The organism is Psychrobacter sp. UBA3962, assembly GCF_002385225.1.
Lineage (GTDB): Bacteria > Pseudomonadota > Gammaproteobacteria > Pseudomonadales > Moraxellaceae > Psychrobacter.
Genome location: NZ_DGDC01000038.1, coordinates 1 through 57,671 on the forward strand (window position 1 = coordinate 1; position 57,671 = coordinate 57,671).

At 43.2% G+C, this 57,671-nt stretch carries 44 protein-coding genes (1 of these 44 running past the window's edge); 20 read left to right on the forward strand and 24 right to left on the reverse strand.

From position 1 onward, the window contains the following. Positions 1 to 106 precede the first annotated feature (106 nt). The 13 genes from mmsB to rdgB all read right to left on the reverse strand — a co-directional run bounded on the left by mmsB (position 107) and on the right by rdgB (position 17,061). Positions 107 to 1,072: a 3-hydroxyisobutyrate dehydrogenase gene (mmsB, locus tag B3S92_RS08995; protein ID WP_296205312.1), complete on the reverse strand. Its 966-nt coding sequence runs from the start codon at positions 1,070 to 1,072 to the stop codon at positions 107 to 109. A 43-nt stretch (positions 1,073 to 1,115) separates the two neighbouring features. Next, entirely contained in the window at positions 1,116 to 2,360 is a 1,245-nt protein-coding gene (locus tag B3S92_RS09000) for an enoyl-CoA hydratase/isomerase family protein (protein ID WP_296205129.1), read from the reverse strand. Between the two features lie 11 nt (positions 2,361 to 2,371). After that, the gene (locus B3S92_RS09005) at positions 2,372 to 3,154 is read right to left on the reverse strand and encodes an enoyl-CoA hydratase (RefSeq protein ID WP_296205130.1); all 783 of its coding nucleotides are present in this window, start codon (positions 3,152 to 3,154) and stop codon (positions 2,372 to 2,374) included. Between the two features lie 120 nt (positions 3,155 to 3,274). Further along, positions 3,275 to 4,441 (reverse strand): acyl-CoA dehydrogenase family protein, encoded by a 1,167-nt coding sequence (locus B3S92_RS09010; RefSeq protein ID WP_296205133.1) that lies wholly within the window; start codon positions 4,439 to 4,441, stop codon positions 3,275 to 3,277. 101 nt (positions 4,442 to 4,542) lie between these two features. Beyond that, entirely contained in the window at positions 4,543 to 5,430 is an 888-nt protein-coding gene (locus tag B3S92_RS09015) for a DMT family transporter (RefSeq protein ID WP_296205136.1), read from the reverse strand. Between the two features lie 117 nt (positions 5,431 to 5,547). Then, entirely contained in the window at positions 5,548 to 7,035 is a 1,488-nt protein-coding gene (locus B3S92_RS09020; protein WP_296205140.1) for a CoA-acylating methylmalonate-semialdehyde dehydrogenase, read from the reverse strand. A 225-nt stretch (positions 7,036 to 7,260) separates the two neighbouring features. Beyond that, the gene (locus B3S92_RS09025; protein ID WP_296205144.1) at positions 7,261 to 9,273 is read right to left on the reverse strand and encodes a propionate--CoA ligase; all 2,013 of its coding nucleotides are present in this window, start codon (positions 9,271 to 9,273) and stop codon (positions 7,261 to 7,263) included. Positions 9,274 to 9,535: 262 nt separating this feature from the next. Next, on the reverse strand, positions 9,536 to 10,660 hold the full coding sequence (locus B3S92_RS09030; protein ID WP_414707021.1) for an MFS transporter: 1,125 nt from the start codon (positions 10,658 to 10,660) through the stop codon (positions 9,536 to 9,538). Between the two features lie 277 nt (positions 10,661 to 10,937). Next, positions 10,938 to 11,864, reverse strand: a complete 927-nt coding sequence (locus B3S92_RS09035; RefSeq protein ID WP_296205317.1) for an SDR family NAD(P)-dependent oxidoreductase — start codon at positions 11,862 to 11,864, stop codon at positions 10,938 to 10,940. Positions 11,865 to 12,090: 226 nt separating this feature from the next. Then, positions 12,091 to 13,368 carry an ATP-dependent protease ATP-binding subunit ClpX gene (gene clpX, locus B3S92_RS09040; RefSeq protein ID WP_296205148.1) on the reverse strand — a complete coding sequence of 426 codons (1,278 nt, stop codon included), beginning with the start codon at positions 13,366 to 13,368 and terminating at the stop codon, positions 12,091 to 12,093. 145 nt (positions 13,369 to 13,513) lie between these two features. Then, the gene (gene clpP / locus B3S92_RS09045; RefSeq protein WP_208608011.1) at positions 13,514 to 14,140 is read right to left on the reverse strand and encodes an ATP-dependent Clp endopeptidase proteolytic subunit ClpP; all 627 of its coding nucleotides are present in this window, start codon (positions 14,138 to 14,140) and stop codon (positions 13,514 to 13,516) included. A 464-nt stretch (positions 14,141 to 14,604) separates the two neighbouring features. Beyond that, positions 14,605 to 15,942 carry a trigger factor gene (tig, locus tag B3S92_RS09050; RefSeq protein ID WP_296205151.1) on the reverse strand — a complete coding sequence of 446 codons (1,338 nt, stop codon included), beginning with the start codon at positions 15,940 to 15,942 and terminating at the stop codon, positions 14,605 to 14,607. Positions 15,943 to 16,425: 483 nt separating this feature from the next. Beyond that, positions 16,426 to 17,061, reverse strand: coding sequence for an RdgB/HAM1 family non-canonical purine NTP pyrophosphatase (gene rdgB, locus B3S92_RS09055; RefSeq protein ID WP_296205154.1), 636 nt, complete (start codon positions 17,059 to 17,061; stop codon positions 16,426 to 16,428). A 583-nt stretch (positions 17,062 to 17,644) separates the two neighbouring features. Between rdgB and B3S92_RS09060 the strand changes: the two genes are divergently transcribed. Further along, on the forward strand, positions 17,645 to 18,274 hold the full coding sequence (locus B3S92_RS09060) for a superoxide dismutase (protein ID WP_028859158.1): 630 nt from the start codon (positions 17,645 to 17,647) through the stop codon (positions 18,272 to 18,274). Between the two features lie 99 nt (positions 18,275 to 18,373). On the opposite strand, the gene B3S92_RS09065 is transcribed toward B3S92_RS09060, so the two are convergent. Then, the gene (locus tag B3S92_RS09065) at positions 18,374 to 19,261 is read right to left on the reverse strand and encodes a DUF72 domain-containing protein (protein ID WP_349678956.1); all 888 of its coding nucleotides are present in this window, start codon (positions 19,259 to 19,261) and stop codon (positions 18,374 to 18,376) included. 396 nt (positions 19,262 to 19,657) lie between these two features. On the opposite strand from B3S92_RS09065, the gene hemA reads away from it, so the two are divergent. Continuing rightward, positions 19,658 to 21,019: a glutamyl-tRNA reductase gene (hemA, locus tag B3S92_RS09070; RefSeq protein ID WP_296205162.1), complete on the forward strand. Its 1,362-nt coding sequence runs from the start codon at positions 19,658 to 19,660 to the stop codon at positions 21,017 to 21,019. Between the two features lie 108 nt (positions 21,020 to 21,127). Here hemA and B3S92_RS09075 read toward each other — a convergent pair whose 3' ends face one another. Continuing rightward, the gene (locus B3S92_RS09075) at positions 21,128 to 21,748 is read right to left on the reverse strand and encodes a rhomboid family intramembrane serine protease (RefSeq protein ID WP_077450206.1); all 621 of its coding nucleotides are present in this window, start codon (positions 21,746 to 21,748) and stop codon (positions 21,128 to 21,130) included. Between the two features lie 474 nt (positions 21,749 to 22,222). Here B3S92_RS09075 and B3S92_RS09080 point away from each other — a divergent pair, with 474 nt between their 5' ends. Beyond that, positions 22,223 to 23,827, forward strand: a complete 1,605-nt coding sequence (locus tag B3S92_RS09080) for an OmpA family protein (protein ID WP_296205166.1) — start codon at positions 22,223 to 22,225, stop codon at positions 23,825 to 23,827. A 152-nt stretch (positions 23,828 to 23,979) separates the two neighbouring features. On the opposite strand, the gene nagZ is transcribed toward B3S92_RS09080, so the two are convergent. After that, positions 23,980 to 25,047 (reverse strand): beta-N-acetylhexosaminidase, encoded by a 1,068-nt coding sequence (nagZ, locus tag B3S92_RS09085; protein ID WP_296205168.1) that lies wholly within the window; start codon positions 25,045 to 25,047, stop codon positions 23,980 to 23,982. Positions 25,048 to 25,301: 254 nt separating this feature from the next. Between nagZ and B3S92_RS09090 the strand changes: the two genes are divergently transcribed. Then, positions 25,302 to 27,509 carry a carboxy terminal-processing peptidase gene (locus B3S92_RS09090; protein WP_296205169.1) on the forward strand — a complete coding sequence of 736 codons (2,208 nt, stop codon included), beginning with the start codon at positions 25,302 to 25,304 and terminating at the stop codon, positions 27,507 to 27,509. A gap of 703 nt (positions 27,510 to 28,212) precedes the next feature. Here B3S92_RS09090 and B3S92_RS09095 read toward each other — a convergent pair. From B3S92_RS09095 to B3S92_RS09105, 3 genes are all read right to left on the reverse strand, one after another. Beyond that, a complete protein-coding gene (locus B3S92_RS09095; protein WP_296205172.1) occupies positions 28,213 to 28,416 on the reverse strand; it encodes a CsbD family protein in 204 nt (67 codons plus the stop codon). A 1,226-nt stretch (positions 28,417 to 29,642) separates the two neighbouring features. Beyond that, entirely contained in the window at positions 29,643 to 31,268 is a 1,626-nt protein-coding gene (locus tag B3S92_RS09100; RefSeq protein ID WP_296205174.1) for a sensor histidine kinase, read from the reverse strand. A gap of 30 nt (positions 31,269 to 31,298) precedes the next feature. Continuing rightward, positions 31,299 to 31,970 (reverse strand): response regulator transcription factor, encoded by a 672-nt coding sequence (locus B3S92_RS09105; protein WP_296205176.1) that lies wholly within the window; start codon positions 31,968 to 31,970, stop codon positions 31,299 to 31,301. A 350-nt stretch (positions 31,971 to 32,320) separates the two neighbouring features. On the opposite strand from B3S92_RS09105, the gene B3S92_RS09110 reads away from it, so the two are divergent. Then, positions 32,321 to 32,863, forward strand: coding sequence for a Spy/CpxP family protein refolding chaperone (locus B3S92_RS09110; protein WP_296205179.1), 543 nt, complete (start codon positions 32,321 to 32,323; stop codon positions 32,861 to 32,863). 123 nt (positions 32,864 to 32,986) lie between these two features. Here B3S92_RS09110 and B3S92_RS09115 read toward each other — a convergent pair whose 3' ends face one another. Then, positions 32,987 to 33,730, reverse strand: coding sequence for a YgfZ/GcvT domain-containing protein (locus B3S92_RS09115; RefSeq protein ID WP_296205183.1), 744 nt, complete (start codon positions 33,728 to 33,730; stop codon positions 32,987 to 32,989). Between the two features lie 257 nt (positions 33,731 to 33,987). Between B3S92_RS09115 and B3S92_RS09120 the strand changes: the two genes are divergently transcribed. Together B3S92_RS09120 and ppk2 are read left to right on the forward strand one after the other, a co-directional pair. Continuing rightward, positions 33,988 to 34,344 carry a zinc ribbon domain-containing protein YjdM gene (locus tag B3S92_RS09120; protein ID WP_296205186.1) on the forward strand — a complete coding sequence of 119 codons (357 nt, stop codon included), beginning with the start codon at positions 33,988 to 33,990 and terminating at the stop codon, positions 34,342 to 34,344. A 392-nt stretch (positions 34,345 to 34,736) separates the two neighbouring features. Continuing rightward, on the forward strand, positions 34,737 to 35,846 hold the full coding sequence (ppk2, locus tag B3S92_RS09125; RefSeq protein WP_296205187.1) for a polyphosphate kinase 2: 1,110 nt from the start codon (positions 34,737 to 34,739) through the stop codon (positions 35,844 to 35,846). A gap of 127 nt (positions 35,847 to 35,973) precedes the next feature. On the opposite strand, the gene B3S92_RS09130 is transcribed toward ppk2, so the two are convergent. The 3 genes from B3S92_RS09130 to cydD all read right to left on the reverse strand — a co-directional run bounded on the left by B3S92_RS09130 (position 35,974) and on the right by cydD (position 40,047). Continuing rightward, the gene (locus B3S92_RS09130; protein ID WP_296205189.1) at positions 35,974 to 36,372 is read right to left on the reverse strand and encodes a hypothetical protein; all 399 of its coding nucleotides are present in this window, start codon (positions 36,370 to 36,372) and stop codon (positions 35,974 to 35,976) included. Between the two features lie 92 nt (positions 36,373 to 36,464). Then, entirely contained in the window at positions 36,465 to 38,231 is a 1,767-nt protein-coding gene (locus B3S92_RS09135; protein ID WP_296205191.1) for an amino acid ABC transporter ATP-binding/permease protein, read from the reverse strand. Beyond that, a complete protein-coding gene (gene cydD / locus B3S92_RS09140) occupies positions 38,224 to 40,047 on the reverse strand; it encodes a thiol reductant ABC exporter subunit CydD (protein ID WP_296205194.1) in 1,824 nt (607 codons plus the stop codon). The genes B3S92_RS09135 and cydD overlap by 8 nt, the downstream gene beginning before the upstream one ends. Before the next feature lie 661 nt (positions 40,048 to 40,708). On the opposite strand from cydD, the gene B3S92_RS09145 reads away from it, so the two are divergent. The 5 genes from B3S92_RS09145 to B3S92_RS09165 all read left to right on the forward strand — a co-directional run bounded on the left by B3S92_RS09145 (position 40,709) and on the right by B3S92_RS09165 (position 47,160). Beyond that, the gene (locus tag B3S92_RS09145) at positions 40,709 to 42,307 is read left to right on the forward strand and encodes a cytochrome ubiquinol oxidase subunit I (protein ID WP_296205197.1); all 1,599 of its coding nucleotides are present in this window, start codon (positions 40,709 to 40,711) and stop codon (positions 42,305 to 42,307) included. Continuing rightward, positions 42,297 to 43,436 carry a cytochrome d ubiquinol oxidase subunit II gene (gene cydB / locus B3S92_RS09150; RefSeq protein WP_077450390.1) on the forward strand — a complete coding sequence of 380 codons (1,140 nt, stop codon included), beginning with the start codon at positions 42,297 to 42,299 and terminating at the stop codon, positions 43,434 to 43,436. Before B3S92_RS09145 ends, cydB begins: the two co-directional genes overlap by 11 nt. A 26-nt stretch (positions 43,437 to 43,462) precedes the next feature. Beyond that, positions 43,463 to 43,615: a cytochrome bd-I oxidase subunit CydX gene (cydX, locus tag B3S92_RS09155; protein ID WP_028859135.1), complete on the forward strand. Its 153-nt coding sequence runs from the start codon at positions 43,463 to 43,465 to the stop codon at positions 43,613 to 43,615. A gap of 342 nt (positions 43,616 to 43,957) precedes the next feature. Next, positions 43,958 to 45,259, forward strand: coding sequence for a glutamate-1-semialdehyde 2,1-aminomutase (hemL, locus tag B3S92_RS09160; protein ID WP_296205202.1), 1,302 nt, complete (start codon positions 43,958 to 43,960; stop codon positions 45,257 to 45,259). 188 nt (positions 45,260 to 45,447) lie between these two features. Beyond that, positions 45,448 to 47,160, forward strand: a complete 1,713-nt coding sequence (locus B3S92_RS09165; protein WP_296205204.1) for an AMP-binding protein — start codon at positions 45,448 to 45,450, stop codon at positions 47,158 to 47,160. Between the two features lie 61 nt (positions 47,161 to 47,221). On the opposite strand, the gene B3S92_RS09170 is transcribed toward B3S92_RS09165, so the two are convergent. Next, positions 47,222 to 48,196: a c-type cytochrome gene (locus B3S92_RS09170; RefSeq protein WP_077450698.1), complete on the reverse strand. Its 975-nt coding sequence runs from the start codon at positions 48,194 to 48,196 to the stop codon at positions 47,222 to 47,224. A gap of 492 nt (positions 48,197 to 48,688) precedes the next feature. Here B3S92_RS09170 and ppx point away from each other — a divergent pair, with 492 nt between their 5' ends. The 8 genes from ppx to B3S92_RS09210 all read left to right on the forward strand — a co-directional run. Then, a complete protein-coding gene (gene ppx / locus B3S92_RS09175) occupies positions 48,689 to 50,212 on the forward strand; it encodes an exopolyphosphatase (protein WP_296205208.1) in 1,524 nt (507 codons plus the stop codon). 63 nt (positions 50,213 to 50,275) lie between these two features. Beyond that, positions 50,276 to 51,079, forward strand: a complete 804-nt coding sequence (locus B3S92_RS09180) for an acetyl-CoA carboxylase carboxyltransferase subunit alpha (protein ID WP_296205210.1) — start codon at positions 50,276 to 50,278, stop codon at positions 51,077 to 51,079. Between the two features lie 385 nt (positions 51,080 to 51,464). Beyond that, the gene (locus B3S92_RS09185; protein ID WP_011959622.1) at positions 51,465 to 51,674 is read left to right on the forward strand and encodes a cold-shock protein; all 210 of its coding nucleotides are present in this window, start codon (positions 51,465 to 51,467) and stop codon (positions 51,672 to 51,674) included. Between the two features lie 266 nt (positions 51,675 to 51,940). Further along, positions 51,941 to 52,126, forward strand: coding sequence for a YgaP family membrane protein (locus tag B3S92_RS09190; RefSeq protein ID WP_296205212.1), 186 nt, complete (start codon positions 51,941 to 51,943; stop codon positions 52,124 to 52,126). Between the two features lie 46 nt (positions 52,127 to 52,172). Then, positions 52,173 to 52,514 carry a carboxymuconolactone decarboxylase family protein gene (locus B3S92_RS09195; protein ID WP_296205215.1) on the forward strand — a complete coding sequence of 114 codons (342 nt, stop codon included), beginning with the start codon at positions 52,173 to 52,175 and terminating at the stop codon, positions 52,512 to 52,514. 443 nt (positions 52,515 to 52,957) lie between these two features. Then, a complete protein-coding gene (locus tag B3S92_RS09200; protein WP_296205216.1) occupies positions 52,958 to 54,358 on the forward strand; it encodes a cytochrome c in 1,401 nt (466 codons plus the stop codon). Further along, positions 54,351 to 55,286: a c-type cytochrome gene (locus tag B3S92_RS09205; protein ID WP_296205219.1), complete on the forward strand. Its 936-nt coding sequence runs from the start codon at positions 54,351 to 54,353 to the stop codon at positions 55,284 to 55,286. The genes B3S92_RS09200 and B3S92_RS09205 overlap by 8 nt, the downstream gene beginning before the upstream one ends. Before the next feature lie 301 nt (positions 55,287 to 55,587). Then, positions 55,588 to 57,671 carry the 5' portion of an FdhF/YdeP family oxidoreductase gene (locus B3S92_RS09210; RefSeq protein WP_296205221.1) on the forward strand. 232 nt of this gene lie beyond the right edge of the window, so 2,084 of the gene's 2,316 nt are visible here — the first part of the coding sequence; its start codon is at positions 55,588 to 55,590; its stop codon lies off the right edge, out of view.

A 57,671-nucleotide genomic window follows, 5' to 3' on the forward strand; every position in this document is an offset into this window, starting at 1 on the left:
TTTTTTAGAATTGGTATAAGATATAAAGAATAACAATAAGCCCAAGTCAATTGACTTGGGCTTATTGTTTATAGGAGCTGTTATTACCTAAATGTATTTTAGCTGACTAGGATTGATTAAGCACGCTGTTATCGAAATGAGCCATGATGCTCGAGAAGTCTTTTTCGTTGTGCTGTTTGACATGCTCGTCATACAAAGCTGTGGCTTGAGCGCCCATAGGCACTTCAACGCCGATATCCTCAGCAGCTTGCAAAGCTAAATGCAAGTCTTTGTGCATGTGTTGGCTCATAAAGCCACCGGTGTAGCCACGGCTTGAAGGCACTTGCTCTAAAATACCAGGGTAGGGGTTGTAAACCTCTAACGTCCAGTTACGTCCTGAGCTTTGTAGCATAATCTCTGATAAAACCCCTGCATCTAAGCCATTTTTAACCCCAAGGTTAATGGCTTCAGCGGTGCCACTCATTAAGATACCCAACAGCATATTGTTGCAGATCTTAGCGACCTGTCCGGCGCCACTGCTGCCGGCATGAAATATGTTTTTGCCCATGGCCTTTAAAATAGGTTCAGCTCGATTAAAAGCACTGTCTTCACCGCCTACGATAAAGGTCAGGGTACCCGCTTCTGCACCCGCTGTACCACCAGAAACTGGGGCATCAACGATATCAATACCCTTAGCGGTGGCTATTTTAGCCACTTTTCTAGCTTCTGCTGCATCAATGGTGGAGCTGTCAATGACAAGAGTACCACTTGGTAAGTCTGATAATAGTCCTTGTGGCGTCAACTCATTGGCTTCAGCGTCTCCCAAATAAACCGTTTTGACATGTTTACTGGCAGGAAGCATGGTAATGACTACTTGAGCCCCTTTTACCGCTTCTTGTGGAGAGCTAGAGGTGTTTGCACCGGCATCAGCCAGTTGCTGTTGTGCTTGCTCTGACAGGTCAAAGACAGTGACGTTGTAACCGTGTTTTAGTAAGTTTTTGGCCATAGGGCCGCCCATATTACCAAGACCAATAAAAGCTATACGGGTATTATTAGTTTTCTCTGTCATATCATCACTCCTTGATGAGTATATAGGGATAAGTGGCTTTGTATTTTTAATATAAGCTAACTGATAGTTAGCGGGTTAGGGATTGAGCAGCAAATGAGTCTAACCCCAACCAGTCTTCAAAGATGTGTTCACCAGCAGGGTAAGGATTATCAAAATGACTGGCTATATAACGACTGCCCTCGTCATCCAAACACGCCTCTAATGTACGGGACCAGTTCGGATTTTTATCTTTATCAATCAGTAGCGCCCGAACCCCTTCTTTAAAGTCTGGGTTATTGGCACAATGCACGGCCACATTGGCTTCTAGATACAGAATCTGCTCAAGCGAGTAGTCTTTAACTCGGTGATACAGCTCATAAGTCAGAGCAGCGGTTACTGGACAACCAGCGCGATAGGTGGCCAAGGCACGCTGTGCCCATTTGTCTGCAGCAAACTCTGGATCAAGTGTGGCTATTGCTTCATCATCTTGTATTAGGGCATCAATCTCTTTTAGACCACCGCTGACCATCAGCTCTTTGATGGTTTGCCAATATTGAGCCAGTTTACTGGGGGCTAGGTTGACCGACGTGTTTTGTGACAGTGAGGCTAGGCAATAGCTGGTTAGATGACTGGCATTGGTGGTTAAGCCATGAGTGTTTGAGCCTGTCGCCCAGTCCACTTGGCTCAAAGCTTCTATGACTTGAGGATAGCTGTCACTGGGTAGAGCGTACTCGGCAAGACTGGCAAACTGAGCATCGTCGCCATTACACAAAGCGCCGGTTAATCCCAAGAACAAGCCAGTTTTCGCTGGCATACGCTGTAAGAACCAACTGCCAGAAGCGTCTGGGAATAAACCAATGCTAATCTCAGGCATAGCAAACTTAGTGGTCTCGGTCACGATACGGTGACTACAAGCGGCCATCAATCCCATGCCACCACCCATGATGATGCCATTGCCCCATAAAATAAGTGGCTTATTATAAAAATGCATTTGGCGATACAAAGCGTATTCACTACCAAAGAAGTCTGTGGCGTAAGGATTGGGCAGTGGTGGGTTATCAAGCATACTGTCATACAGCTTACGGATGTCACCCCCGGCACAAAACGCTTTGTCGCCCGAGCCGCGTAGTAAAACCGCCACGACTTTGTCATCATTTTGCCACTGCGTAAGCTGCTCGCTCATCAGCTGGCACATATCAACGCTCAAAGCGTTGAGCGACTTTGGAGAGTTAAGGGTCATCTCACCAATCACATGTCCTGAGTCGGTAGTATGAGTGGCAAACAGTACAGAGGCTTCGGTGGAAGCCGTATTTGGTGTGGTGCTATTGGTCATATCGGTCGCCTCTATTTATTCTGCCAAGTAGGTTTACGCTTCTCTAAGAACGCATTGACCCCTTCAGTTTGATCAGCAGTATCAAACAGTTTGACAAAAGCTTCACGCTCATTAATCAGATTATAAGCAGGGGGGGTGTATCGAGCCGATTGCACCAGCTGTTTCGATAAGGTTACGGCAACAGGCGACTGCTTGGCTACCTTTTGTGCCAATTCGGTAGCGACCGCTAAGCCTTTACCTTTTTCAACCACTTCTTCTACCAGTCCAATACGCAGTGCAGTGTCGGCATCGACACGCTCACCACATAAAATCATGCGTTTTGCCCAGCCTTCACCGACCAACCACGGTAGATTTTGGGTACCCCCAGCGCAAGGCAGTAAGCCAACACCGGCTTCAGGCAGTGCCATTACCGCATGTGACTCAGCAATACGAATGTCACAAGCCAAAGCACACTCTAATCCACCGCCCATGGCGTAACCATTGATAGCAGCAATGCTGACGCCGCGGTAATTGGATAGTGCTTCAAAAGCTTCACCGAAGGCAATCGCCATTGAAATAGCATTGCCTTTATCACCATCGGCAAAAGTGTTTAAATCCGCACCGGCTGAGAAAAACTTCTCGCCATCACCATGGATAACAAGCGCATAGACCGAGTCGTTGTCATTTAAGTCTGTCACGAGCTGTTTTAAAGCAGCCAGACTGTCAGCGGTCCAAGTATGGGCCGGTGGGTTATTAAGCGTTAGAGTTGCGACGTGACCCTCAATATTAAGGTCTAAGTTGGTATAGTTTTTCATAGGTTTGCCTTCTATCATTCCGTGTTCTGAGCCATCCGTATTTTTAGCAGTGTTAGGTAAGTTGCTTTATATAAACTACTTTACATAAGCCGCTAGTGGCTCTAAAGGTTTTTGCTAAGTTTAACGTAAACTGTCTAATGCACCGTCACGCATCATGCTACGTGACACAATCACACGCATAATCTCGTTAGTGCCTTCTAAAATTTGATGCACACGCAAATCTCGCACATGACGCTCAAGTGGATACTCATTGAGATACCCATAGCCGCCATGCAGTTGTAGCGCTTCGTTAGCAACCGTGAAGCTCAAATCAGTGGCTAGACGCTTGGCCATAGCGCAGTAAGTGGTAGCGTCACTGTGTTTTTTATCCACTTTATTAGCGGCCAGATACAGCATCTGACGGGCGGCAATGGTTTGAGTCAGCATATCGGCCAGCTTAAATTGCACCGATTGTAGTTCAGCGATGGCACTACCAAACTGCTTGCGCTCTTGCACATAGTTGAGAGCTGTTTCCAATGCAGCTTGAGCGGTCCCTACCGCGCAAATACCGATATTGATACGGCCGCCATCAAGGCCTTTCATGGCAAATTTAAAACCTTCACCTTCACTGCCCAGTAGATTTCTGGCAGGCACTTTGACGTCTTTGAAATGGATGGTGCGGGTAGGCTGAGCTTTCCAGCCCATTTTGTGCTCATTTTTACCGTAGCTGATGCCTTCACTATGGGCATCGACCACAAAGGCAGACACGCCTTTAGGACCGGCATTACCGGTGCGGGCCATAACCACTAAGATATCGGTGGAACCAGCCCCTGAAATAAAGGTTTTTTCACCACTGAGTAGATAGTAGTCTTCGCCATCTTTTTTGATCGCTTTGGTACTCAACGAGCCTGCGTCAGAGCCAGCATTGGGCTCGGTAAGACAGTAACTTGCAAGCAATTCACCACTGACCAATTTGGGTACTATCTCAGCTCGGACGTCGTCTTTGGCATATTCGCCAATCATCCAAGTGACCATGTTATGAATACTGATATAGGCTGCAACCGCGGTGTCGCCCCAAGCCAACTCTTCAAAAACAATAGCAGAATCTAAACGAGGTAAGCCTAGGCCATCATAATCGGGGTTGGTATATAGGCCTAAAAAACCCAGCTCGCCTGTTTTTTTAATCACATCGACGGGGAAGTGACTGTCTCTATCCCACTGAGCGGCATTAGATTTCAATTCCTTTTGGGCGAATTGACGCGCGGTTTGCTGATACGCCAATTGATCATCAGTTAATGTAAAGTCCATATTTTGTTATTCCTATATAAATCGACAGTCGTCTAAGTTTTAAAAGCTTTTCTTGTTTTTTGTTGTTCATTCAAGCAGTTGTTTATATAAGCGCTTTGGGATTATTTAACCCTTTTAGCAGAGGCGATAACCGTGCGCTGATCAAAATGTGCCACTAAAAATATAGAGACCGATACGAGCACGATACCTACTGCCTGAACCTTATAAATATGACCTTCCAAAAATATCAGAGACAGTACCAGGGCTGCAATCGGAATTAAATAAAACAACGTAGACACTTTACTAATGGAGAGCTGACGTATCAACACATAAAGTAGCGTAACGCCCCCGATAGATACCCCAATCGCCATCCACAGCAGAGAGAATATAAACTCTGGTGTCCACATCACAAAATGTTCGCTATAAAACGGCCAGACCAACACACACAGTAAGCAGGCTGCACAAGATTGTAAAAAACCGCCAAATACCAAGTGCATGTCAGCGCAATAATGCTTTTGGTAAACACTACCACAGGCCATTCCTAAAAGCCCCAAGCCTGCCATTAAAAGTCCAATAACATTGGGTGTTTTTAGTCCCCAAAATACGATTAACAGGACTCCGAGTAACCCAATAATTAAGCCAACCCACTGCGCTACCGATACTTTGGCCTTAAAAAATATCTGAGCAAGCACACTGGCCAGTAGCGGCTGAAACGAGATAATGAGTGCGGTTGTCGAAGCAGATAATCCATAATCTATCGCTAAGAACACACCCAGTGAAAACAGTCCCAGAATCAGCATGCCAGCAATAAAGGTATGGATCAGGTCACTGCGAGTGACAGTGAGTTTGGGCTTAACCATTAAATAGACGATACCCAATATACTGGCCGTTATGGCAAATCGCAGCACCAAAAATGAAACCGGGTCTACGAAGGGGAGGCCATATTGAGTCGCAACAAAGCCCGACCCATACAAAAAAACGAATAAAAAGGAGGCAATCAGTGATTTCATTGTGTATAGCCTCCCTTGTGTAGCATTTGTTCTTATAAGCCCTTAAGTCTTAATCGCCTAAGGGCTCTAACACCTTCAATTAGGTAGGCTATACACAGTAGCTTATGGTATTAATGACTACATTGAAATCGTGGTATTAACCTTGCCTTTACTGGCTTCATCATCAAACCAGCGTGCAGTCACAGTCTTGGTCTGGGTATAGAATTGTACTGCCTGCTTGCCGTAAGGACCTAGGTCACCCAACTTACTGGCACGTGAGCCTGAGAAGGAGAACATAGGTAGAGGCACAGGAATTGGTAAGTTAATACCGACTTGACCCACATCAATATCTTGTTGGAATTTATGAGCCGCAGCACCTGACTGAGTAAAGATAGCCGTACCATTCCCGTTCGGGTTGGCGTTGATGATCTCAATGGCTTTATCAAGTGAGTCTGCACGCATGATGCACAGCACAGGGCCAAAGATTTCTTGGCTGTAAATCTGCATATCAGTAGTTACGTTATCAAAAATCGTTGGACCCACGAAGTTACCGTCTTCATAACCTTCAACCGTGATGCCGCGACCATCTAACAGTAATGTGGCCCCTTCATCGACGCCAGATTGAATCAGACGCTCAACACGCTCTTTGGCTTGCGGACTGATTAGAGGACCTAAATCTTTATCATCTTTACCTGCCGCGACCACTAGGCCTTCTGCTTTGGCTTTAATGTCCTCAACCCAAGCGCCTGCTTCGCCAACCAGTACCACTACCGATAAGGCCATACAGCGCTGACCAGCTGCGCCAAATGCAGCACCAGCCAATTGGTTTAAAGTTTGTTCTTTATTGGCATCGGGTAGGATTACCGCATGGTTCTTCGCGCCCATCATACACTGTACACGTTTGCCCGCTTTGCTTGCACGGTCATAAACGTGATGGCCAACATTAGTTGAGCCCACAAACGAAACCGCTTTAATATCGGGATGATCACAGATGGCATCTACTGTAGGTTTGCCACCATGGACCACGTTTAATACACCCTTAGGCACACCCGCTTCTAAGGCCAACTCTACCAAACGTAGGGTAACCATTGGGTCTTGCTCTGAAGGTTTTAAGATAAAGGTGTTGCCAGTGGCAATCGCCATGGGGAACATCCACAAAGGAATCATGGCAGGGAAGTTAAACGGAGTGATACCGGCACAAACCCCCAATGGCTGCCAGATGCTATAAGTATCAACGCCATTAGCGACGTTTTCAACGAAATCACCCATTTGTAGGTTGGCAATACCAGCAGCATGCTCTACCACTTCTAGGCCGCGGAATACATCACCACGAGCATCGGCAATGGTTTTGCCTTGTTCAGAGGTTAATAGCTCAGCCAGCTCATCCATGTGCTCACGGATAAGGGCTTGATAGGTTAAAAAGATACGGGCGCGGGTGTTGATAGGAGTTTTGCGCCAAGTCTTAAAGGCTTCTTTGGCGGCGGCTACAGCTTCGTTGATTTCATCGTCGGTGGTTTGTGGCACTTTGGCGATAACTTGTTGGGTAGCGGGATCGGTTAAATCAATCCATTGTTCGGTTTTTGAGTCAACAAATTCGCCATTGATGAGCTGTTTTACGTGATGCATGAGATATCCTTATCTTCTTAATCTAATGAGGCATAAAAACGAGTCTTTATTCTGCCTATCGGTAAAAATCCTTTAATAATGATAAATAACGTATCATTATAACTTTTGATTACTATAGCAATGCAATTGGTAATCGGTCAAGAAAAAGTTGTTAAATATTGCGTATTTACCAAGAGCATTGCTTTTCTGTTTTTTTATTTTCATAGGGGTACTACGTCTATCCCCTTAATAGCTGTCTAAGGCTGCCTTAACCGCATCGATAGCAGTAGGATCTTCAAGTGTCGACATATCGCCGGTGTCCTTGCCCTCTGCTAAGGCGCGAATGGCACGACGCAGGATTTTGCCCGAACGGGTTTTGGGCAGTGCTTTAGGGAAGTAAATGGCAGCCGGTCTGGCCAGTGCCCCCAGAGACTTGGCAACCACGCCCATGATTTGCTGCTCGACACGGAAACGGCCTTCGGTATCTTCAATAATAGAGGGGTCACGCAGGATACAAAACGCAATGGGTAGCTCGCCTTTAAGCTCATCCTTGATACCCACTACGCCGACTTCAGCCACTTCTGGGTGTTCACTAATGGCAGCCTCAATTTCTTGGGTGCCCAAACGATGGCCGGCCACATTAATGACATCGTCGGTACGACCTAAGATATGATAGTAGCCGTCTTCATCGATCATTGCATAGTCAGAGCTTGAATATTGCTTGCCATCAAATAGGTTGTAATAACTCTTGATAAATCGCTCATCATTGCGCCATACCGTGGTTAAACAGCCAGGGGGTAGGGGGGCTGCAATGGCAAGCAGTCCTTTCTCGCCAGGTTGGCAGGGCTCCCCGGTTTCTTCATGTAATACTTTGGCATCATAGCCGTACATCGGATAGCCTGGAGTGCCGGCTCTATGCGGCTTATGATTAAACTTAGGCACATGGCTTAAGATGGGCCAGCCTGTCTCAGTCTGCCAGTAATGGTCGATAATCGGCACTCCTAAATGTCCTGATAACCATTCACCTGTGGGCTCATCAAGAGGCTCACCGGCTAAGAAGAAGGATTTAACGCTGCTGGTGTCATAACGGGTTAGCCAGGTTTCATCTTGCTTCTTAAGCATACGCACGCCCGTTGGCGCGGTGAACAAAATATTGACCTTGTTGGCCTCCACAATACGCCACCAAATACCTGGGTTTGGATTGTGCGGCAGGCCTTCGTACATAATACTGGTTAGCCCAGTGAGTAGGGGAGCATAGATAGTGTAAGAGTGGCCAACTGCCCAGCCAATATCGGAGATGGCCCAAAAAGTCTCTCCCGGATTGCCGTCATAGATATAGTCCATGGTGGTGGCCAACGCCACAGCATAACCGCCTGTATCACGTTGTACCCCTTTTGGTGTGCCGGTTGTGCCTGAGGTATACAGTAAATATGACGGCTCATTGGATTCTAGCCAAACCGGCTCAACCACGGCGCGATTGTCACAACTGATACGTCGCTCGGTGGCGAAATCGATATCAATGGGCTGAGGCTCAAAAGGTAAAATACCACGGTCAACGACCAATACCTTTTCAGGTTTATGATTGGCTTGCTCAACCCCTTGATTCACTAGATTTTTATAGTTAATAATTTTGCCGCCTCGTAAGCCGGCATCAACAGTGATCACCATTTTGGCTTCAGAGTCATCAATGCGCACTGCCAAGTTGTGGGCTGCAAAGCCGCCAAATACCACAGAGTGAATCGCCCCAATGCGAGCACAGGCTAGCATGGCGTAGGCGGCTTCCAAAATCATCGGCATATAGATAACAACGCGATCCCCTTTGCCAACGCCTAAGCGCTGAAGGACATCAGCGAAATAGTTCACTTCTTTATATAGGCGGTTGTAAGTTAAACGGCGCTTGGCATAATCGGTATAAAATTCAACATGATTGTCGAGAGCTTTAAAGGCTTCTGCCACACCGGGATGGTTGTCTAAAAGCTCTTGGTTAATCTCGGAAGACACCCAGACGAAGGCATCTTGTTCTGCCCGTGTCTCTAAATGGCGATCGACACAGTTATAACATAGGTTGGTTTCACCGCCGACAAACCATTTGGCAAAAGGCAGTTTGCTGTCATCTAATATTTGCTCGGGCTGTTTGTGCCAATAGATACGCTCGGCTTGTTTTGCCCAAAAATCGTTTGGGCTTTTAATAGAGCTGTTGTGAAGGTCTGAAAATGACTCGGTTGAGGTAGCGGTATAAGTGCTATTGGATTGATTCATGAGGCTGTCCTTAGCTATAAAAAGGGAGAATTGGGCCAAAAGTTAGCCCAATTGCTTATTAAACTAGCAGTCCTTGCTAGGGTGATATAAAAGGAATAATAAAAAAACCTGATTATAAACTTAGTACAATCGTTGATTTTTATTAACGATACAAAACATATCGTTTTATTAGTGTTTTAATCTAACAAAGTTGGTCACTATTGGTCAACCTAATTATTAATCTCTGTGAGGAAATAATTAAGGCCACCTTGTATAAAGTGCTTTAAGCTCTTTGCATCGGTGTTTTTATCATACCAAAAGCGGCAATAAATAAGGCCAATATTTGGACCGCTATTAACAGCATAACGGTGGTTGACCACTCGCCATAGGCGTAAGCCAGTCCACAAGCCCAAGCTCCGGCAGTACCCCCCGCATAATACCCCATATAATATAGTCCTGATGCCAGCGAGCGGCCTTCACTGACATTGGTAGCAATATAACCTATGGTTGCCGACTGGGTAATAAATACGCCAGAGGACATGATGGATAAGCCGACAATGATTAACCATAGCGGCGAGGTTAAAGTGATTAACACCCCCAACATAGAGAGTAATACCGCAACAATAATGGTGCGCGCCGAGCCAAAGCGTTGTATCAGCTTGGTGGCTAGGGGGGTGATCACTACTCCGATAAGATAAACCGCAAAGATATTGGCCAATTGACCGGTAGTTAATTGATAAGGGGCTTGCGCCAGGTGTAGGTTGATAAAGGTAAAGCAGCCCACCAATGAGAACAACACACAAAACCCAAGTAGAGTGGCAGAGACCACGTAACGATTGGTTAGATGACGCGATAGGGTGCCCAAGGCGGTTCGAAATTTGGGACTGGGGACGAAGTTTTTTGAGGTGGGCAAGGTCTTGGCCACCCATAAAGCCCCTGCTAAAGTAACCGCAGCCATCACGTAATATCCAGAGCGCCAGCCTATCCATTCGTGCAGATGCCCTAAGATAAAGCGGCCTAGAAATCCCCCAAGTACTGAGCCTGATACATAGTAGGCCATTAATTCTGCTATGGCACTGCCTTTAAACTCCTCTCCCAAATACGCGATGGTCACCACAGTAATGCCGGGTACCGATAGGCCTTGTAAGAAGCGCCAAACCGTCAGGGTATGTATGTCATCACTGCCCGCTATTAACGCCGTTGGTACTGCCAAAAATAGTAAGGCACCCACAATAAGCGATTTTCGACCAATGGCATCCGATAGCATGCCCAAAAAAGGCGACATTAAAGCAACCGCCATCACAGTCGCCCCAACCGCCATCCCCACTTGTACTTCACTGGCATTAAAATCTTGCATCAATACCGGCAAGATGGACTGAATAGAATAGACCTGTAAGAAAGCAAACATGCCAATCAGCATGGCTGTAGCCTTAAGCACAAAGCTGGGCACAGTACTTGCGGTGTTGGTCACAGAGGAAGGTGGGGACTGGGGAGAGGGCGAGCTGTTTTGCATAAAATGACCAGTTTATATTGCAGTAGGACACCTCGAGCTATCGAAATGTCCTCGCTTAGGATAGAAGAGCTTAAATTTTTGGTTAATTGTATAACTCTCTAATAAAGCAAACTATTGTTTTTGCGTATTTTTTGCATTACTTGCATTAATAGGGAGTTATTTAAATAGGAAACTATTTAGTCGACGTCTTTTTGGCGGCGGCTTTTTTCTTCGACTTGGCCAGCCATCGTGTGGTTTTGTGCATCACTGGGCCATAGTTAGAGGGAAAGACGCGTTGTATCAAATCAATTATTTTAGCATCATCGCCGATCAAGCAACGGGCTTGATTGTTGGCTGCAGCCATCAAGATAATTTTCGCTGCCATATCGGGATCAAATTTAAGCAGTTTGTTAAAGTTTTTTAGGCCTTTAGCGCCGGTTGCCATGCCTAAAGTACCAATACTCTCATTACCGCGGGCATTGTTGGCAATATTGGTTTTAATGCCCCCAGGATGCACTGAAGTAATGGATATGCCACTACGTTCTATATCCAATTCTTGGCGCAGGCTTTCGTTAAAGCCGCGAATGGCAAATTTACTGGCGTTATAGGCCGATTGTGCGGGCCGAGCAATCAGTCCAAAAAGACTGGAGATGTTGATAATATGACCATTTTGAGTTTTGTTGCTTTGCTGCACACTTTGCTTAATAAGGGGCAAAAAGGCCTTGGTGCCATACACCATGCCCCAGAAGTTAATGCCCATGACCCATTCAATCTCTTCAATACTTTCGCCTTCAACGGTCGAAGATAATGCCACGCCGGCATTATTGAAAATAAAGTTCACTTGGTTATGCTGCTGCATAACCTCATCGGCCCATTTAAAAACGGCCTGTTTGTCAGACACATCCAGCACTTCAGTAGTGACGTTGACACTATACTGTTTTAATAGTTGTTCGGTCTCTGCTAGATTTTCGGCATTGATGTCAGACAAGGCAAGGTGACAGCCAGCTTGGGCTAAGTTTAGCGCTAACGCGCGGCCTATGCCTGAGCCGGCACCGGTAATGGCGGCAACATGTCCAGCATAGAATTTAGTGAGTAGGGACTCATCGATATGGGGTGCCATAAGCGGAGTGATGGGCGATAAGCGCTGTATTAGCGGCTGGGTAAGCTGATTTAACATAGGGTGTTGGGGGAGGGTTAGGCGAATTGACATACTACTGATCATCCATGAATTAAAGAAAAAGAAGGAACTAAATTTGTCTTTCATCATAAGCCAGTTGCTGCGCAGTGACAATAAAAAAACGCTTACCGGTAGGGTAAGCGTTTTGTTTCAAATATAATAGCTAAGCTTAAGCAATCTTAGGAGCCGCGCCTTCATTAATGACGCTTTCATCTACCACTACCGTTTTGGCATCGCTCATAGAAGGCAGCTCATACATGGTATCAAGCAGCGCATTCTCTACAATTGAGCGCAGACCACGAGCACCAGTTTTACGCTCCATGGCTTTGTGCGCAATGGCCTTCAGGCCTTCCTCAGTAAAGGTTAGCTCTGCATTTTCCATTTCAAATAGATACTGATACTGCTTCACAATGGCATTTTTCGGCTCGGTTAGAATCTGCATCAAGGCATCTTCATCCAGCTCCTCTAAAGTTGCAATCACAGGCAGACGGCCGATTAACTCTGGGATTAAACCGAATTTAATCAAATCTTCTGGCTCAACTTGCTTAAACAGCTCAGACAACTGCTTGCCATCTTCTTTTGATTTCACTTCAGCATTAAAACCAATGCCTGTTTTCTCAGTGCGCTGCTGAATGACTTTATCCAGGCCTGAGAAAGCACCACCGACAATAATCAAGATATTGCTGGTGTCTACTTGAATAAGCTCTTGGTTCGGATGTTTACGGCCACCATGGGGTGGAATGGCAGCAACGGTACCCTCAATCAGTTTAAGCAGCGCTTGTTGTACGCCTTCGCCCGATACATCACGGGTGATAGACATGTTCTCGCCTTTTTTACTGATTTTATCAATTTCGTCAACGTAGATAATGCCTTGTTCGGCCTTTTCTACATCATAATCGGCGGCTTGTAATAGCTTTTGTACGATGTTTTCTACGTCTTCACCCACATAGCCGGCTTCAGTTAGGGTGGTAGCATCCGCCATTGCAAAAGGCACGTCTAGCATACGGGCTAAGGTTTGTGCCAGTAAAGTCTTACCTGAACCGGTAGGACCGATTAATAAAATATTACTTTTCGACAGTTCAACCATGGCATCGTCAGCACCAATTTTGGCCTGTTTTCTGTCTTCGGCCAGTTTGGCGGCTACTTTTAGACGTTTGTAATGGTTATATACTGCAACCGATAAGGCTTTTTTTGCGGTCTCTTGACCGATAACATAGCTGTCTAAATGTTCGCGAATCTCTTTAGGAGTGGGTAGCTTTTTGGTTAACCAAGTATTTACCTCGCCCTCTTCTGAGTCGACAGCGTCCAGGTCACCTTCTTCAATTAAGTCTGTGCATAGCGCCACACATTCATTACAGATATTGGCGTCATCAGCTGCTATGAGCTTTGCCACTTCGTCTTTCTTTTTACCACAAAATGAACACTGTGGTGTTTTGTCCTTTGCCATGCTTGGCGCTCCTTAATAATTGCATACTCTGCTATAGGTACAGGCTATCTTAGCTATTTAGGTTTACCCAGTAAGTGACCCCATAGCAGAGCCATAAATTTGTGAATCGATAACGTAAAGCTTTACTGCCTGAAGAGTAGGGTTGTTATTTTTCTTCTTCAGGACGACGCTCTAATACTTCATCGACTAAGCCGTATTCTTTGGCTTCTTGGGCGTCTAACCAGTAGTCACGCTCAACGTCTCTTTCGATTTTCTCTAATGGCTGACCTGTACGCTCAGCTAAAATACGGTTTAGACGGTCACGGATTTTTAAGATTTCGCGAGCATTAATTTCGATATCAGTAGCCTGACCTTGCGCACCGCCTGAAGGCTGGTGAATCATCACTCGTGAGTTAGCAAGCGCATAACGTTTGCCTTTTTGACCGGCTGCCAATAAGAATGAGCCCATGCTGTACGCGCCGCCCATACAAATAGTTGACACGTCTGGTTTGATAAAGTTCATCGTATCAAACATGGCCAGGCCAGCACTTACTGAACCACCAGGAGAGTTGATGTATAAATGGATGTCTTTATCAGGGTTTTCTGCCTCTAGGAACAGCATCTGAGCCACGATAAGGTTAGCCATGTTGTCTTCTACTTGACCGGTTAAAAAGATAACACGTTCACGCAGTAGACGTGAATAGATGTCAAATGAACGTTCACCACGCGCTGACTGTTCAACGACCATGGGGACCAATGCCGCTTGAGGTACGCTTACTGTTGCGTCGCGCATGTCTCTTAATACCGCATCATGAGCCGCCACAAGCTGCTCAAAATGAGGGTTGTTTATGATACGTTCGATATCTTGTTGGGTGTTTGGGTGGTTCATAAATAATCCCTGTCTATTGGTCAATTTTACAATTTATAGTTAATAGTTTTAAGTTAGTGAAATAGGGGTGCAGATTAATGTCATTATCATATGCTGACGGCACAGGCCTATGTTGTCTCTTTATATTTTGGGGTGCTAAGCAATAAATCAAGCATTAACCACACATTATCCTTGCTATCTTACTTTATGACAGATGATTAATACACCATTTTAAAGGCAATAAAGTGCAGATTGCTTTTAATAGAAAACTTTAAACGATCTGTTTAGACAAAAATGCCCTAACAATATTGTCAGGGCATTTTTTAATTAATAACCTACTAAATCAAATCAACAGATTTAATTTAACAAGTTTTAGGGCAAGCAATGAATTACATCATGCCTTGTTGCTGAGAAGCTAGAAGCTCTTGGTAACCTACTTCTTTGTCAGTTACTTTGCCTTGCTCAAGCAAGAAGTCAACCACTTGGTCTTCTAGAACTACTGACTCGATGTTAGCGCGCTGCTGAGCATCGTTGGTGTAGTATTCGATAACTTCAGCTGGGTCTTCGTAGTTTTCAGCCGTTTCTTTGATGAAAGCTTCAACACGATCTTGGTCAACTTTAAGCTCGTTCTCTTCGATAACGCGTGACACTAGAACGCCAAGACGGGCAGCACGGATTGCTTGCTCTTCAAATAGTTCACGTGGCAACATATCTTTGTCGATGCTGTTTGCGTTACCGCCAAACTGCTGAGCAAAGCGCTGCATCATTAGGTTACGCTGACGATCTACTTCTTGATCAACCATGGCGCTTGGTACGTCAAATTCGTTTTTCTCAAGTAAAGCGTCAAAAGTTGCTTGCTTAACTTGGTTGCGAGCTGCGTTCTTAACTTCACGAGTCATGTTCTTACGAACGTCTTCTTTAAGCTGCTCTACGCCGCCTTCTTTAACGCCGAATAATTCTAAGAACTCTTCGTCGATTTCAGGAAGCTTGGCTTCTTCAACAGTTTTAACGTTGATTTTGAACTGAGCTTCTTTACCTGCTAAGTTTTCAGCTTGATACTCTTCTGGGAAAGTTACGTCGATGGTTTTTTCATCACCGGCTTTCATGCCAACGATACCATCTTCAAAACCTGGGATCATTTGACCGCTACCTAGCACAAGTTTGAAGTCTTCGGCTGCGCCGCCTTCAAATTTTTCACCGTCGATAGAGCCTTCAAAATCGAAAGTTACTTGGTCGCCTTCAGCAGCTTCGCCTTCTTTTTCAGCAAATTCTTGGCGCTGTTTACGAAGGTTTTCAATCATAGTATCAACGTCTTCATCATTGATAGTTGCAGTGTGACGTTCTACTTCAATATCGCTGATGCCTTCAACTTTGATCTCTGGGAACACTTCAACAGTGGCTTGATAAACTAAGAACTCGTCTTCAAGTTTTACGTCATCAATGTTTGGCATACCAACTGCACGTACGTCTTCAGCTTTGATAGCTTCAAATACTGTGTCACGAATTACGTCGTTGATAACTTCTTGTTGAATACCAGCACCATACTGAGCACGGATGTGTGAAACAGGCACTTTACCTTTACGGAAACCATCAATTTTGGCAGTTTTTGCCACATTGCGGATACGGCCTTCCACTTTGTCTTGAATTTGTTCAACAGGTACTTTAACTGTCAATTGTGTTTGGTTGTCATTTACCTTGTTGGTGGTAATCTGTAAATCTTTTGCCATGGTTATTAACCCTGTATGTTAATCGTTTGATTTTAATGATAAGCAATACTCAAGTGATATCAGATAAATAAACTTGATATATCATCAATGAGAATTGCCAAGAATATAACGCTAAAACTGGTTTTTTGGTTGTAAAAACACAACCTTAAAGCCTATAAGCTAGATAGGATGGCTAACCCACAACCCAAACTATCATCCACAATATATATGAGATGACTTTATATATCAGCGGAGCGACAATTAGGTATAAAAGAGCACCTCATTTAGCTTTTATTAGGTCTTTATAAAGGCAGTCATTGCATCGGGCAGTTGCTAAGTTAGCAAAACTGCATTAATGCAAAGTTTACTGCTATAAAATAATAAAAGTAGAACAGTATAGTCTATCAGCCAATTAAAGTAAAAATAAAGTAAAAATTACTCAATATAACGCTTTAGTTCGCGCTGCAAATCGCTTCAAAGGCAGAGAGTTATAGCGCAACGGCTTCATTGGTTGGCCAGTTGTTGTAACAAGCTATTGATAGCTAGGCCACGGTGACTGATTTTGTTTTTTTGTTCAGCAGTCATGGCTGCAGCTGTGAGTTGTAAATCAGGCACCCAAAATAGGGGGTCATAGCCAAAGCCATTTTCACCTTGAGGCGCCTCTAAAATCTCACCTTGCCATAATCCTTGAGCGATAATAGGTAACGGGTCATCAGCATGACGTACTAAAGCCAGTACACAGACGAAATAGCCAGTAATAGGGGTATTTTCTTGACGCAGGGGCTTTAGATCCGCAATGAGTTTGGCGTTATTATTGGCATCGTTGCCATGCTCACCCGCGTAACGCGCTGAATAAATACCAGGCGCATTGCCTAAAGCAGGGACACAAAGGCCTGAGTCATCGGCAATGGCGGGTAGGCCACTGATACGATTGGCATGACGCGCTTTGATAATGGCATTCTCAATGAAGCTAAGCCCATCTTCCACTGCATCGTCAATATTGAGCTCACCTTGCGGTACGATATCGATATTTAGATTGGCGGCGGTAAATAAACGTTTGAACTCATTTAATTTACCTTTGTTATTGCTGGCTAAGACCCACTGTGGGTTTGCAGTGTCTGAGTTGGGAGTAGCAGTCATATTAATGGTCCTTTAATTAGAAAACTGGCAATAATGAGAATAGCGATTAATATTATTAATCATAGTAATTAAAAAATTAACTACGTGGCATAACATTCGGTAACTGAGTTAGTCCCCTGTCTTTGCTATACTGTATGACAAGATTTAGCAATTATAGTCTTTATTCGACAATTTCATACTGGCTTAACAAAGGTAGTATTAACTGTGGTTAGCAGCTTTCCCAATCAACTCGGGACGGCAGCTGAGCAACTGCCAAGTTGTTTCGTAGTAAGTTGTCTCGTAAAACGGTAAAGAGTATGATTGTAACTATGCAAGAGCAAGGTTGGCTCTCTAGAGGAATAGAGAACAATGAGCTTGCATAGGTAATGGTATTTATATCAGATTTGCCTATATGGATTTGCTTGTTGTGAGCAAATAGTTATAAGCAAATATGAGCTAAAGCCATACCAATCAAGGATTTTTAATAACAATAAGCCACTTAGCCCGATGTTATATGCGCTTTAGCAGCAACATCCTAGCTCTTTAAATTCTAAATAAAAAAGTAGCTTAGAGCCGGGCTAACACAGCCAAAGGATAAAATAATATGTCAAACATTACTCTACCAGATCTTCCTTATGCAAAAGACGCACTTGAGCCACATATCAGTGCTGAAACTCTAGAATTCCACCATGACAAGCACCATGCAGCTTATGTAAACAAGCTAAATGAATTGCTACCAGGTTCTGGTCTAGAAGGTAAAAAATTAGACGAGATCATCACAGCAACTGCTAAAGATGACAGCAAACAAGGTATGTTCAACCAAGCTGCTCAAGTTTGGAACCACACATTCTACTGGAACTGCATGACTCCAGACAATGGTGGCGGCGAACCTACTGGTGATCTTAAAGCGAAAATCGAAGAAGATTTCGGTTCATACGACAAGTTCCGTGAAGAGTTCAAAAATGCTGCAACTTCACAGTTCGGTTCAGGTTGGGCTTGGTTAGTAGCTGATTCTGTAGGCGGTAAACTGTCTATTATGAAAACTGCAAACGCTGATACACCACTAGCACACGGTAAAGTAGCGGTTCTAACTTGTGACGTTTGGGAACACGCTTACTACATCGATTACCGTAACCGTCGTCCTGACTATGTAGATACTTTCCTAGACAAGTTAGTAAACTGGGACTACGCAAACGCTAAGTACAAAGGCCAAGACGCTGGTGTTGAAGAGTAATTAACTCAACGCTAATGCCAATGCGCTAAAGTCTTTGACTTAATGCAAAAAAAGGATGCCCTCGGGTATCCTTTTTTAATTTTGATTATTTATAAAGTTTTATAAAACTCTGAACTGTAAGTGCTCTAAAGCAGAGCGTAACATCTGGATATTGTAATAGGCATGAGCCTTAGTTGAGTTTTGAAAAAAAACATAAAGCTCATCGAAGTGTTGGCGCTGATTTGCAATGGCCTGAGCCCAGCCTTGCATCTCTTGTGGGGTATAGCGATAGTCATGACGTTCGCTCGCGGATAGAGCATTCCACCAGTTTAGGTTGTTACCATGCATTCGTAGATAGCCGGTACGCGTTTGCAGCTTTTGACCTTGGGTAGGAACCTGATTCTGACTGGTGTTTTGGCCCGTGCCTTGAGTAAATAACAATCGCGAATTAGGTAGACCATTGACTTGTGGGTAGTCGACACTGCACCATATAAGCCCAAACTGTTGAAAGCTGTGTTCTACTTGAGGGATGTGCCAGCTGGCATGTCTAAATTCAATAGCCAGAGGATAGTCACTGAACCAGTCAGCAAGTTTAGCCAGATACAGGCGATGGGATTGAGTTCTATCAAAGCCGTGCGGGAACTGGATTAGCAAAGGTGCTAGGCAGTCTGCCTCAATCAAAGGTTGTAGAGCCTCTATAAAGGCGGAGGCATGCTCGGCTGTGGCCTTTAAAGTATGGCTAAAATCTTGGTGCAGCTTAATGGCAAACTTAACCTTACCCTCAGACTTTCTGAGCATACCCTCATAAGCCTTACGGCCCAGGGGGGCATAAAAGCTGCTATTAATCTCAACAGCGCCATAGTGCTTGGCGTACTCGGCCAAAAAGTCTGTTTTCTTAGTGCCAATTGGGTACAGCGTGCCAATCATGTCGGTATCACTATAGCCTCCCGTACCAAGATAAACAGTTGGGGTGAGTGCATTGGAAGCGTTTGGGGTAGGGGTGATCATAAGCGATAAGCTAAGCCAATTTTTATCGGCTGTCAAATACCAACCCTTATTAGTCTATTTGTCGCCGCGTCAGTAACTTTAGTGTTTAAAGCTACCTTAGACTCTAAAGTTATTTTAGACTTGAAGGCTATATCATATAGCATTCGTGAATGTATTGGCATTCAATGCTATAATTCTTTGTTTATGTCTTCAGTGATGCTTTCTTATATTACAAACCTCCCTGTAAGCCCAGTCGTTTACAGGCTCAGTTAGGTTTACTATTGATATAGGCCATTAAGCCCCTATCTATAAGCAGTAGCGAGTTATTGCTATAGCTGTGCTATTTATAAGTACTTAATATCAGTCATAAGTACTTAATATGAGCGGTTTAACTTCAAATTAGTTGGTAGATTTTACATGAATCTCGTAGTCATCGGTGTGAACCATAAAACTGCCCCCGTCGCGCTGCGTGAACGGTTAGCATTTGTGGGCGGCGACATACAGGTGGCGCAAGCACAACTGCAATCTTTGACCGCAGGCAGCCTTATTATATCGACTTGTAATCGCACTGAAATTTATGCTTTAGCGCCCAATACACAAGCATTAGTAGATCAAGTTCCCAGCGCAGACTCATCGGCTCCCCATTCACAAACAAGCCCTATCGAGCCTGTTACCACCGCCGAGCTGACAGAACAGCTGATTCACTGGTTGGCTGGCTTTAAGAGCTTACCCATTGAGCAGGTGCGTCCTTATTTATATGAGTATATTGATGGCCAAGCATTGACCCATTTGCTAAGGGTAGCCGCTGGGCTTGATTCTATGATATTGGGTGAGCCGCAGATTTTTGGTCAAATCAAACGCTCAGTGGCAGAAGCCAAAGAATATGGTTATCTGACCAATCAACTAAACTGGGTTATCGAGCAAATATATGCTGGGGCAAAAAGAGTGCGTAATGAGACGGGCGTCGGCACCCAAGCCATCTCATTAGGCTATGCGGCCTCAAAGCTTGTGACCCAAATCTTCGATAAACCGCAAGAAGCTACTTTTTTATTGGTAGCAGCCGGTGAAATGAACCGTTTAGTGGCTCAACACATCGCCGCGCTTGGTGTAAAAAGAATTCTAATCTGTAACCGTACTCCGCAACGAGCTCAAGCCTTGGCACAAGAGCTGCAACGTCCCGGGTTACAGATTGAAGTGCACGCCTTAAGTGAGCTGGATAATTTATTGTATCAAGCCGATATAGTCAGTAGCTGTAGCGGTAGTATGGATATGCTTATCGATAAGACTATGACCCAGCGAGCCCTGAAAAAACGTCGTTATAAGCCTATGCTAATGGTGGATCTGGCCGTGCCGAGAGACATTGATTCTAATGTGGGCAAGCTGGATGATGTGTACTTGTATTCCGTTGATGATCTGCAACATGTTATCGCTGGTAACCTAGAAAAGCGTCGTCAAGCTGCAGTTGAAGCCGAGCTTTTGGTCAGTCATTTGGTGGTTGAAATCGAGCGCCGTTTCCAAGTGCGCAAAGTGGGACAAGATATCTATGAGTATCGCAATACCAGCCAACAAAAAGCCAATATAGTCTTGCAAGACATGCTGCATCAATTAAGGACTACAGACAGTAGCCCCGAGGAAATGATGATAGAGCTGACACGCCGCTTGACGCAAACCCTCTCTCATGCCCCTTCTTCTTTAATGCGGCGTGTGGCTCATGATGGAAATTCTGAGATGCTAGATGTGATCATAGATGGACTCAAAGAAGCCTATCGCAAAAAATAGCGGCCCCATATGATAGGGCATAGCTGAGGCAAGAAATAAAAAAGGAGTGCTTAAGCACTCCTTTTTTATTAAAAATTATTTATTGAAAGCTGTTATTAAAAACTGTTATTAAAATGAGGGATGCATTAAGGCCGATAAAAAGTGGGGTAATACATTTGGAGATAATAGAATAGTTGCTAATACTCCGAAGCCGCCTCCCCATAAGTGAGCCAAATGATTTATATTCGAGTTGCCTTTTTTATTGGCATGAATGCTATAAGCCACATAAGCGATAGCAAAGACGATGGCTGGGATAGGCACAACCCCAAACAGATATAACATATTCCAAGGAGCCATTAAAATAAATGAGAACAAGATGGCTGATACGCCGCCAGATGCTCCTAGGCTACGATAACGCGGGTCATTCTTATGTTGTAAATAACTGGGAATCATGGCCACGATAATGGCAGCTAAGTACACAGCCAAAAAGCCAAAGCCACCTAAGAACTGATTGAAAAACCCTTCTACTACTCGGCCAAAGAAATACAAAGTAAACATGTTGAATAACAGGTGAGTGCTGTCAGCATGGATGAAGCCGTGGGTAATAAAACGATACCATTCCCCTTTATTAACCGCAGGGGGATAAAAGATAAGCTTGTCCATAAGCCCGTCTTTTTGCCAGGCCAATAGACTGATGATAACGGTGATAATAATAATTAAAGTAGTGTGACTGCTTAATAAACTGTTCAAGGTGAATCCTTACTGGAGAAAATGGGGTATTAAAAAATAGCTTGATAACTGGGTGTATAACTTGGTTAATGATTGGGCTGATGTTTGGATTAACAGGGAGGTTAATATGATTGATTCAATCTTAGCTGAGCGCTGGAAACTAGGTTGCTAGCTATCCTATTAAATAATTACCTCATTAATATGACTAAATTATAGAGAAAAACTTTATCAGTTTGTGACCAAATGATGACTCTGTAACAAGCCTTAACTGAGAATTTACCTGAATATAACGTACAAATCTTAGAGATAATGTATTGTAGTACACAAGTTTGATAAATAAAAAAGCTTAACTTAATTAACTTGTATCAAACCTCTACGACTTAATCGTATTCACTAGTCAAAAAATTAATTTAAAAAAATTAAAACTTAGTGAGAAAAGAGGGATGATTTATTTACATTTACTAAGCATTTTTTCACTATTTAGGAGAGTATTCAATGGATATCATTGGTCATTTAGCCCGTACCGTTACCCCTGCTGTTTTAGGGGACAATCATAACCCTCAAAACGAAAGCTTATTAAAACAGTTTTATGCTTTATTTGCCGCGAAACTTGCGGACAACGATAGTTATAATCGTCTTGGTACTCAAGAGATTAATCGTGAAGATTTAGGTCTATTTGATCGTTTATGGACCGATGAAGGCCAAAAAACAGAGATTGCCAATGAGTTAGCGGCTCATAATAATGTTGATGTTATTTCTGTAAAAGGCCTATTGGCTTCTGCAGCTCCTTTGGCTTTTAATGAAATTAAAAGTTTAGCGGGCAGTACTCCAATTCCTCAGTTCCTACGTGACAACTTAAGCTCATTCCGTGACCATATTCCAGCTTGGGCTACTGCTGTATTGCCAGCAGGTTTATTAGGCGCAGGGGTTGCCGGTGCAGCTAATGCGGCACATACTCACACCACTACTAATGCAGCTCATGCCAATACGGCTGGTCATCGTATTTCAGATACCACCAGTACTGCTCCTTTACAGCGTGAAGAAAAAGAAAGTGGCGGATTCTTAAAGGCACTACTACCTATTATTGGTTTAATTATTTTAGCGGCTCTAGCGTGGGCACTACTAAAAGGTTGCCAAAAAGATCCAGCTCCAGTAGCCACTCCAGAGCAAACTATGCAGCAGCCTGCTGAAACTGCGGTAACAGGCAATACAGAGCTTGACCCTGCAGTATTAACGCTAGCAACAGGCTCAGGTAATGAGTTATTTGCTTGTCGTATCACTGCCGGTAATGATGACTTAGGTAATACAGTTACTAATGCAGTGAAAGATGTGTTCGGTGCTGGTGCTGATGACTGTCGTGCTGAAGTTTATAGCAACGTTGCTACCGATATGCCTGCAGCAGCTCATTTAGGTGCCATTTTACCACTGGTTAAAAACACACCTAATGCTAACGTAATCATTGAAGGTAATGACGTACGTATTGATGCGCCAGATCAAGCTCAGCTTGATAAGCTAGTAGCAGACATTAAAGCAGCTGCTCCTGATCTTAACGTTATTGCAGCAGGTCCTCTAGATTTAGATGCCGAAATTGAGCAAAGTATTGCTGACTCAACAGCAGCAATGGATAACTTAGGTGACAACCCAAATCCTAAAGATGTGGCGCGTGCTTTAAGCCTACAAGTTATCAACTTCGCAGTAGATAAAGCGGATATCCCAGAAGCTAACAAAGCTGTGCTAGACCGTGCAGTAGAAGTTATGAAAAACGTTCCAGAAATGGAATTAATGATCCTAGGTCATACTGATAGTGACGGTGACGACGCTTATAACAAAGAGTTATCACAACGCCGTGCAGAAGCAGTAAAAGCTTATTTAGTATCTAAAGGTGCTGATGCTTCTAAACTTATGACTAAAGGTATGGGTGAAACAGATCCTATCGCTACTAACGAAACTGACAATGGTAAGTTCCGTAACCGTCGTATTGAGTTTACAGTATATGACGAAACTGCAATGGGTACCCAAGAAATTGAAGTAACTCAAGATGCAGCGAAAGTAGCAGAAACCACTGATGTAGAAGTGGCTACAGAAGCTGAAGCTCAGTAATTAGCCCTTAGCTTATAGAGTTATTGATGATCTCTATTAGCTAAAATTAGATCAAGTTAATTACCTAGTTAAACTAAGTACTTCATAAAAAAAAGACCGTCCTCAAAGGGCGGTCTTTTTTGGTTTTATGGATTTAAATATTAGACGTTTTATTAACAATAATTAGTAGGGTCTTTTTCTTGATTAACGCTCTGCTGCTCAGCAAAAAAGGCGTCAACAATGTTTTGCTTGGCAGTTGCCCAATAGTCAAACTGAGCACAAGTAGCCTCTAAACTACCTTGCCACTGCGGTATCTCGCTGCGCATGGCTTGCAGACGTTGCTGGTTAGGAGTAGGCAGCTGAGCCGCGGTTTCAATCGCCTGTAGGGCAGCTTCTCGATCGTTACATACCAACGCCATATCACAGCCGGCAGTTATCGCAGCCGTCACTCGAGCACCGATATCACCAGCGGTATGAGCCGCTTTCATCGACAAATCATCAGAGAACAACACACCTTGGAAGCCTAACTGTTGACGGGCAATGTCTTGGAGCCAAATTTTAGAGAAGCCTGCAGGCTTATTGTCCACCTGACTGAAAATCACATGGGCGGGCATAACCGCATCTAGCCAAGGCTGACACTGAATGAAGGGCTGTAAATCGGTCTGCTTAATTTGTTCAAAACTACGCTCATCGATGGCATCGGCCACATGCGAATCTGGAGCGATAGAGCCATGACCTGGGAAGTGCTTGCCTGTGGTGGCCATGCCTGCTGCTTTCATACCGCGCATAAACTGCGTAGAGAGCGCCACAATGGCTTGGGTATTGGCATGAAAGCTTCTATCTCCAATAACTTGGCTGACCCCATTGATATCGAGTACAGGGGCGAAGCTAACATCGATACCGACAGCCATTACCTCAGTGGCCATTAAGTAGCCACAATCATAGGCTAGCGATAAAGCGCGGCAAGGATCGGTATCAAACAAATCACCCAGTTTTCCCATCGCCGGTAGGGGCGTAAATCCTTTACGCAGTCTGGCCACGCGGCCGCCTTCTTGGTCAACCCCAATAAGAATCTGTGGTTTTAGTTGGTGAATCTCATCACAAAGTTGGCGTACTTGCTCGGGGGTATCAACGTTACGGGCAAATAAAATGATGCCACCAACCTCTGCACGACTTAATACCAAGCGATCCTCTTCAGTAAGCTCAGTACCGGCTACATCAATCATTAAAGGTCCGTACATAAAGGTTCCCCTTGAAATTTATTACACTAAAAATGAATGAGGTATTATTACAGTAAATGTTAGGAATACCAATACCTAAGCTCTCTGTGCTTTTCTTTATTATTGGTAATTCACGGCCAAGCCATTAAAATAATTTTCGTCTGAATGTAAAATTAGGTAAGAATGCTTATACAGTTTTAGACAGTCAAGGACTGATTGTTGTGCTAATATCAGGTCATTATGTCCATATCAAAAATAATGAGCGAGAATAGTTTATGAGATTTCAACCAACACAGCTGGTGTTAAGTGCCGCCGCTATTGGGGTAGCCGGAATAGTTTTTTCGCAAAGCTATACCACGGCAATGGCATCGGACAAGGCTGCTTTTGTTGCCACTCCAGAACAAAAATTGACGACAAGACAAGTGGCGGCTTTATTAGATAGAGCTCACTACTCTAATAAACGTTTTGATTCAGAAATGGGTATGCAAGTAGTAGAGATGTACTTTGATCGCTTAGACCCAAATCATACTTTATTTTTACAGTCTGATATTGATGAATTGACTAAAAAATATGGCGCTTCTTTTGCGGATAGACTAAAGCAAGGGGATTTAACCGCCACCCAAAATATCTTCAATCGTTATATTCAGCGTTCAAATGAATACTATAATTTTGCAGATAAGTTTTTAAGTAAAGAGATTGATCTCAACCGTAATGACTCAGTGATATTAGATAGAGAGAAAGAGCCTAGATTTACTACGGCTAGCGAACAGCAAAAATACTGGGAGCGTCAACTTACGCTACAAATTATTAACTTAACATTAGGGCAGGAAGAAGATAAAGCCCGTGATGAGTTATATACCAAACATCCAGAATTGACCAAAGGTAATGACCTAATCTTAGGCGAAGATAGAAACCCTAGAGAAGTGTTATTAAACCGCTTACATCGTCAGCAAGAGCAGTTAGATCGGATTAAAAGTGATGAGATTATGGAGTCAGTGTTAAATACTGCCATGCTCACCTACGATCCTCACAGTAACTACTATGCTCCTGTGCAATCCGTAGAGATGCAAGTACAGTCTAACCTGCAATTAGAAGGTATCGGCGTAACCATTCGCCCTTACCGTAAAAACCCTGATTATACCCAAATAGTGACTCTAGTAGAAGGGGGCCCAGCGGCTAAATCTGGTCAAGTACAGCCCAATGACTTAATCATGGCTGTGGCCAAAGATGGAGAAAATCTTCAAGATGTGGTGGGCTGGTCTACTCGTGAAGTAGTAGCGTTAATCCGAGGCAAGCGTGGTACTGATGTCACTGTAAAAGTGAAGCAGCCCAATAGTCCAGATGCTGCTGCTCGTACCATTGTATTGACTCGTGATGTTATCGAGCAAGAAGATGCCGGGGTTACCCACCGCATTGTGACTGTTAAGCCTGAAGGCAGCAATCAAGAGAAGCGCATTGGGGTGTTAGAGATTCCAAGCTTCTACTTAAACTATCAAGCCCGCCGCAGTGGCCAAGACTATCGAAGCGTTAGCATCGATACTCAAAATGAGCTGAAGAAGCTTAATGAGAAAAATATTGATGGCTTAGTGGTTGACCTACGTAATAACCCAGGTGGCTCACTGGATGAAGTTGCCAAAATGCTGGGGCTGTTTATTAAAGAAGGGCCTTTGGTTCAAATCCGAGATAACCGCGGTAATGTCCAGGTTTATCAAGATGAGGATGGCGGTAAGCAGCTGTATTCTGGAGACATGGTAGTGATTACCAATATGGCTTCAGCCTCTGCCTCTGAGATTTTTGCCGCCGCTATTCAAGACTATGGCCGCGGTTTGGTAGTGGGTAGTACCACTACTGGTAAAGGCTCGGCACAGATTCAATTAGACAGCTTAGCACTGGGCTCTGCCACTTTAACTCAGCGTAAGTTCTACCGCGTTACAGGGGGCAGTACCCAAAATAAAGGCGTCGTTCCTGATATTCCTTTAATTAACATCTATGAAGGCGCAGAGTTTAGTGAGCGCGATCAGAAAAACGCCATGGCTTGGGATACCATTAAGACTTCTCCTTATAAGCCAGAAGGTAAGTTTACCAGTAATACCTTAGCCACCCTTAATCAGCAATCTAAGATTCGTCAAACCACCAACCCGCAATTTGTGTATTTAGACACCTTAAATAAAGTGCGTAATATGGAGGACGATAAAAAAGCGGTGAAACTTAATATTAATGAGCGCCGTGCTCGTCAAAAACAAATTGAGCAAAAAACTCTAGATGCTGAGAATGCACGCCGTAAAGCTACAGGTCTCAAGCCTTATGAGAGTTGGACACAGTATCAGGCTGCTGTTGAGTCAATGTTTGAAGAGCGCAGTCGTCTGAAGAATGATGAGCGTCCTAAATTGCCAGAGGATGAAATTTATGTCATTGAAGCGGCGAAGATTATGTTAGAGGCCAATAAACTACAAAGATTTCAGCAGTTAGAAGATTCTAAGTAGCTTTAGCGGAGCTTTTAAAAACGGAACTTTTAAAGCTTCAAGCAAGTTAGCTATTTAATTATATGTTTTTGAAAACCTTTATACCTCAAGGGGTGTAAAGGTTTTTTTGAACCATTTTTTGGAGCAAGAGTAGGGAGGTGGATTAATAATATGGCTGTGTAAGCATATGCTTACAACACATAACGCTTTGGCGACTTACATGAGAACTCTCAATTTGAGATTATAGCTTCACGGCATCAAGGACGATGACTCAAAGGATTGAGTGCTTTATTTGATTGGTCTAAGGTTATAACCTAGGTTGTAAGCCCCAAAACGACAAATAAAGATACCGGGTTAAGGAAGATAGGCTGTTACAAGAATTTAAAAGTTTTAAATTCGATAATAGCCACCTATGAACTTTTTAGCGAGTACTTTGATTAATAGTTATTATAGTTAAAGTACTTTAGTTAAACAGTATCTAGGCTGATACGGAGTCATAGGGTTAGTAAGGAGACACACCCTTTTATTTTAGTATGACAGGATGTGATACTTAAGATCAAAGGGAAAGGTAAGTTAGAGCAGGATGCTCGCTATAGTTGACTATTCTAGGATGGGGTAGAAGACGATAAGGTGTCAGGATGACTACAGTAAAAGCCGCATAACGTGAGTTATGCGGCTTTATTGTTTTTCTTTTACTAGATAAACAAGGTGCTAAATGACTGGACTAAACGTCATGCTTAGTTCGCCACTCGCGCACTTGTTGTTCCACTTTCTCTTTGGTATGTCCGTAGCGTTCCTGGATTTTGCCTACCAACCTATCAAAGCTGCCTTCCGCATGCGTTAAATCATCATCAGTAAGATCAGCCCATTCTTGTTTTATTTTGCCTTTTAGCTGGTTCCACTCACCTTTAAAAGTATCCTTATTCATGCCTCTATTCCTTTTTTATATTTTAAAAAATTATTGATTTTTATTTCACGATATGTACTTAGTTGGTTATCAACCAGGTTTTCAGCGAATTAAGTTTTAACTGTTTTAGTTAAATAGCTATTTCTAATAACTATATATTCCAATAAACATATATTTTCAATAGCTGTTAATTAATGCTAAAGACCTATAACCAATAACTAGTATGCCCTTTATCTGAGTAAGCTGTGTATCAACTCTTAGAGGATATCAGGGTGTTTGTGTTGTCATTGTTATTGAAATCTAACCACATTAACTGTCTAATAAACACAGTGATTATCTAACCACAATGATTATAAGGTCTTAGCAGGGGTCTTAATGAGTTCGCTGGCTCTGTAACGTTTAAATTCTAGCCCTTGTTGAACGCTTGAAGGCTCATGAATAATATTTGTAAGCATATGCTTACACGCACTGACGCCTATTACGTCTTACATTGGTTTCGTTAATTTGAGAACATAGCTTTACTGAATCAAGGATGATGAATCAGGATAAAGAGGTTAACTCTTTTATCAGGATCTATAGTAAGGACACACACTTTGGCTAAGCATTCATAGGATGTGAAGTTTGGTTTAGAGTGATAAGTACACCAAGAGCAGGAAGCTCATGTTATTATCTATTCTAGGATGGGGTAGAAAATAATAGACTGTCAGGATGACAATAACAAAGCCGCATAATAAACGTTATGCGGCTTTGTTGTCTCTGGCTGTTAAGCAATAAATAGCTTTGTAAGCATATGCTTACAGCCACAGACGCTATTACCACTTACATTGGGTGAGGTAATTTGAGATTATAGCTGTACGGCATTAAGGATGATGACTCAAAGGATTGAGTGGTTTAATTGGTTACAATGATGACTTCCGTTGTAAGGATAAGCTGCTATTAGATTAGCAAGTATGAGCAATATATCTAGGATGATATGGAGCCATATTGAAGTAGGGATGCACGACTGGGCTGTAAGAATTACAGTTACAGGGGTTAAAAGAAAGAGCAGGATGCTCGCTAGTATTAACTATTCAGGGATGGGGTGGTTAATATTATAGTCAGGATGACACAAAGCGAAAGCCGCATAACGTAAGTTATGCGGCTTTGTTCTTTTAGCAAACATTGAAGTTAATAAATATTGAAGTTAGCAAGCCTTTATTCTTTTTGAAACTTTAATACTTTTAAGACTGGCTAAGCGGCTAAGTCGTCTATTTATAATGAGTCGGCAAAGTCGCTTCAAGAATCAATCCTGAGATACCATCTTGACGGTTGTAAGCCACAAGCTCCCCTTGATGCACCAGGATAATGGCATGAGCAATGGCCAATCCTAAGCCATAACCATTATATTTCTTTTGAGGGGCCTGAGGTGGGTTTAAGCGCTCTCTAGAGGTGCTTAATCTGACAAAGGGTTGAAAAATACGCTCGAAATCCGCTTCCGCCACCCCAGTGCCTTCGTCAATAACTTGTATCCTTAGATAAGGCGTCTGATGCTCTGGATGAATAAAAGTGTCTAGGCTAACCTTGACACTTGATCCCGCTGCGGTGTGGGTAAAGGCATTACGAATAATGTTTTCAAAAGCACTGTGTAACTGCTGCGGGTCTCCCCTTAGCTTGTAGCTATCTTCAGCTGCAGAGTTTTGCGATTTTACGGGCTTTCCTTTATTCAGAAACAGCCACTGCCAATCAACTGCCTTATCTTGAAACTCAAAGCAAACATCTTGCTTAATTTCATCAATAAGTTCATATAAATCAATTTCTTGATAAGCCTCTATATCCAAAGTATTTTGGCGCATTTGCAGGGATTGAATTTGTATGATGTGCTCAATAAGCTCGTTCATACGTAGCGATTCTTTTTCAATCCGATCTAGATAATGCCCGGCTTCAGGGGCGAAGTCACGGGTAAGCTCTGTAGCCACATCTAGTCTGGCCAGGGGAGAGCGCAGCTCATGAGAGATATCACTAAGCATTTGTTTACGAGCCAGCTCACTATTGGCCAAGCGGGTAGACAGCTTGGAGACGTCCTTTGCTAATAGACCCAGCTCGTCATTGCCTAGATTTTTTAGCTCCTCTCCTGCGGTAAATCGGCCTTCACTCATTAGATGCACCGCTTTTTGTACCCGCTGGATACGGCCCGTTAAAGCTCGGCTTAACCAATAACAGACTAAGATACTAAACAGTAAAATCAGCGATACTCTTATTAAAGTATGATCTTTACGTAGGGACATCAGGTCGCGTAACAACAGTCTAGGTTGTAACTGTACGATATAAGTTTTTCCACTGCTAGAGATTACGGTGGTATCTTCTAATTCTGGATAGTTGGCAATGTCAGCATTGACTTGTTGCCAAGGTTGTTCACTGAAAGTTGAAAAGAAGCGCGAATATTGCTGTTCTGAATAGGGGTACTGCTGGGATTCGGTCTCATTTATGCGCGGTGCGGCATGCTGAAACTCAGAGCGGGTGGCGGGTCTATAGGGACCTCCACGGTTGGATTCAGAGCGAGAACGCCCAAACTTAGGGAGGACTTGCTCACCTTTGTCATCCACAATACGCATTTGTGATAATAACCATCGATTTTCACGATATAACTGCTTAACTGTCTGCAAATCATCATTGGTTAAGGCGGCGACAGTCTCTTGGCGGGCGATGAGTAAGCGCGCCACTTGCATCTGCATTCTATTATTGAGCTCTTTTGCATTGATCCAGCGCTCTATACCCACTGATAAGGCAGAGGTCAGCAGTAAAATAGCCAACATGCTAAGAAATAGCCGCCAGAATAAGTTAAGGGGCTGATAAAATCGATGTCGACGCGCTTTTTTTGCCGCAGTTTTATTCATAAAAGTAATACTCTATAACATCAGCTGGCACTATAAGACCAGCTGATAGCCTTTGCCGCGAACGGCCTTGATGGGGTCTTCATGGAAAGGCTGTAATTTTTTTCGTAGCCGAGAGACATGAACATCTAAGCTGCGATCAAGAGGTTGTAGTTCGCGTTGCAACACAGTTTGTGAGAGCCACTCTTTGCTCGCCACGTTGCCTTGCTGCTGTAGTAAGGCGACCAGCAAATCAAATTCGGTACCAGTAACTTGCAGATTTTCACCATCTACCTTACAAATTCGGTGTACTTGATCGAGCTCTAACCGCTCATGTGTTAGCGGAGCAAAATCGGAGCTTTGAGCCGTAGTGCGTTTAATAACGGCATTAATACGGGCCAATAGCTCACGGGGGTTGCAAGGTTTGGCGATATAATCATCTGCCCCCAGCTCTAAACCAATAATGCGATCAATCTCATCGCCTTTTGCAGTCAGCATGATGACAGGCGTTTGGGTTAAGGTGGGCAGTTGGCGTAGCACACTTAGCCCATCAATTTTGGGCATCATAATATCGAGCACAATTAAGTCATAAGTATGCATTCTAACTTTTTCCAAGACCTGCTCTCCATCATAGACACAGTCACACTTAATCCCATGGTTGGTTAAATATTCAGACAGTAAGTCTGAGAGTTCGGTGTCGTCATCGCCTAATAAAATATGTGTCATGAACAAGTCCTAAAAATTAAATAATTAATGGCCCCAAACGTAGAACTTTTGCCCATCAGTTTAAATAAAATCTTTGCAAATGATAAGGGTTAAGAATACTAACTAGGGCTGTTGCCACAAGCAAGTAAAGAAGTAGGCAAGCGTAGCAATTGTTACCTTTCTTAAACTTTCATCAAATTAAGTTACGTGCAACTGTTCTATCATAAGGCCATCAAGGAAAAGGCTACGCAAATAAAGGGTTGGGTATTGATAACTAAACCAGCTGCAAGCTCTGTTCCAGAAATCCAAATTAACAAATGACATTTAATTAGCCATTTAATCAGTAATGACATACATAAAGGGTAACTATTATGAAAAAATTAGTATTAAGTTCTGTACTAGCGGTATCGGGTAGCTTAGCAATGGTAGGCTGTACTCAGGCTAGTGCTGTATCGGAATCTCAAACCACCCCAACCACTAAGATGCAGCAAGCTAAGCAAGGCCAACATCATAAAGGTGGCCAACATATGGGCAAACGTGGTGGTGGTTATGAGAAACTTAATTTGACCGAAGAGCAAAAAGCTCAAATGAAAGCGTTGAGAGAGGCACAGAAACAAAAGCACCAGGCCAATCGTCAACAACATAAAGCTCAAATGCAGCAGCTGCATGCTCAGACTCAAGCCTTGATAAATAGCCCTACTTTAAATACCGCTAGCTTAAATAGCTTAGCAGAGCAACAAGCTGCTTTTTCGAAGCAAAGATTTATTGAACGCGTTCAAACTCAACATGCCATGGCGCAAATTCTGACTGATGAGCAAAAAGCTCAGTTAGAGAAAATGCGTGAAGAAAGAAAGGCTAAATTTAAAAGCAAAATGGCCAAAAGAGCCGATAATTCTAAGGCCTCTGCTCAGTAATTAAAGTATTAAAATCAAAGCCTATCTCTAAAAAAGACAATCTCTAAAAACTGTTTCTAAAAAAAGCGATCCTAGGATCGCTTTTTTTATGGAGTGTAAAAAGGTAGTTGAGCCTAGACCTAGTTAAGCTTCACGGGCCACGCTGGCTTGTAGTGCAGGTGGCAAGTCTAATAACTCTAGCTCTGAGTCTTCTAGGTGCTCAGGACGTGCCACAACCAAGGCCTCAAAGCCTGAATTGTCTTCAGTAGCAGTGGCATTCACCACCTGAATTTTATCCATGCTTTCCCCAGCCTGTGGCACCTCGCCCTGACCTTTAACCCGGTGTAAAAACGCTTTTGGTGAGGCCTTGAAATAGATACGAGCGATAACCTCTTGACCGATATAGCAGCCTTTATCATAGTCTACGCCGCCGCGCTGATGTAGTCTTAACTCTTGCGGCTGGAACTGACCTTGGGTAGCTTCCACAATCCAGTAATTACCTGTGGCAATACTTAAGGCTTGCCATTTATCAATATCACAATTATCTGCAGTTTGGCTAAAGGTGGCCTCTTCAGTATTGCTCTCTGAGCCTAACACACAGGGGTAGATATCAATAGGTTCGGAGGTAGTGATTTTTGAGAAGGCCCCATACTTTTTTATATGAGCTTGTAAGCTTGGTAAGCAGTCAGCGGCAATCACAATATCAAACTGGTCTTCAGATTGTTTTTTTACCCAAATACCAAACTCAATACGCCCTTTAAGATTGGCAATGGCGGCGGGCAGATAACTTAGCCCTATTTTATCTACGTTGACAGTAAGCTGGCTTTGCAAAAATTTTGCAGCCTCAGGGCCTTGCAAAGTGAATTGTTTAAAAGATAAGTTACTCACAATTGGAATCCTTTTTTAGTTGTTTTGATTAAGGTGTTGTAATAGATAGCGATAAAGGTTTCTCATATAGTGCCAGTTATTATAGAGGCTTAGCAATTAAGCTATGTAATTAGCTGTATACAAAAAGCTATTTTCATTTATGTTGGCAGGACTAGAGAATATCAAGCACAGGCTCGAGCAAAAAGTTGCGGTTTAGGCTACAATACTAAGCGATATCGATTCAATACTATATCTTAAATAATGGAAATGAGGATAAAATGAGCTTACCTAATTGCCCTAGTTGTGATTCTGATTTAACTTATGAAGATGGTGCCTTATTGATTTGTCCAATGTGTGCTCACGAATGGACAGCTGCTGAGGCAGACGGTACTGTGGCCACAGAAGAGTCTGATAATGTGATCCGTGATGCGGTTGGTAACGAGTTGCAGGATGGTGATGCTGTGACTGTGATTAGAGACCTAAAAGTAAAAGGCTCTTCTACACCGCTTAAAGTAGGTACCAAGGTGAAAAGTATTCGCTTAATCCATGACGCACCAGATGATCATGATATCGATTGTAAGATTGAGGGTTTTGGTCAAATGAAGCTAAAGTCTTCTGTGGTGAAAAAAGCCTAATGCGGTAGCCTTTAAAGTGATAAATGGGCTACTTTAATAGTGCTATTAAAAATAAAAAACCTCGCAATGAGCATTGCGAGGTTTTTTTGTTTCTGATAAAAGTGGATAGGCACAATATAAGCAGCGATATAAGCCATCATTGCTCTTAACAAGCCATGTTTTATTGTAGTAACTAGATTTTCTAGATTGAATTTAGCGGGGTAAAAAATGTCATAACTGCAAGTAGTAATTGGCTTACAGAGTATCCCATAACAATTTTAAGGGTTTAAATAACTAACGCATAAAACAATTCATAGGTAGCAATTTTGAGTAAATAAAGCCCTTCTTATTTGCTATAATAATTAAATAAATCTATCTAATTGTGATTAGATGGTTAACGATGAGGAGTGAGTATGTCAAAGAAAAGCAATAAGCCCGAAAAGATTAGTGATGACTATGTAACCAATAGTAAGAAGATCGAACAGTACGAAACGCAGAAGAAAAAAGACAGTTCACGAATCAAAACCAAAGCAGTGATCGATCAAGTTCTGCTAAAAGACCTAAATGAAGGAAACTTCGAGGGCATCGCTGATCACTTACAAGCTTTAATCCATGATGCATCGCCTGATGATCTTGAAAAGCTTAAAGACTTATTTGCCAAACATGCTTTAGCCAATACCGTTAAAACAGGCTTGAAAAAAGACGACGAGCTATCAAATAACTGGCGTGAAGGGGGCTACCCTTATAAGAATCGCTTATCGCGTAAAACTTATGAAAAACAAAAGTACCATCTGCAAGTAGAGTTGCTTAAGCTTCAAAAATGGGTTCGAGAAAATAATCAAAAAGTCGTTATTATTTTTGAAGGTCGTGATGCCGCTGGTAAAGGCGGATCTATCAAGCGTTTTATGGAGCATTTGAACCCCCGTAGTGCTCGAGTGGTCGCTCTAGAGAAGCCAACAGAGCGCGAAATGGGGCAGTGGTATTTCCAGCGCTACATTCAGCATCTACCTTCGGCCGGTGAAATGGTGCTATTTGACCGTTCTTGGTATAACCGTGCCGGTGTTGAGCGAGTCATGGGTTTCTGTACTGAAGAGGAATACGCCACCTTCATGCGTCAAACTCCTGAGTTTGAAAAACATTTAATTGATTCAGGCATCCATTTGGTTAAGTTTTGGTTCTCGGTAAGCCGTGATGAGCAGCGTCGCCGCTTTAAGCAACGTGAAGCGCATCCCTTAAAACAGTGGAAATTATCGCCAATTGATTTGGCCTCACTGGACAAATGGGACGAATACACCTTGGCAAAAGAAGCCATGTTCTATAACACAGATACCGCCGAGTCGCCTTGGATTGTGATTAAGTCAGATTGTAAAAAGCGTGCTCGTTTGAATGCCATGCGTTATGTGCTAAACAAACTTCCGTATGAAGGCAAAGACCAAAAACAAGTGGGTAATGTAGATCCATTAATTGTTGGTCGAGCCGGTGCTCTATATGAGCTAGGTGAAAAATCAGACTTGACCATCTAATTGGTCAGATTTGATCCTCTAGTTAATAAATAAGGAGCAATCATGTGATTGCTCCTTATTTTTTTAAGTCATTTAGTATTTAAGGTTATTGAGTAACTGGAATGTTAATTACAAGATAGACCTTAAGCTAGGCACTTATTTTGCCCATTTTAATCAACCTAGAAGTAATAGAGCCTTTGGTACGTTGATGACGCTCCGCTAGAATATCCACGCTATCACCATTATCGAACCCTTGATTAAGACTTTCTTCTTCCTCTGTTTTCCAAGGCTTACCTGCATTGTCCGGTAACTGTGCTTGGCGCTCAATCCATCTGATACGGGCTTGAAGGGCAGGAATAGCCGCTTGCAAAGCCCGTTGAACATCATCATTTAAACAAAGGCTGTTAGGCGCTAGTGGCTCATCAGACAGAGGGTTTATACCTTCACTGAGCTTTTCAATAATACGAAAAGCTTCAAAAGTATGCATAGGAGCGACTACTACTTCAGGTTGGGCCGGTGATTCTACTGCTGTTTTTTTATCATCCATGAGGGATAAAAATTCCTTTTGATAGAAAGTGTATTTAGTTTGGTTATTTTTATGCTGATGGTTAAAATAACTAAACTAAATTAACATAAAAACTAATCAATAAGAACATTTTCTTTTAAGGTTAATACTTCACACTCACCCATATCCCACTCATGGTGGCTAACAATGATTAGTAGCCCTTGCTTTTGGTGCTCGCGTACACTGTTCCAAACTCGTTCACGGGTCACAGTATCTAGTCCAGCAAATGGCTCATCAAGCAGTAAAACTTTGCGCGGCTTTAAGAGCAGTCTGGCTAGAGCAACTCGTCTGGCCTGACCCCCAGAGATGGCTGCCCCATATTCGCCTAGAGCAGTTTGTAATCCTTGTGGTTGTGCTTGTAGCCAAGGCAGTAGACCTACTTTATCCAAAGCTGATAGTAGCTCCTCTTCAGTGGCATCAGGTTTGCCCAGGCGAAGGTTAGCGGCTAATGTCTGATCAAAAATATCCAGTTGTTGCCCTAGATAACCTAGCTGATCTTGCCAGTCATAAGCAAACCAGTTTTGCTCATTGAGTGTTATTTCACCTGATTGCACTGGCAATTCACCGGCCAAAGCTTGTAGCAGGGTAGATTTACCACAGCCGGAAGGGCCTTTGATAATCAAGGGCATACCAGATTGGACGCTGACACTGACTTCTTTGGCACCTACCAAAGCGCCTGGAATCTTTGCAGAAACATTGCACAGCTCAGCGTGCATTTGGCCTGTTGTTAACGTTAATCCCTTTTCAATATCTGTAGCAGTTATATTAAGCTCTGGTTGATTGGTTGCAGGGTGTAGTAGCGCATTAAGTCTGTCTTTGGCAGAGATGCTATTACCCATGGCTAAATAGTGTTGACCTAGTGGCACAATAATCTCTTGAATACCCAGTAATCCTAAAGTTACTGCCAGTGCTAACGGCACATTAATGTCGGTGGCTAACGCAGTAGAGGAATTAGTTAACTGATATATCGAAAACAATACCACTAATACTGCGGCATAACAGAACCACTGAATAAGCAGCATATAGCTAGAGCGGTGTTTCTGTGCCTTCCATTCTAAGGCCTGTAGCTTATCGTCTTGGGCAGTATAATCCTTAGTTTGTGTTTGCCATTGTTGCCAAAGTAGCAGCTGAGTAATGATTGCCAGTGGCGCCAATAACTTCTGGCGTCTAGACTCTGCAACTTGTGATAAATGCTTGGCGCTTTGGATGCCTTTAAGGCTAGCGATGAAAGGCAGTAGTAAAGCGGATAATAGCAATAGATAAATCACAATCTTACTGGTTGAACTCAGTGGCAGAGCCCAACCAATGAATGCAGCCAACAATAGCATGGACACACTACCGATGAGCCAAGGGGAGATGACCCTGAGAATAAACTCATCTAACTTATCAATATCACTCACTAAGCGGTGCATATACTGGGAAGCATGTAGTGTGTTGCGCTGCTGCACTAAGGGGAGCGCTGCTAATCGATTAAAGAAGCGTAAGCGCAACGTTTTTAACAAGTCAAATACCGCATTGTGCGATACCATCAGCTCTCCATAGCGTCCAGCTGTTCTTGCCATGGCAAGCATTCGAATAATGCCGGCGGGTAACATATAGTTAAAGCTGTGCGAGCCCACCGCAATCATCCCTGCCAAAGCAGCGCCGGTAATGAACCAGCCGGAGATCATCAATAGCGCAATCATAGAAAGGGCTGTGACCAATCCTAAGATCCAAGATATTACCCACAGATCAAAGGAGGGCTTAAACATATCACGCAGACGAAATACGGGAGCGTTGGTCGTCAATGAAGACTGCTGATTTGAGCTTGTGTCGGATTTGGCTAAGACTTGTTTAGTCATGATCTTCTCCCTTTACCGTTACTGCTGCAGGTAGTGATAGCCTAATGACATCATCTAACCAATCAAGTTGCTGGTGGGCATGAGTAATCCAAATCACCGTTTTACCTTTACTAACCCGCTGCAGTAGCTGATGGATTCTATCTGCAGTATCTGGATCAAGGTGCTCTGTAGGCTCATCGAGCAGCCATAAACTGTCTTGTCTAAGCAGTAATTGAGCAATTCCCAAACGCTGCTGTTGCCCGCCAGACAGCCCTTGTCCTCTATCTCCAAGCTGGGTATGGAGTCCTTGGGGCAAGCGTTTAATCAGTGACCACAGCTCAACTTCTTCTAGCGCTTCGATCAACTGTTGATCACTGGCCTCTGGATTGGCAAGTCGTAAGTTTTGAGCAATGGTTAATGGCATCAAGGCCACTTGCTGTGCCAGATAGCCAATATGTTGTCTTAATTGCGGTGCAGGCACTTGTTTAATATCAATGTTTTGCCCATTGGCAAAGCTAATCTCAATCTTACCTTGATAATCAACAAAGCCCATAATGGCCTGCAATAGGCTAGATTTCCCACTGCCACTGTCACCTACTAAAGCCACCCGCTGTGCTGGCTGGAGCGTAAAGCTAATCGGAGCCAAGCGGGTACGATAAGTTTGTGCCTTTAAGTCAGGGCACTCAGAATCATTTTCACTGTCTGAATCAGTAATGGCAGTGCGAATGCTCAATTGGTTAATGTTTAATCCAAAAGCTTGCGATAAATCCACAGGACTTGAGCTGTTGGTAGTCATAGGCACGGTGTCTAAGGCATTATCAGTGCTTGATTGGGCTGCTGAAATAATAGGTAACAGGCTTTGAACAGCCCCTTCAGCTTCCGCCTTGGCATGATAGTCTGCTCCCAATTGACGAAGGGGGACGTAAAACTCAGGGGCCAAAAGTAAGATGAATAGCGCCCCAAAATAACCCACCGGGACATGCCCTTTGTCCCACGGCAAAATTCCCATTAGACCAAAGCCCAGATAAACGGCCACTAGAGCAATACTTAGGGCAGCCAAAAATTCCAACACAGCACCATTTAAAAAAGCAATTTTTAACACATCCATAGTGCGGCGGCGGTAATCTTCGCTGCTAATGGCTAAATCTTGCTCGGCAATGGAGGTAGCTTGTAAACGTTTTAGCGTTGGCATACCACGAATCCAATCTAAAAAACGGCCACTTAATTGAGACAAGGCGCCAAATTGGGCAGCACTTTTTTTGGCAGTGAGGTGACCGATTAGAATCATAAATATCGGTACCAGGGGCGCAGTCATGAGTAGTAGAGCTGCGGCAAACTTGCTTTGCCAAGCCACAGCGATCAACAAGATAAGCGGGGTGGTCACAGTGACGTTCTTTTGGACACTAAAACGGCTAATGAAGCCATCTAAAGCATCGGTCTGATCAATAATCTGACTGGAGATACTGCCATCGCTGCCAAAGTGGCGCAAGTTAGGGCCTAAGTGAGCCATGGTGGTTAATAATGACTGCCTTAGATCTGTTCGGACTTGTAAGCTGGCACGAGTGCTTAATAACTCCCGTCCCATATTTAATAAAGGGCGCAGTATAAAACAAGCCGCCAACGCACCGAACCACATTAAGTTAACCCCAGTGGATAAAGGTACCTTATCAAAATAATTGGTCAACCATAAGCTAAATATATTAGCAATAAGCCAAGCTTGCGCTACAAATAGCAGGGTACTAAGGATTGTGAGTAGCCACGCAAGATTTAAAGGGCGGCGCACGGTATTTACCAGCTGTTTTAAAAAGCTTTTTTCGGCAGTTGAAAGGGTGGCCATAGTAGTTTCTGTCTTAAAAAAAAGAGAAAATTATGAGAGGCAAAAGTTAAAAAATGGTGCAACAATAAGAGTATACTTTAATAAGCATTCTAAGCTTACTGCTTTGAAAAGCCAATGTATGTTAATGTATCTAACTAATGTGCTAGCAAAGATTAGTCGCTGTTTACTTACTTATAAAGGTAAGTAAACAAGGCGAGTAAAAGTTACATTAGTGAGGACTGTGAAAGAAAGTTAAAGGATACCTGGAACAAATATTGATATTTAGGTAATATACGCAGAATAAATCCATAAATTAATAATGGGTATTTTTAAATACCTATTTGGTATTATATTTCTAATATTTTATTAAATTGTAGATTATAATATAGGCAGTTAAGTTTTCTGAGTAAACGTTTATTAGCAGTGTTGTTTTAAGTAGTTGCTTTTTAGAGTTGTTCAACGACACCTTAGGGATTCAATAGTCATTCGTTTTCGATAGGGCTTAAGTATTTTGCAGGTGTTGAAACTTATCGGTAATGCAGGATTGTTCACTCAGTTGGTTTAATGGTGTAAAGGGAGTGGGTGCATTAGGGCAAGCAAGCAAGGATGTGAGCGATAAACGCCTTAAGTTATGCAAATCAAATGACAGTGTGAATTAATCCTTCTTTTTAGGAGGTTTAGTATGATTACTGAACATCTAGTTGATATATCCCGCTTGCAGTTTGCGGTGACAGCGCTTTACCACTTTCTATTCGTCCCATTAACTTTGGGAATGGTATGGATTCTAGTCATTATGGAATCCGTTTATGTCACGACCGGTAATCAAATCTGGAAGGACATGACCAAATACTGGGGCAAGCTATTTGGTATTAACTTTGCTCTAGGGGTAACCACAGGGATTACCATGGAGTTCCAGTTTGGTACCAACTGGGCTTATTACTCACACTATGTGGGTGATATTTTTGGTGCCCCGTTAGCCATTGAAGGTCTAATGGCTTTCTTCTTAGAATCCACCATGGTGGGTCTATTCTTCTTTGGTTGGGACAGACTGTCTCGTGCTCAGCACCTTATCGTTACCATACTAATGGCGCTGGGAACCAACCTTTCTGCACTATGGATTTTGATTGCTAACGGTTGGATGCAAAGTCCTGTTGGGGCTTCGTTTAGCTACGAAACCATGCGTATGGAAATGGACAGCTTTGCTACCATCTTACTTAACCCAGATGCCCAAAACAAATTTGTGCACACAGTTTCAGCTGGCTATGTCACAGCGGCTGTCTTCGTTTTAGCCATTTCAGCACTATATCTATTGCGTAAACGCGATGTGCCTTTTGCTAAACGTAGCTTTCAGGTAGCCTCAGCCTTTGGTTTAGCCTCAATCTTGAGTGTTATTGTCCTAGGGGATGAGTCAGGCTACTCGATTGGTGCCGCTCAGCAAACTAAGATGGCAACCATTGAAGCCATGTGGCATACCGAGCCAGCGCCTGCTTCGTTCAACCTAATTGCTGGTATCAACGAAAAAGAGCAGAAAAACGATTGGCAAATCCAAATTCCTTATGCCATGGGTATTATTGGTACCCGTTCTCTTGATAAGGAGATCCCCGGTATTCATGAGATTAAAGAGGTTAACCGAGAACGTATTATCAATGGTATTGAGGCGGTTAGCTTACTAGAGCAACTGCGTGAAACCCCAGAAGATAATGCCTTGGTAAGTCAATTCGATGAGGTTAAAGAGGATTTAGGCTTTGGTTTATTGCTAAAAAAATATACTGAAGATGTGTCACAAGCTACGCCAGAGATGATTCAAAAGGCAGTGGATGACACCATTCCTGCGGTAACTCCTATGTTCTGGTCTTTCCGTGGCATGGTCGGTCTTGGTTTCTTGATGCTAGCCCTGTTTGCGGCTGCTATGTGGCATACCGTTAAAGGTAACTTTGCTGAGAAAACTTGGCTATTAAAGTGGGCTGTAATCATGTTGCCTGCCCCTTGGATTGCCATCGAACTGGGTTGGTTTGTGGCAGAATATGGTCGTCAACCTTGGACCATTTACGGGGTTCTACCTACCCACTTATCAGTGACTAACTTTAGTGTCGCCAACGTCTATGGCTCATTAGCAGGTTTTGTCGGCTTCTATACGATCTTATTGATTATTGAAGTCTATCTGATGGTGAAATATGTCAAGTTAGGTCCAGCGAGCTTAGGTACCGGCCGTTATGATGGTGAGACTCCACGTAATGTGACGCCAGTGCATAGCAATAAGGAGGTCAACGATGTTATTTGATTATGAAACGCTAAAAATAATCTGGTGGCTTCTAGTAGGGGCGTTACTTATTGGTTTTGCTATCATGGATGGGCATGACATGGGGGTATGTACCCTGTTGCCCTTCGTTGGTAAAAATGATGATGAGCGCCGTGTGATAGTAAACACAGTTGGCCCACACTGGGAAGGTAACCAAGTTTGGTTCATTACCGCAGGGGGTGCCTTGTTTGCTGCGTGGCCAATGGTATATGCCTTAGCCTTTAGTGGTTTTTATTGGGCGATGATGGCGGTACTTTGGGCGTTATTCTTCCGTCCAGTAGGTTTTAAATACCGCAGTATGGTCAAAGATCAAAGATGGCGTAACGCTTGGGACTGGGGCTTATTCGTTGGCTCATTTGTTCCTGCAGTAGTCTTCGGTGTGGCATTTGGCAACCTATTCTTAGGGGTGCCATTTAGCTTTGATAATATGATGCGCTCTACCTATACCGGAAGTTTCTGGAACTTATTGAACCCTTTCTCAATCCTTTGTGGTTTGGTCAGTGCAACCATGCTAATCATGCAGGGTGGGGCATTCTTAGCTCACCGCACTGAAGGTGATATTCAAGCACGTACTACTAAATATACTATGATTTCAGCGGTCGCTATGGTAGTCCTGTTCGTGGCGGCAGGGGTTTGGATTCAGTCTATTGATGGATATGCTATTGTGTCGCAGATTGATCCTACCGCGGTAGCCAATCCATTGACTAAAGAAGTGGTAGTGCAGCCAGGTGCTTGGATGACAAATTTCGCTAAGTATCCCTGGGCGTGGGCTTTCCCAGCCTTAGGTATTATTATGCCATTAATCACAGCGGCCCTATTGAAGGCAGGTAAGACATTGACAGCCTTTGTGACGTCAAGTTTTGCTATTATTGGGGTGATTATGACGGCTGGTATTTCGTTGTTTCCTTTCATCATGCCATCATCAACCTACCCAAATGTTAGCTTAACTATTTGGGACAGCGTATCAAGTCACTTCACATTAATGGTGATGCTATATGTCGTGGTGCTGCTACTTCCGATTGTAGTATTCTATACTAGCTGGGCTTATAGCGTGATGCGTGGTAAGGTGACTGTGGCCTATATTCGTGAAAACGATCACACCTCGTATTAAGCTATTTAGTTATCTAGGAGAAAGTTATGTGGTATTTTGCATGGATATTAGGTCTTGGGTTTGCCGTACTCTTGGCAATCGTCAACGCCATTTGGTTAGAGCACGAACAAGGTCGTCTAGACTCGTATGATGCTCAGCGCAAAAAGATTGACCCTCACTTAGAGAAGACTCCTAAGTAAGGGGGGTTAGGTGAATAACAGACTTCGGTCGTTATTGATCTATACTTATTAAGCGATAATAGTAGGATAATGATACAAAGTGGGCTCATAAGAGCCCACTTTTTTTTGGTAAGATAGTGGCGTTATTGTAGCAACTGCTGCCTCATATTTGGTTATGAGGCCCAAACCTTGTAATATTGTGGCAGTGATGCGGGGTGAATTGGACTTTAGACCTTGAATATAGCCACTGCTAACACAATTCTTATAATTATTATGCTTAAAGTCAGTCCCCTCAAAATCATCTTTCTTATAATCAAAAGACCTCATCAAGGTCTTTATCATCTGTAAAGTAGAGTTATTACTATGAGTACTAAAAACGAACAACTATTCCTACAAGCTAAAAAGCACATTCCAGGGGGTGTTAACTCACCCGTTCGTGCCTTCGCTGGTGTGGGCGGTACCCCAGTATTTATGCATAAAGCCGCGGGCAGTAAAATTTATGATACCGAAGACAACGAGTACATTGATTACGTTGGCTCATGGGGTCCTATGATCTTAGGGCATGCGCATCCAAAAGTAATTGATGCAGTAAAAGCGGCCGCCGATGATGGCTTAAGCTTTGGTACCCCAACCACTTTTGAGACCTCAGTAGCAGATACTATTTGCGATATCGTACCAAGTGTTGAGATGATTCGTATGACCAGCTCAGGTACGGAGGCCACGATGAGTGCCATTCGTCTGGCCCGTGGTTATACAGGTCGAGATAAGATTGTTAAGTTTGAAGGTTGCTATCATGGTCACTCAGACAGCCTGTTAGTAAAAGCAGGTTCGGGTATGCTAGATATCGGTGAGCCAACCTCACAAGGCGTACCTGCCGACTTTGCCAAGCATACCATCACCTTGCCGTACAATGACCCACAAGCGGTAAAAGACTGTTTTGAGAAATGGGGTGATGAGATTGCCTGTGTGATCGTAGAGCCTATTGCTGGCAATATGAACATGGTTATCCCAACCCAAGAATTCCATAATACCTTACGCGAACAGTGTACCCAAGGCGGTGCGGTATTGATTTTTGACGAAGTAATGACTGGCTTTCGTGTGGGTTTAAAAGGCGCACAAGGTCACTTTGGTATTGAACCAGACTTAACTTGCTTTGGTAAAATTATCGGGGCAGGCCTGCCAGTAGGTGCCTTTGGTGGTAAACGTGAAATCATGGAATGCATCGCACCTATGGGCGGCGTGTATCAGGCAGGGACATTATCAGGTAACCCACTGGCCATGCGTGCCGGTATCGCCATGTTTGAAGACTTAACCCAAGAAGGCTTTTACGAGGGTGTGGCTGACAAGGTAACTTACCTGGTTGACGGTATTCAAGCCGCAGCTGAGAAACAGGGTATTAAGCTACGTTCAACTAAACTGGGCGGTATGTTTGGGCTGTTCTTCGTTAAAGAAGAAGCGACTGGTGTACCCCAAAACTTCGATGAAGTGACCGCTTGTGATATGGATAAGTTCAATACTTTCTTCCATGGTATGCTGGAGCGTGGTATCTACTTAGCGCCTTCTGCCTATGAAGTGGGCTTTATGTCGTCTAAACATTCTACAGAGGACTTGGATGCCACTATTAAAGCGGCTGAAGAAGTCTTCGCTGAGATGGCGGCGGCATAATACACCGTGAACTGCTATTGATAAAGGTTAGTGCTTTACTTTGACTGCTAACCTCAATAACTTTGGCCTTTTTTGTTATTATTCGTTGTGATAAATTATTTTATGGCGAATAGGACAAAAAGGCCTTTTTAGTTTAGATTATTGTTTTAAACTTTTTTATTTTCAATTGATTGCAAGGAAGCAATTTTATGAGCACTTCACCCGCCTTAGTGAGCGAGGTTTACGCCCGCCACGGTCTTAATTATAACCTGCCTATTGATGACGCCATTCACAATGTCATCGACTTACTACAGCCCAAAATCACTCAACACAGTGAAAAAAATGCTTTTCGTATGGGTGATGTGACCCTTAGTTTTGCTCAAATTGATATTGCTAGTAGACGATTCGCCGCTTTTTTACAGGCGCAAGGCTTTAGCAAAGGCGATCGAGTAGCGGTGCAATTACCTAATATTTTTCAGTATCCAGTGGTCATCTTAGGTTGTCTGCGCGCTGGTATAGTGCTGGTTAATGTTAATCCGCTATATACCCAATACGAATTAGCGCATCAATTGCTCGATGCACAAGTTAAAGGACTTGTGGTGCTAAAAGGCATGGACAGTGCCTATCAAAATTTAGAGGAAGAGGTTAAGCAGTCTCTAGGCTGGGTGATACATTGCTCGTTAAGTGGTGATGGCGCGGCTAACAACGATATCTTGGCGCTAAAGCAACTTGGCTCATCACAGTCTGAGTGCCCGGCCCTTGATGCTGAAAATCTGCCAAATACTACACGGACTAACTCTATCAGATTTGTCGATGTCATTAATAATTATCATGAGTCTCATTTTGAGCCTCTGACAATTGGTCGTCAGGATTTGGCCTTATTGCAGTATACTGGAGGCACCACTGGGAAGCCTAAAGGTGCCAAGCTTTCCCACTTCAATTTAGTGGCAAACGTGCTGCAATGCTACGAATGCTTCGGTGACAATATCCAAAGTCGGGCAAAGCAACAGGTTAAGGTGTTAAACCCTTTGCCGCTCTATCATATTTTCTCCTTTACCGTCTGTGGGCTGCTAAGCTTATATGGTGGTTGGGAAGATATTTTGGTTACCAATCCCAGAGATATGGATGGCTTAGTCGATACTATTGAAAAGCATAAGCCCAATCTTATTCCTTCTGTAAATACCTTATTTTTAGGTTTATTGCATCACCCTAAATTTAGCAGCTTAGATTTTAGTGAGCTGTATTTATCTATCGGCGGTGGCACAGCCATTATTAAAGCTATTGCTGAGCGCTGGAAGGCGGTTACTGGTCAGACTATCAATGAGGGTTATGGTATGTCAGAAACAGCGCCAGTGATTAGCTTTAACCCACCCAGTATTACTGACTTTAATGGCACTGTTGGTTTACCGTTGTCTTTAACCGAAGTTAAAGTGATTGATGATGCTGGTAATGAATGCGAGGTTGGCAGCTCAGGTGAAGTGTGTATTAAGGGACCGCAAGTGATGAGCGGCTATTGGGAACGCGATAACCAAGATACTTTCACCGCGGATGGTTACTTTAAAAGCGGTGATATTGGATTTGTAGATGAACAGGGGTTTGTAACCTTAGTTGATAGAAAAAAAGACATGATTTTAGTCTCAGGTTTTAACGTCTATCCGAATGAAGTCGAGGCGGTATTAACTGAGCATCCTAAGGTGGTTGAAGTGGCGGTCGTGGGCGTTGCTGATGAACATAGTGGACAGGTGCCCAAAGCCTTTGTGGTCGCTAAGCAAGGCAAAGGAGAGTCTGCGCTGACAGTTGAAGAGTTACAGCAGTTTGCCCATGAGCGTATGACTGGCTATAAGCGGCCTAAGTATTATGAGTTTATTGATGAATTACCTAAATCTGCAGTTGGCAAAATTTTAAGAAAAGAGCTACGCTAATAAAAAAACCATCCTGCTTAGCGGGATGGTTTTTTTATTGATCAAAATTTAACTGGAGTAATTAACGGCGAACGTCTTTAGGCGCACCCCCTTTAGGCCAGTCTTTGTCTTTATTGGCTTTCACTGGGCGGTCTAAATGAGTGAAGTAAGCAGCAATGTCGACGGCTTCTTGATCGGATAGGGTATTGCCCTGACCAAATGGCATCTTACCTTTAATAAAGGCAGCTGCTTTATAAGTACGAGCCATGCCTGCACCATCGTTGAATGAATCAGGACCGGCTACTGCAGGGTAAATATAGCCTCCGTCCTCTTTAAATTGACCTTGGCCATTGTCACCGTGACATACAGAGCATTTTTCTGCAAAAAGCTGTTTACCATTCTCTGGGTTAGGCTCAAGATTGGTGTCTACTTCAACGAAACCACGCCCTTCAGGAGAAACGCCAGCTGGGATTCCCTGTGACAACCAGCCCATGTAAGCTAGGATAGCGTTCATGTCATCTGAAGTGGGGTCTAATGCTTTACCGTTCATGGAGCGCTCAAAACAGCCATTAATACGCTCTTGTAAGGAGTTCACACGCGCGCCGCGAGAACGATAAATTGGGAAAATTCCTGTTAGACCATTCCACGGCGCAGCATAAGCTTCTGAACCATTGGCCAAATGGCAACTGGTACAGTTTAAGCGGTTGCCCACATTATCTGGCAACTCTGTATAAGTGTTATTAACCAGATGTAAACCGCGGCGAATGGCTGCCCCCAGCTCATCATCTGGGATAGTCGATTCATCGGGCATCTTGATTGAGGCAGTGGAGGCTGCACCATCACCAACTGGCGCAAAGCTGCTATTGGCCTCAGGCATGCCGTCTTCAAGGGCCTGAGCCTGGGCTTCAAGAGATTTAACTCTGGCAAGAGCGGCCGCTTCTTCGGTACGATCTACAGCTTTAACTTGATTGTCGTTACTACAGCCTACGCTAAATAAGGCGGAAGCCACAATAAGCGAGGCGGCTAGGGGCAGTTTGGTTGATTTTAGTTTGGTCATGGCGAGTCCTTAATTCTTTATAATAAAAATGCGGTATACCTGCCTATATAAAAATAAAAAATGGATAAAAAAGGGGAGGTACGCTAATAAAACTTACAATTGACATCCAATATAAGTTATTAAACATCAGTTACTAAAAAAATATTATATGACATAGTATTATTATTTAAAAGAAGCAAAGTAATAATCCCGCCTTAACCCCTTTCAAAGCATTATTAATCTAAGCTTGCTTGCCACTTTTTAGCATAAGTGATTTAATGAGAGACCGGTCGTCTTCGCAGAAAAAGGTTGCTGAATTAAATTAGTAAGCAGTCAGCGAATTTGGGTCAAGAGTTTGTTAAAATACAGCTCTACTAATAAATTTTAAATTTGATTGGCTTTGTGCTAAATGTTGGTACAGAAAGTCATTCGTTGCCAATATTTTTAATATTTAATAATAAATCACATTTTTCTAAATCTGTATTAATCTAACCTAAGGTAAGACAGTCGCTTATGCCTAATAACTTTCTAGCGAATAATGAACTAATGGCCGCCATAGATATTGGCTCAAACAGCTTTCACTTGGCTATCGCTCGCTTGGATCATGGTGAGGTAAGGAAAATTGCCTCTATGTCTGAAAAGGTTCAATTAGCAGCCGGCCTAGATGAAAGAAAATACCTAAGTGAAGAGGCACAACAAAGGGGGCTTGATTGTTTGGCTCGCTTTATGGGCAGGCTAGATTCAGTTTCAGCAGATAGATTGCGGATTGTTGCCACCAACGCCTTGCGTCAAGCCAAAAACGCCGACGAGTTTATTAGACGAGCCAATGAAATCTTGCCTAAGCCCATTGAGATTATTGCAGGCCGAGAAGAAGCCCGTCTGATTTATTTGGGGGTATCACATACCAATGAGAGTATTGATAAAAGACTGGTCATTGATATCGGTGGGGGCTCAACCGAGTTTATCATTGGTCAAGAGTTTGATCCGTTATTGACCGAGAGCTTACAGATGGGTTGTGTGGCTTATACCCAATGGTTCTTTGAGTCAGGCGATATTACCGAGGCGGCTTTTAATGCCGCCATTGCCGATGCGCGCAAAGAAATCTTACGTATCAGTACTACCTACCAAAAGACGGGATGGACCAGTGTAGTAGGCTCAAGTGGTACCATTAAAGCGGTTCGCAATGTATTGGTATCAAAGGGTTGGGCAGATGATCAGGAACGCATTACCTATCAAGGTGTGAAAAAACTGCAACAACTGCTGCTTAAAGTAGGCCGTGTCGAAGACATTGATTTAGAAGGCGTTAAAGAGCACCGAAAGGCTGTTTTCCCAGCCGGTGTGTCTGTGTTGCTGGCCGCTATGAAGGTACTTGGTATTGAGACCATGACCTATTCTGATGGGGCGCTGCGTGAAGGGGTTATGTATGACATGCTAGGCCGCTTTGCCAGTGAAGATGTGCGCGACCGCAGTGTTCAAGCTTTAGTAGAACGTTATTCAGTGGATAAGCGTCAGGCAAGACGTGTGGTAAAAAGCTGTGAGCGTCTTTATGAACAAGTTCATGAGGCCTTAGAGCTAAGCAGTGAAGACAATGACTTGATGCGTCGTACCGCCTATCTGCACGAAATTGGTTTGGCCATTAGTCACAGTGGTTACCATCATCACAGTGCCTATTTATTAGAGTTCTCAGATATCCCAGGATTTTCCCAAGTAGATCAAGTCCGTATGGCGCAGTTGGCCCGTAACCATCGCCGCAAGCTGAAGTCAGAAACCTTAGAGCAAGTGCAAGAAATTGGTGGTAGAAAGCTGGTTTACCTGTGTTTGCTACTGCGTTTGGCTGTATTGGTTCATCGCAGTCGTAATGATCATGATAAGAGCGATCTTAAGCTAAATATTATCGATAAAGAACATTGGCAAGTAAGGGTTGAGTCTGAGCTTGACGAGTATGCCTTGCTTATACTGGATCTTAAAGATGACATTGCTCAATTCAAAAAGTGGGGCGTTGAGTTGACTGTGGTGCAAGAGAACTCTGAATTATAATTTAGGCTGAATGGTCTAATGTAACCGATAAACAAAACGATAATAATATTTTAAGGACTTATCATGAGTGCAGTTTGGGATAGTGTGGGCTTAGCAAGACACGCTAAACGCCCTTTATTTTTAGATTATGTCGGACAGCTATTCACTGAGTTTGATGAGCTTCATGGGGATAGAGCTTTTGCCGATGATCGTGCTGTGATTGGCGGTTTGGCTCGATTCAACGGCCAACCGGTGATGATTATTGGTCAGCACCGAGGACGTAGCACCCGTGAGCGTATCGCCCATAACTTTGGTATGGCCTACCCAGAAGGCTACCGTAAGGCCATTCGCTTAGTGAAGTTGGCTGAGCGTTTTAAGTTACCTGTACTGACTTTTATTGATACTCAAGGTGCCTATCCTGGGGTAGAGGCTGAAGAGCGTGGTCAAGCTCAAGCCATTGCAGAAAGCATCGCGACTTTTAGTAGCTTAAAGACGCCAATAATCGTGACTATTATTGGAGAAGGCGGCTCTGGTGGAGCATTGGCTATTGGTGTTGGCGATAAGGTCAATATGCTGCAGCACAGTATTTATTCGGTGATCTCTCCTGAAGGCTGTGCCTCTATCTTATGGAAGACGGCTGAAAAAGCCCCTGAGGCCTCCGAAGCTTTAAAGCTAAACTCAGATAACTTGTATCAACTCGGGCTAATAGATGCCATCGTTGATGAGGGGCAAGGCGCCCACCTAGATGCTAAGCCAGTTATGGAAGGTCTGCAGAAGCTGTTGGCTGAGCAGCTGGCGGAGCTAAAACAAATAGAAGTTGATGAGCTGGTTGAGCAGCGTTATCAGCGTCTAAAGCATTTTGATTCAACTTTGAGTCTTCAACCTTAATTCGTCATAAGGCATTTTTCTTAACTGACCTTTTTAACCTCATTAGCCTCTTAATAGGTTAAACGAAATAAAAAAAAGACAGACTTAGCTCTGTCTTTTTTTATTTTAATCTATTTAAAATGTTGCTAAAGGCAGTAAGCATAAGCGCTTAGCCTCATAATATTAAAAATAATTTAATATTATTTCGCTTTATTTTAAGTTTTTTTAAAATAAAGCTTGCTTAAGGTAAGAAAGGCTCCTATACTACATTCCTGCTTAAGAGAAACCCGCAGCAAATCATTACCTCGTAGTATTAGCATTAATCCTCCGTTTTAAGATTTCCCGTAGTTGCTCAAGCGTTACCCGACCGAAATGGTCATTATGTTTTAAAATTAGGAAGATGAATATGTCAGATACTATCAAAGGTACAGTAAAGTGGTTTAACGAAGCTAAAGGTTTTGGCTTTATTGCTCCAGAAACTGGTCCAGACGTTTTTGCTCATTACAGCGAAATCGCAAGCTCAGGTTTCAAAACCTTAGCTGAAGGCCAAGAAGTTGAGTTCACAGTAACTCAAGGTGCTAAAGGCCCACAAGCCCACGGTATCACAGCTATCTAATTAGCTACGATGATTTAAAGTGGTGATAATTTAAAAACATTGCTTTAAATGAATCAAAAAAACGAGCCCTTGGCTCGTTTTTTTTCGTCTGTACTTTTTGCTAACTGCTAATTTTTTATGTTTCATGAAGGAAGTCAACTTGGGCTAATGGCAACTATCTTCCTAAGTTATCAACTAAATACTGGCATTTATATATAATTTAATATACTATATATTTATATATTAATTAGCTTGTAACTCAAGCATACTGAAGGAAGGAGTCTACTATGCAAAAAAATGTTGGCAATACAGACAGAATGATCAGAATCATTGCAGGAATTATTATTCTGGCCCTTGGTGCGTACTATGGGAGTTGGTGGGGATTGGTCGGTCTTGTACCCTTATTGACCGGCATAACTCAGTCTTGCGTGCTGTATAAATTGCTAGGTATTAATACTTGTAAGCTTAAATAATCTATTTTTTTCCAGTATTCCGTTAATTTAAGAGTAGGAGAGAGTAGTGAGTAAATCTTTTAATGATATCACCAAGCATGTAAGCAAAAACTTAGCAGTCCTAGGTAAAAGCATACCAGAGACGACCAAAGCTTTTTCTGGTCTTGCCCAAAGTGCTTCGGCGGCTGGCGTCTTGGATCAAAAACAAAAAGAGCTTATTGCTTTAGCGATAGCAGTATCTCAACGCTGTGATGCTTGTATTGGTTTTCATACCAAAGCACTGATTAAGCTTGGGGCAACTCGTGAAGAGATTGCTGAAACACTGGGTGTCTGTGTTTATATGGGCGGTGGTCCAAGCCTTATGTATGCTGCAGAAGCCATGTCTGCTTTTGAAGCATTTAGTGAGTAACTAATTAAATAAAAGCGTACTAAATCAAAGCATATTTTAAGCTTAGCACTTACCTGCCATTAGTTAAATTAAGACAGCAGTTCATACCTGCCAAGCTTGCATTTTTAAAATGAAAGCCTTAGTCGCTGTAGCCTTAGAGGTTGCCGTGATTAAGGCTTTTTTATGCGATTTAATAATTGCCCCCAAGAAACACTTATTCCGCCCCCTAATCCCTAAAAGGAATATGGAGTTGTGTTGGTTAATCCCTAAATATAATGTAATATCATATTATATGTAACTAGAAAGTAACTAATAGCCTAGTTATATTTCAATAAAGTTTCTATAAGTAATGGGGTAAAAGTCGTTTTGGTCGCTTTCTTCCTGTTACTACCAATCAATTACCTACACGACCTAAGCTTATAAATAGGGTTGTTATAAGAACAAAAGTTTTGGGAGTCATGAATATGACAAAAAGAAAATGGCCAATGATTATAGTGCTTGGGGCATTATTGGTTTTAATATTGGCATTTTTGTTCAGTATGATGCTGACCAAAATGCGGAGTGTGGATGAGTCTGTTACCACCTCAATCCAAGTAGATATTAACGACCCTGCACTTATTAAGAGAGGAGAGTACGTGGCCCGCACTGCAGACTGTGTGGCGTGTCATAGTACTTTAGATGGGGAAGCCTATGCGGGTGGCCTGCCCATGTTGACCCCACTAGGTGCTATTTATTCAACCAACATTACTCCAGATAAAGAAACAGGTATCGGTAATTATACTCTGGCTCAATTTATTAACTCAGTGAAGCATGGGGTTCGTGCCGATAACTCAGCGCTTTATCCTGCGATGCCTTATCCTTCTTATCAAATTATGCCAGATGAAGACATCGCCGCTATGTATGCTTACTTTATGTCAGCGGTAAAACCTGTGAAACAGGCCAACCTAAAAAGTGAGCTGCCTCCGGTATTTAACTGGCGCTGGCCTTTGGCTTACTGGCAAGCCATGTTTGCTCCAGAGCGCAAGTTTGTGGCAGAGAGCGACGACAAGGTTTTAGCCAGAGGTCAGTACTTGGTTGAAGGTCCAGGTCACTGTGGCTCTTGTCACACTGAACGCGGTATTGGCTATCAAGAAGTGGCCTTATCTAATAAAGACTCTGAGAAATACTTAAGTGGTGCCGTTATTGATGGGTGGCGTGCTAAGAGCTTACGTGGTGAGCATCGCGGCTTAGGCACTTGGAGTACAGAAGAGTTGGTAGACTTCTTTAAGACCGGTCGTACCGATAAAGTGGCGGCTTTTGGGGCCATGGCAGAAGTGGTTGAGCACAGTACTCAATATATGACCGATGAAGATTTACATGCGATGTCCGCTTATCTGAAAACGTTAAGCCCTGCTCCTGGTAAAGAGGTCACTTTACCGGCCAAAGAGGACACCACAACCCAAAAACTACTCGATGGTAATTATGATAGCCGTGGTGCTATGTTATATGCGGAATACTGCCAGGTTTGTCATCGTGCCGATGGTAAAGGGGTACCTCGTATCTTCCCAGCATTAGATGCCAACAGTGCGGTCATTGCTCGTGATGCCGACTCAGTGCTTCAAATCACTATGAATGGCGGACGTATGCCGAAAACTCCGCATGATCGTATGGCCTTCACTATGCCTGAGTTTAAGCACTTGAGTGATTCAGATATTGCAGAAATTGTGAACTATGTTCGCAACAGCTGGACCAACCAAGCGCCAGAAATTAATACCACAGACGTGGTGAAAATGCGTGCTTTCTTAAATGCCAAACCAGTCACAGCCACAGATTTACCAATGGATCTTACTGTGCCTGCACAGCCAAAAGGAGCGGGTAATGAGTGATTTAAATATGATGAATACCGCTAAAATGAAAAAGTCAGTATTTGCTGTAACTATGTTGGGGGCTATGGCAGTGGCTATCAGTAGCTGCTCTGACCCTAAACCTGCAGATCGAGCAGCGCCAGAATTTGTGGTGACCACTGCGGACGATGCTAATGAGGACATCGGTAAATATGTGCTTCCTCAGGATACTGAGATTTTAAAAGAGCCCAATGCCGAAGAAATTATCTACGGTAAGCGTCTACTTAACGAAACCAAACGCTTGCTTCCTGAGCATGTGGGCGCAGAGATGAACTGTAACAGCTGTCACATCTCGCAAGGAAAAGTGCCTTTAGGCGACCCGTACATCAATAGCTTTAACTTCTACCCTCGAGTGATGCCGCGAGCGGGTAAAGAAGTGGATTTAGAAATGCGTATCAACGGCTGCTTCCAACGTTCTATGAATGGTAAGCCTTTAGATCGTGAAGGCCCCGAAATGAAGGCTATGATTGCTTACATGGAATGGTTAAGCCAAAAAATACCTCAAAGCCAGCGCGTAGATATCCAAAACGCAGGGGAGGTAGATACTTCCTTAGTAGCGGATACAGAACGTGGTGAGAAAATTTACTATGCTCAGTGTGCCAGCTGTCACGGTGACAATGGTGAGGGCATGAAGGACAGTCGTGGAGATATCGTCTTCCCACCACTTTGGGGCGATGAGTCCTTTAATATTGGTGCAGGGATGGCGCGTACCTATAAAGCGGCAGCTTTTGTTAAATACAATATGCCAATGAGCGTACAGACTAAGGGTTTATGGGGTCATGGTGGTATCTTGAGTGATCAAGATGCGGTGGATGTGGCTGAGTTCTTCGCTCACAAACCTCGCCCTGACTTCCCAGGTAAGGTCAAAGACTGGCCCAATGGCAATAAACCTAAGGATGCCCGTTATTAGGTAGCCCTGTCATTATTAATTATTCAGCAATCACTATTTATCTAATAGATATTGATGGAATAATTATGTGAAATGAAAGTATCTAAATCATAAGTTAAAAAAACCCTCAAATTTTATTTGGGGGTTTTTTTATTAAATTTAGCACGGGTTAAGCCATGTATATAAATTGCTAAAGTATATGACATAGGCCTTCGATTTAACCTATACTAAATATTAAATAATGAAAAAAAATAATCTAAACCGATGCTTTATTTATACGGCAGTTAGCGATTTAGTTGATAATTATAAAATGAGGTCTACAATGCGCAAGATACCGGTTTACAACCACCCCGCTGCGGGTTGGTCTGCTCTAATAGACTCTTCTCGTGTCCTTATGGATTACAAGGCTTTTTTACGCGGTAGTAGAAGTGTATTGGGCAGTAACCAACCTGAATGGGGCTTTGATTGTCCAGGCTGCGCGTGGCCAGATCATAAAACCCATAAAATGATTGATGTCTGTGAATCGGGTATTAAAGTCTTAGCCAGTGAGACGATGAGTGCCTGTGCAGATAAAGCATTTTTTGCTAAGCATTCTGTCACAGAATTACAAGACTGGTCGGGGTATGAGCTAGAACAAGCCGGCCGTTTAGCGCAGCCGATGCAGTATGATGCCTCTCAAGATAAATATGTTCCGATTGCTTGGGAGACAGCTTTTAAGCGTATCGCCGATAAGTTACGAGGTTTAAATTCTCCGGACGAGGCATTGTTCTATACTTCAGGCCGCGTCACCAATGAGCCGGCTTTTATGTATCAGTTATTTGTGCGCTTATTTGGGACCAATAATTTACCAGACTGCTCAAACATGTGTCACGAGCCGACCTCGGTCATGTTGACCAAGCAGCTTGGCGTAGGTAAAGCCTCAGTGATATTGGAAGATTTTGAGCAAGCCAAATTGATACTGATGTTTGGACAAAACCCAGCCACCAATCACCCTCGTATGTTAGAGATGTTGGCGCATGCGCATCAGCAAGGTTGCCGCATCATTTCAATAAATCCCATGCGCGAGCAGGGACTGCGTAAGTTTAGAAATCCGCAGAAAGTCTCTCATATGGTGGCCGGTTCTAGTGATGATATGGTGGATGAGGTCATTCAAATCCAAATAGGCGGTGACGCCGCTTTATTGACGGGTTTGGCCAAATGGCTTATTGAAAATGATAAATTAAATCAAGATTTTATTACAGAGCATACCTCAGGTTTTGAGCAATTTAGCCGCTGGGTATCTGAGCAAAGTTGGACAGCTATCGAAGAGGGCTCCGGCATTAACCAAGCTGAGATTATCAATTTAGCGCGTCTGGTTGCGGACAGTCCGGCCACCATTTGTACTTGGGGTATGGGTATTACCCAGCATGTGCAAGGTGATGATAACGTTGCTATGATTACTAACTTGCTCCTGTTGATGGGTATGATAGGAGTAGAAGGAGCAGGTGTTTCGCCGGTACGTGGGCACTCTAATGTACAGGGTGACCGTACTATGGGCATTCACGAACGTCCTGCTCAATCATTGCTCGACAGCTTACAAAGGTTTTTTAAACACCCTATGCCGCAACAACCTGGCTATGATGTGGTTAAAGGGGCTAAAGCCATGCAGCAGGGGAAAATAAAAGCTTTTATGGCAATGGGAGGTAACTACTCAGTGGCGGCTCCTGACAGTCAGGCCATTCAGCAGGCGCTTACTAACAATGAACTTAACGTCTTTGTGGCGACCAAACTCAATGAAACCATGCTTTACCCTGGTGACAATAATATTATTCTGCCTTGCCTAAGTCGTACTGAGCGCTTAGTCACTAGTAAAGGCAATCAATTTGCGACGATAGAGGACTCTATTTGTCAGGTTGTTAAAACCCAAGGGGGACTGAAGCCGATTAGCGATTCTCTTAAATCTGAAGCACAAATTATAGCGGGAATTGCTACCGAATTATTTGATGAAGATAGTCGCTTAGATTGGCAGGCAATGAGTGAGAATTATGATCTAGTACGCGACTATATCGCACAGACTATCGACGGTTTTGAAAATTTTAATGTGCGTATTCGTGAAAATAAGCGCGGTTTTCATTTATACCATCCTGCCCGTCATCGTCAGTGGCATACCGAAAGTGGCAAAGCACAATTTGAAGTGCCGCAGTATCCCATCACTTATGTGGCGCAAGAGATGCAGTCTAAGTCGAATGCTATAGAAGCCGTTCATGAACAGCAAGCCGAGCACAAAGCGTCAGGATCTAATCAAGCGATTTGGCAATTTACCAGCGTGCGTAGCCATGATCAGTTTAATACCACTATTTTTGGTCATGAAGATCGCTATCGTCAGACCAAACGCCGAGATGTATTGTTTATGCATCCCAATGAAAT

Coding starts and splice junctions, on each gene's coding strand:
- B3S92_RS09000 (WP_296205129.1), bottom strand. CDS start 2,360: ATGACCAATAGCACCACACCAAATACGGCTTCCACCGAAGCCTCTGTA.
- B3S92_RS09005 (WP_296205130.1), bottom strand. CDS start 3,154: ATGAAAAACTATACCAACTTAGACCTTAATATTGAGGGTCACGTCGCA.
- B3S92_RS09010 (WP_296205133.1), bottom strand. CDS start 4,441: ATGGACTTTACATTAACTGATGATCAATTGGCGTATCAGCAAACCGCG.
- B3S92_RS09015 (WP_296205136.1), bottom strand. CDS start 5,430: ATGAAATCACTGATTGCCTCCTTTTTATTCGTTTTTTTGTATGGGTCG.
- B3S92_RS09020 (WP_296205140.1), bottom strand. CDS start 7,035: ATGCATCACGTAAAACAGCTCATCAATGGCGAATTTGTTGACTCAAAA.
- B3S92_RS09025 (WP_296205144.1), bottom strand. CDS start 9,273: ATGAATCAATCCAATAGCACTTATACCGCTACCTCAACCGAGTCATTT.
- B3S92_RS09030 (WP_414707021.1), bottom strand. CDS start 10,660: ATGTTTGCTTTCTTACAGGTCTATTCTATTCAGTCCATCTTGCCGGTA.
- B3S92_RS09035 (WP_296205317.1), bottom strand. CDS start 11,864: ATGGCACCCCATATCGATGAGTCCCTACTCACTAAATTCTATGCTGGA.
- clpX (WP_296205148.1), bottom strand. CDS start 13,368: ATGGCAAAGGACAAAACACCACAGTGTTCATTTTGTGGTAAAAAGAAA.
- clpP (WP_208608011.1), bottom strand. CDS start 14,140: ATGCGCGACGCAACAGTAAGCGTACCTCAAGCGGCATTGGTCCCCATG.
- tig (WP_296205151.1), bottom strand. CDS start 15,942: ATGGCAAAAGATTTACAGATTACCACCAACAAGGTAAATGACAACCAA.
- rdgB (WP_296205154.1), bottom strand. CDS start 17,061: ATGACTGCTACTCCCAACTCAGACACTGCAAACCCACAGTGGGTCTTA.
- B3S92_RS09060 (WP_028859158.1), top strand. CDS start 17,645: ATGTCAAACATTACTCTACCAGATCTTCCTTATGCAAAAGACGCACTT.
- B3S92_RS09065 (WP_349678956.1), bottom strand. CDS start 19,261: ATGATCACCCCTACCCCAAACGCTTCCAATGCACTCACCCCAACTGTT.
- hemA (WP_296205162.1), top strand. CDS start 19,658: ATGAATCTCGTAGTCATCGGTGTGAACCATAAAACTGCCCCCGTCGCG.
- B3S92_RS09080 (WP_296205166.1), top strand. CDS start 22,223: ATGGATATCATTGGTCATTTAGCCCGTACCGTTACCCCTGCTGTTTTA.
- nagZ (WP_296205168.1), bottom strand. CDS start 25,047: ATGTACGGACCTTTAATGATTGATGTAGCCGGTACTGAGCTTACTGAA.
- B3S92_RS09090 (WP_296205169.1), top strand. CDS start 25,302: ATGAGATTTCAACCAACACAGCTGGTGTTAAGTGCCGCCGCTATTGGG.
- B3S92_RS09095 (WP_296205172.1), bottom strand. CDS start 28,416: ATGAATAAGGATACTTTTAAAGGTGAGTGGAACCAGCTAAAAGGCAAA.
- B3S92_RS09100 (WP_296205174.1), bottom strand. CDS start 31,268: ATGAATAAAACTGCGGCAAAAAAAGCGCGTCGACATCGATTTTATCAG.
- B3S92_RS09105 (WP_296205176.1), bottom strand. CDS start 31,970: ATGACACATATTTTATTAGGCGATGACGACACCGAACTCTCAGACTTA.
- B3S92_RS09110 (WP_296205179.1), top strand. CDS start 32,321: ATGAAAAAATTAGTATTAAGTTCTGTACTAGCGGTATCGGGTAGCTTA.
- B3S92_RS09120 (WP_296205186.1), top strand. CDS start 33,988: ATGAGCTTACCTAATTGCCCTAGTTGTGATTCTGATTTAACTTATGAA.
- ppk2 (WP_296205187.1), top strand. CDS start 34,737: ATGTCAAAGAAAAGCAATAAGCCCGAAAAGATTAGTGATGACTATGTA.
- B3S92_RS09130 (WP_296205189.1), bottom strand. CDS start 36,372: ATGGATGATAAAAAAACAGCAGTAGAATCACCGGCCCAACCTGAAGTA.
- B3S92_RS09135 (WP_296205191.1), bottom strand. CDS start 38,231: ATGACTAAACAAGTCTTAGCCAAATCCGACACAAGCTCAAATCAGCAG.
- cydD (WP_296205194.1), bottom strand. CDS start 40,047: ATGGCCACCCTTTCAACTGCCGAAAAAAGCTTTTTAAAACAGCTGGTA.
- B3S92_RS09145 (WP_296205197.1), top strand. CDS start 40,709: ATGATTACTGAACATCTAGTTGATATATCCCGCTTGCAGTTTGCGGTG.
- cydB (WP_077450390.1), top strand. CDS start 42,297: ATGTTATTTGATTATGAAACGCTAAAAATAATCTGGTGGCTTCTAGTA.
- cydX (WP_028859135.1), top strand. CDS start 43,463: ATGTGGTATTTTGCATGGATATTAGGTCTTGGGTTTGCCGTACTCTTG.
- hemL (WP_296205202.1), top strand. CDS start 43,958: ATGAGTACTAAAAACGAACAACTATTCCTACAAGCTAAAAAGCACATT.
- B3S92_RS09165 (WP_296205204.1), top strand. CDS start 45,448: ATGAGCACTTCACCCGCCTTAGTGAGCGAGGTTTACGCCCGCCACGGT.
- B3S92_RS09170 (WP_077450698.1), bottom strand. CDS start 48,196: ATGACCAAACTAAAATCAACCAAACTGCCCCTAGCCGCCTCGCTTATT.
- ppx (WP_296205208.1), top strand. CDS start 48,689: ATGCCTAATAACTTTCTAGCGAATAATGAACTAATGGCCGCCATAGAT.
- B3S92_RS09180 (WP_296205210.1), top strand. CDS start 50,276: ATGAGTGCAGTTTGGGATAGTGTGGGCTTAGCAAGACACGCTAAACGC.
- B3S92_RS09185 (WP_011959622.1), top strand. CDS start 51,465: ATGTCAGATACTATCAAAGGTACAGTAAAGTGGTTTAACGAAGCTAAA.
- B3S92_RS09190 (WP_296205212.1), top strand. CDS start 51,941: ATGCAAAAAAATGTTGGCAATACAGACAGAATGATCAGAATCATTGCA.
- B3S92_RS09200 (WP_296205216.1), top strand. CDS start 52,958: ATGACAAAAAGAAAATGGCCAATGATTATAGTGCTTGGGGCATTATTG.
- B3S92_RS09205 (WP_296205219.1), top strand. CDS start 54,351: ATGAGTGATTTAAATATGATGAATACCGCTAAAATGAAAAAGTCAGTA.